This is a genomic window from Hydrogenophaga sp., assembly GCF_025699295.1.
Taxonomy (GTDB): Bacteria; Pseudomonadota; Gammaproteobacteria; order Burkholderiales; family Burkholderiaceae_C; genus Hydrogenophaga.
This window is the reverse complement of record NZ_JAILWB010000008.1, coordinates 1-54,354: the sequence shown is the minus strand read 5'-3', so window position 1 is coordinate 54,354 and position 54,354 is coordinate 1. Positions and strand designations below refer to the sequence as shown.

62 protein-coding genes (1 of these 62 only partly in view) are annotated in these 54,354 nt (G+C 61.2%); 45 read left to right on the top strand and 17 right to left on the bottom strand.

The genetic code is table 11. The features are described from left to right. The 11 genes from K5880_RS09830 to K5880_RS09780 form a co-directional block, all read left to right on the top strand. On the top strand, nucleotides 1-339 hold the 3' end of the coding sequence (locus tag K5880_RS09830; protein ID WP_297651231.1) for an ABC transporter substrate-binding protein. The gene continues 867 nt to the left of window position 1, outside the view; the window shows 339 of its 1,206 coding nt (coding positions 868-1,206); its start codon lies off the left edge, out of view; the stop codon is at nucleotides 337-339. Between the two features lie 81 nt (nucleotides 340-420). Beyond that, nucleotides 421-1,191 (top strand): SDR family oxidoreductase, encoded by a 771-nt coding sequence (locus tag K5880_RS09825; RefSeq protein ID WP_297651230.1) that lies wholly within the window; start codon nucleotides 421-423, stop codon nucleotides 1,189-1,191. Nucleotides 1,192-1,214: 23 nt separating this feature from the next. Next, a complete protein-coding gene (locus K5880_RS09820) occupies nucleotides 1,215-1,991 on the top strand; it encodes an SDR family NAD(P)-dependent oxidoreductase (protein WP_297651227.1) in 777 nt (258 codons plus the stop codon). After that, complete coding sequence (locus K5880_RS09815; RefSeq protein ID WP_297651225.1) at nucleotides 1,988-2,503, top strand: thioesterase family protein; 516 nt, start codon at nucleotides 1,988-1,990, stop codon at nucleotides 2,501-2,503. The genes K5880_RS09820 and K5880_RS09815 overlap by 4 nt, the downstream gene beginning before the upstream one ends. Further along, the gene (locus K5880_RS09810; protein ID WP_297651223.1) at nucleotides 2,496-3,275 is read left to right on the top strand and encodes an ABC transporter ATP-binding protein; all 780 of its coding nucleotides are present in this window, start codon (nucleotides 2,496-2,498) and stop codon (nucleotides 3,273-3,275) included. Before K5880_RS09815 ends, K5880_RS09810 begins: the two co-directional genes overlap by 8 nt. Beyond that, a complete protein-coding gene (locus K5880_RS09805; protein ID WP_297651221.1) occupies nucleotides 3,275-3,985 on the top strand; it encodes an ABC transporter ATP-binding protein in 711 nt (236 codons plus the stop codon). Before K5880_RS09810 ends, K5880_RS09805 begins: the two co-directional genes overlap by 1 nt. A 26-nt stretch (nucleotides 3,986-4,011) precedes the next feature. After that, complete coding sequence (locus K5880_RS09800) at nucleotides 4,012-4,896, top strand: branched-chain amino acid ABC transporter permease (protein ID WP_297651219.1); 885 nt, start codon at nucleotides 4,012-4,014, stop codon at nucleotides 4,894-4,896. A gap of 4 nt (nucleotides 4,897-4,900) precedes the next feature. Next, on the top strand, nucleotides 4,901-5,923 hold the full coding sequence (locus tag K5880_RS09795) for a branched-chain amino acid ABC transporter permease (RefSeq protein ID WP_297651217.1): 1,023 nt from the start codon (nucleotides 4,901-4,903) through the stop codon (nucleotides 5,921-5,923). Beyond that, the gene (locus K5880_RS09790; RefSeq protein WP_297651215.1) at nucleotides 5,920-6,576 is read left to right on the top strand and encodes a CoA transferase subunit A; all 657 of its coding nucleotides are present in this window, start codon (nucleotides 5,920-5,922) and stop codon (nucleotides 6,574-6,576) included. The genes K5880_RS09795 and K5880_RS09790 overlap by 4 nt, the downstream gene beginning before the upstream one ends. After that, entirely contained in the window at nucleotides 6,573-7,244 is a 672-nt protein-coding gene (locus tag K5880_RS09785; RefSeq protein ID WP_297651213.1) for a 3-oxoacid CoA-transferase subunit B, read from the top strand. Before K5880_RS09790 ends, K5880_RS09785 begins: the two co-directional genes overlap by 4 nt. Nucleotides 7,245-7,268: 24 nt before the next feature. Beyond that, nucleotides 7,269-8,552, top strand: coding sequence for a hydroxymethylglutaryl-CoA reductase, degradative (locus tag K5880_RS09780; RefSeq protein ID WP_297651212.1), 1,284 nt, complete (start codon nucleotides 7,269-7,271; stop codon nucleotides 8,550-8,552). 276 nt (nucleotides 8,553-8,828) lie between these two features. On the opposite strand, the gene K5880_RS09775 is transcribed toward K5880_RS09780, so the two are convergent. After that, the gene (locus tag K5880_RS09775; protein ID WP_297651210.1) at nucleotides 8,829-9,758 is read right to left on the bottom strand and encodes a Ku protein; all 930 of its coding nucleotides are present in this window, start codon (nucleotides 9,756-9,758) and stop codon (nucleotides 8,829-8,831) included. A gap of 4 nt (nucleotides 9,759-9,762) precedes the next feature. Next, nucleotides 9,763-9,987, bottom strand: a complete 225-nt coding sequence (locus K5880_RS23140) for a DUF2188 domain-containing protein (RefSeq protein ID WP_366882783.1) — start codon at nucleotides 9,985-9,987, stop codon at nucleotides 9,763-9,765. A 677-nt stretch (nucleotides 9,988-10,664) separates the two neighbouring features. On the opposite strand from K5880_RS23140, the gene K5880_RS09770 reads away from it, so the two are divergent. Further along, nucleotides 10,665-11,801 carry a PAS domain-containing sensor histidine kinase gene (locus K5880_RS09770; protein ID WP_297651208.1) on the top strand — a complete coding sequence of 379 codons (1,137 nt, stop codon included), beginning with the start codon at nucleotides 10,665-10,667 and terminating at the stop codon, nucleotides 11,799-11,801. A gap of 607 nt (nucleotides 11,802-12,408) precedes the next feature. Here the strand turns inward: K5880_RS09770 and K5880_RS09760 are convergent. Continuing rightward, complete coding sequence (locus K5880_RS09760; RefSeq protein ID WP_297651206.1) at nucleotides 12,409-12,705, bottom strand: helix-turn-helix transcriptional regulator; 297 nt, start codon at nucleotides 12,703-12,705, stop codon at nucleotides 12,409-12,411. Nucleotides 12,706-12,776: 71 nt separating this feature from the next. Then, complete coding sequence (locus K5880_RS09755) at nucleotides 12,777-13,079, bottom strand: helix-turn-helix transcriptional regulator (protein ID WP_297651204.1); 303 nt, start codon at nucleotides 13,077-13,079, stop codon at nucleotides 12,777-12,779. Between the two features lie 186 nt (nucleotides 13,080-13,265). On the opposite strand from K5880_RS09755, the gene K5880_RS09750 reads away from it, so the two are divergent. The 4 genes from K5880_RS09750 (at nucleotide 13,266) to K5880_RS09740 (ending at nucleotide 14,598) form a co-directional block, all read left to right on the top strand. Beyond that, complete coding sequence (locus K5880_RS09750) at nucleotides 13,266-13,727, top strand: hypothetical protein (RefSeq protein WP_297651202.1); 462 nt, start codon at nucleotides 13,266-13,268, stop codon at nucleotides 13,725-13,727. A 32-nt stretch (nucleotides 13,728-13,759) separates the two neighbouring features. Then, the gene (locus K5880_RS23135) at nucleotides 13,760-13,957 is read left to right on the top strand and encodes an MbcA/ParS/Xre antitoxin family protein (RefSeq protein WP_366882780.1); all 198 of its coding nucleotides are present in this window, start codon (nucleotides 13,760-13,762) and stop codon (nucleotides 13,955-13,957) included. Between the two features lie 138 nt (nucleotides 13,958-14,095). Further along, nucleotides 14,096-14,371, top strand: coding sequence for an addiction module antidote protein (locus tag K5880_RS09745; protein ID WP_297651200.1), 276 nt, complete (start codon nucleotides 14,096-14,098; stop codon nucleotides 14,369-14,371). Between the two features lie 74 nt (nucleotides 14,372-14,445). Beyond that, the gene (locus K5880_RS09740) at nucleotides 14,446-14,598 is read left to right on the top strand and encodes a hypothetical protein (RefSeq protein ID WP_297651198.1); all 153 of its coding nucleotides are present in this window, start codon (nucleotides 14,446-14,448) and stop codon (nucleotides 14,596-14,598) included. Nucleotides 14,599-14,827: 229 nt separating this feature from the next. Here K5880_RS09740 and K5880_RS09735 read toward each other — a convergent pair whose 3' ends face one another. The 4 genes from K5880_RS09735 to K5880_RS09720 form a co-directional block, all read right to left on the bottom strand. Beyond that, the gene (locus K5880_RS09735) at nucleotides 14,828-16,321 is read right to left on the bottom strand and encodes a hypothetical protein (protein WP_297651196.1); all 1,494 of its coding nucleotides are present in this window, start codon (nucleotides 16,319-16,321) and stop codon (nucleotides 14,828-14,830) included. After that, nucleotides 16,296-17,408, bottom strand: coding sequence for a site-specific integrase (locus K5880_RS09730; protein ID WP_297651194.1), 1,113 nt, complete (start codon nucleotides 17,406-17,408; stop codon nucleotides 16,296-16,298). Before K5880_RS09730 ends, K5880_RS09735 begins: the two co-directional genes overlap by 26 nt. 112 nt (nucleotides 17,409-17,520) lie before the next feature. Further along, nucleotides 17,521-17,850: a helix-turn-helix transcriptional regulator gene (locus K5880_RS09725; RefSeq protein WP_297651192.1), complete on the bottom strand. Its 330-nt coding sequence runs from the start codon at nucleotides 17,848-17,850 to the stop codon at nucleotides 17,521-17,523. Next, nucleotides 17,847-18,230, bottom strand: a complete 384-nt coding sequence (locus K5880_RS09720) for a type II toxin-antitoxin system RelE/ParE family toxin (RefSeq protein ID WP_297651190.1) — start codon at nucleotides 18,228-18,230, stop codon at nucleotides 17,847-17,849. The genes K5880_RS09725 and K5880_RS09720 overlap by 4 nt, the downstream gene beginning before the upstream one ends. 505 nt (nucleotides 18,231-18,735) lie before the next feature. Between K5880_RS09720 and K5880_RS09715 the strand changes: the two genes are divergently transcribed. From K5880_RS09715 to K5880_RS09625, 19 genes are all read left to right on the top strand, one after another. Then, nucleotides 18,736-20,199 (top strand): TolC family protein, encoded by a 1,464-nt coding sequence (locus K5880_RS09715; protein WP_297651188.1) that lies wholly within the window; start codon nucleotides 18,736-18,738, stop codon nucleotides 20,197-20,199. Beyond that, the gene (locus tag K5880_RS09710; protein WP_297651186.1) at nucleotides 20,196-21,833 is read left to right on the top strand and encodes an efflux RND transporter periplasmic adaptor subunit; all 1,638 of its coding nucleotides are present in this window, start codon (nucleotides 20,196-20,198) and stop codon (nucleotides 21,831-21,833) included. Before K5880_RS09715 ends, K5880_RS09710 begins: the two co-directional genes overlap by 4 nt. Then, nucleotides 21,830-24,952 carry an efflux RND transporter permease subunit gene (locus K5880_RS09705; RefSeq protein ID WP_297651184.1) on the top strand — a complete coding sequence of 1,041 codons (3,123 nt, stop codon included), beginning with the start codon at nucleotides 21,830-21,832 and terminating at the stop codon, nucleotides 24,950-24,952. The genes K5880_RS09710 and K5880_RS09705 overlap by 4 nt, the downstream gene beginning before the upstream one ends. 118 nt (nucleotides 24,953-25,070) lie before the next feature. After that, nucleotides 25,071-25,415, top strand: coding sequence for a copper-binding protein (locus K5880_RS09700; protein WP_297651182.1), 345 nt, complete (start codon nucleotides 25,071-25,073; stop codon nucleotides 25,413-25,415). Nucleotides 25,416-25,721: 306 nt separating this feature from the next. Further along, complete coding sequence (locus tag K5880_RS09695; RefSeq protein ID WP_297651180.1) at nucleotides 25,722-26,075, top strand: P-II family nitrogen regulator; 354 nt, start codon at nucleotides 25,722-25,724, stop codon at nucleotides 26,073-26,075. Continuing rightward, on the top strand, nucleotides 26,072-26,989 hold the full coding sequence (locus K5880_RS09690; protein ID WP_297651178.1) for a F510_1955 family glycosylhydrolase: 918 nt from the start codon (nucleotides 26,072-26,074) through the stop codon (nucleotides 26,987-26,989). Before K5880_RS09695 ends, K5880_RS09690 begins: the two co-directional genes overlap by 4 nt. Beyond that, on the top strand, nucleotides 26,982-27,116 hold the full coding sequence (locus K5880_RS09685; RefSeq protein ID WP_297651176.1) for a hypothetical protein: 135 nt from the start codon (nucleotides 26,982-26,984) through the stop codon (nucleotides 27,114-27,116). Before K5880_RS09690 ends, K5880_RS09685 begins: the two co-directional genes overlap by 8 nt. A 75-nt stretch (nucleotides 27,117-27,191) precedes the next feature. After that, nucleotides 27,192-27,443: a DUF2933 domain-containing protein gene (locus K5880_RS09680; RefSeq protein ID WP_297651174.1), complete on the top strand. Its 252-nt coding sequence runs from the start codon at nucleotides 27,192-27,194 to the stop codon at nucleotides 27,441-27,443. Nucleotides 27,444-27,582: 139 nt separating this feature from the next. Continuing rightward, entirely contained in the window at nucleotides 27,583-28,263 is a 681-nt protein-coding gene (locus K5880_RS09675) for a cytochrome C (protein WP_297651172.1), read from the top strand. After that, nucleotides 28,260-28,784: a TlpA disulfide reductase family protein gene (locus tag K5880_RS09670; RefSeq protein WP_297651170.1), complete on the top strand. Its 525-nt coding sequence runs from the start codon at nucleotides 28,260-28,262 to the stop codon at nucleotides 28,782-28,784. The genes K5880_RS09675 and K5880_RS09670 overlap by 4 nt, the downstream gene beginning before the upstream one ends. A 129-nt stretch (nucleotides 28,785-28,913) precedes the next feature. Then, nucleotides 28,914-29,222 (top strand): hypothetical protein, encoded by a 309-nt coding sequence (locus K5880_RS09665; RefSeq protein ID WP_297651169.1) that lies wholly within the window; start codon nucleotides 28,914-28,916, stop codon nucleotides 29,220-29,222. A 64-nt stretch (nucleotides 29,223-29,286) separates the two neighbouring features. After that, nucleotides 29,287-30,885 (top strand): multicopper oxidase domain-containing protein, encoded by a 1,599-nt coding sequence (locus tag K5880_RS09660; protein WP_297651167.1) that lies wholly within the window; start codon nucleotides 29,287-29,289, stop codon nucleotides 30,883-30,885. A gap of 1 nt (nucleotide 30,886) precedes the next feature. Beyond that, a complete protein-coding gene (locus K5880_RS09655; protein ID WP_297651165.1) occupies nucleotides 30,887-31,600 on the top strand; it encodes a DsbC family protein in 714 nt (237 codons plus the stop codon). 22 nt (nucleotides 31,601-31,622) lie between these two features. Beyond that, complete coding sequence (locus tag K5880_RS09650; RefSeq protein ID WP_297651163.1) at nucleotides 31,623-32,174, top strand: PCYCGC motif-containing (lipo)protein; 552 nt, start codon at nucleotides 31,623-31,625, stop codon at nucleotides 32,172-32,174. A gap of 148 nt (nucleotides 32,175-32,322) precedes the next feature. Continuing rightward, nucleotides 32,323-34,626 (top strand): protein-disulfide reductase DsbD, encoded by a 2,304-nt coding sequence (gene dsbD / locus K5880_RS09645; RefSeq protein ID WP_297651160.1) that lies wholly within the window; start codon nucleotides 32,323-32,325, stop codon nucleotides 34,624-34,626. 17 nt (nucleotides 34,627-34,643) lie between these two features. Then, nucleotides 34,644-35,231, top strand: a complete 588-nt coding sequence (locus K5880_RS09640) for an SCO family protein (protein ID WP_297651158.1) — start codon at nucleotides 34,644-34,646, stop codon at nucleotides 35,229-35,231. After that, nucleotides 35,228-35,806, top strand: coding sequence for a TlpA disulfide reductase family protein (locus tag K5880_RS09635; protein ID WP_297651156.1), 579 nt, complete (start codon nucleotides 35,228-35,230; stop codon nucleotides 35,804-35,806). Before K5880_RS09640 ends, K5880_RS09635 begins: the two co-directional genes overlap by 4 nt. A gap of 534 nt (nucleotides 35,807-36,340) precedes the next feature. Beyond that, nucleotides 36,341-36,952, top strand: a complete 612-nt coding sequence (gene petA / locus K5880_RS09630) for a ubiquinol-cytochrome c reductase iron-sulfur subunit (protein ID WP_297651496.1) — start codon at nucleotides 36,341-36,343, stop codon at nucleotides 36,950-36,952. A gap of 23 nt (nucleotides 36,953-36,975) precedes the next feature. After that, entirely contained in the window at nucleotides 36,976-37,692 is a 717-nt protein-coding gene (locus tag K5880_RS09625) for a DsbC family protein (RefSeq protein WP_297651154.1), read from the top strand. 77 nt (nucleotides 37,693-37,769) lie between these two features. Here the strand turns inward: K5880_RS09625 and K5880_RS09620 are convergent, their stop codons facing one another. Further along, nucleotides 37,770-39,164, bottom strand: a complete 1,395-nt coding sequence (locus K5880_RS09620; protein ID WP_297651152.1) for a heavy metal sensor histidine kinase — start codon at nucleotides 39,162-39,164, stop codon at nucleotides 37,770-37,772. Then, complete coding sequence (locus tag K5880_RS09615; RefSeq protein ID WP_297651150.1) at nucleotides 39,164-39,847, bottom strand: heavy metal response regulator transcription factor; 684 nt, start codon at nucleotides 39,845-39,847, stop codon at nucleotides 39,164-39,166. Before K5880_RS09615 ends, K5880_RS09620 begins: the two co-directional genes overlap by 1 nt. 113 nt (nucleotides 39,848-39,960) lie before the next feature. Between K5880_RS09615 and K5880_RS09610 the strand changes: the two genes are divergently transcribed. From K5880_RS09610 to K5880_RS09595, 4 genes are read left to right on the top strand one after another with little or no spacing between them, the layout of a single operon-like run. After that, nucleotides 39,961-41,097 carry a hypothetical protein gene (locus K5880_RS09610; protein WP_297651148.1) on the top strand — a complete coding sequence of 379 codons (1,137 nt, stop codon included), beginning with the start codon at nucleotides 39,961-39,963 and terminating at the stop codon, nucleotides 41,095-41,097. Between the two features lie 30 nt (nucleotides 41,098-41,127). Then, a complete protein-coding gene (locus K5880_RS09605; RefSeq protein WP_297651146.1) occupies nucleotides 41,128-42,516 on the top strand; it encodes a copper oxidase in 1,389 nt (462 codons plus the stop codon). A 57-nt stretch (nucleotides 42,517-42,573) separates the two neighbouring features. Beyond that, complete coding sequence (locus K5880_RS09600; RefSeq protein ID WP_297651144.1) at nucleotides 42,574-43,065, top strand: cupredoxin family protein; 492 nt, start codon at nucleotides 42,574-42,576, stop codon at nucleotides 43,063-43,065. Nucleotides 43,066-43,099: 34 nt separating this feature from the next. Continuing rightward, nucleotides 43,100-43,441, top strand: a complete 342-nt coding sequence (locus K5880_RS09595) for a copper-binding protein (protein ID WP_297651142.1) — start codon at nucleotides 43,100-43,102, stop codon at nucleotides 43,439-43,441. 140 nt (nucleotides 43,442-43,581) lie between these two features. Here the strand turns inward: K5880_RS09595 and merR are convergent, their stop codons facing one another. Further along, nucleotides 43,582-44,007 carry an Hg(II)-responsive transcriptional regulator gene (gene merR / locus K5880_RS09590; RefSeq protein WP_297651140.1) on the bottom strand — a complete coding sequence of 142 codons (426 nt, stop codon included), beginning with the start codon at nucleotides 44,005-44,007 and terminating at the stop codon, nucleotides 43,582-43,584. Between the two features lie 42 nt (nucleotides 44,008-44,049). Between merR and merT the strand changes: the two genes are divergently transcribed. The 4 genes from merT (at nucleotide 44,050) to K5880_RS09570 (ending at nucleotide 45,353) form a co-directional block, all read left to right on the top strand. Further along, nucleotides 44,050-44,424 (top strand): mercuric ion transporter MerT, encoded by a 375-nt coding sequence (gene merT, locus K5880_RS09585; RefSeq protein WP_297651139.1) that lies wholly within the window; start codon nucleotides 44,050-44,052, stop codon nucleotides 44,422-44,424. After that, entirely contained in the window at nucleotides 44,424-44,720 is a 297-nt protein-coding gene (merP, locus tag K5880_RS09580) for a mercury resistance system periplasmic binding protein MerP (RefSeq protein ID WP_297651137.1), read from the top strand. Before merT ends, merP begins: the two co-directional genes overlap by 1 nt. Then, entirely contained in the window at nucleotides 44,717-44,941 is a 225-nt protein-coding gene (locus K5880_RS09575; protein WP_297651135.1) for a GDCCVxC domain-containing (seleno)protein, read from the top strand. The genes merP and K5880_RS09575 overlap by 4 nt, the downstream gene beginning before the upstream one ends. A 127-nt stretch (nucleotides 44,942-45,068) precedes the next feature. Further along, nucleotides 45,069-45,353, top strand: coding sequence for a CopK family periplasmic copper-binding protein (locus K5880_RS09570; RefSeq protein ID WP_297651133.1), 285 nt, complete (start codon nucleotides 45,069-45,071; stop codon nucleotides 45,351-45,353). A gap of 87 nt (nucleotides 45,354-45,440) precedes the next feature. On the opposite strand, the gene K5880_RS09565 is transcribed toward K5880_RS09570, so the two are convergent. The 4 genes from K5880_RS09565 to K5880_RS09550 all read right to left on the bottom strand — a co-directional run bounded on the left by K5880_RS09565 (nucleotide 45,441) and on the right by K5880_RS09550 (nucleotide 47,329). After that, nucleotides 45,441-45,674, bottom strand: coding sequence for a DsbA family protein (locus K5880_RS09565; RefSeq protein ID WP_297651131.1), 234 nt, complete (start codon nucleotides 45,672-45,674; stop codon nucleotides 45,441-45,443). Between the two features lie 236 nt (nucleotides 45,675-45,910). Then, nucleotides 45,911-46,384, bottom strand: a complete 474-nt coding sequence (locus K5880_RS09560) for a hypothetical protein (RefSeq protein WP_297651129.1) — start codon at nucleotides 46,382-46,384, stop codon at nucleotides 45,911-45,913. 277 nt (nucleotides 46,385-46,661) lie between these two features. Next, nucleotides 46,662-47,006: a thioredoxin family protein gene (locus K5880_RS09555; RefSeq protein ID WP_297651127.1), complete on the bottom strand. Its 345-nt coding sequence runs from the start codon at nucleotides 47,004-47,006 to the stop codon at nucleotides 46,662-46,664. After that, nucleotides 47,003-47,329, bottom strand: coding sequence for a hypothetical protein (locus K5880_RS09550; protein WP_297651125.1), 327 nt, complete (start codon nucleotides 47,327-47,329; stop codon nucleotides 47,003-47,005). The genes K5880_RS09555 and K5880_RS09550 overlap by 4 nt, the downstream gene beginning before the upstream one ends. Before the next feature lie 228 nt (nucleotides 47,330-47,557). On the opposite strand from K5880_RS09550, the gene K5880_RS09545 reads away from it, so the two are divergent. Beyond that, complete coding sequence (locus K5880_RS09545; protein WP_297651123.1) at nucleotides 47,558-48,619, top strand: DNA-binding protein; 1,062 nt, start codon at nucleotides 47,558-47,560, stop codon at nucleotides 48,617-48,619. 421 nt (nucleotides 48,620-49,040) lie between these two features. Beyond that, nucleotides 49,041-49,874 (top strand): hypothetical protein, encoded by an 834-nt coding sequence (locus K5880_RS09540; RefSeq protein WP_297651121.1) that lies wholly within the window; start codon nucleotides 49,041-49,043, stop codon nucleotides 49,872-49,874. Nucleotides 49,875-50,176: 302 nt separating this feature from the next. Here K5880_RS09540 and K5880_RS09535 read toward each other — a convergent pair whose 3' ends face one another. Further along, nucleotides 50,177-51,001, bottom strand: coding sequence for a hypothetical protein (locus tag K5880_RS09535; protein ID WP_297651119.1), 825 nt, complete (start codon nucleotides 50,999-51,001; stop codon nucleotides 50,177-50,179). Nucleotides 51,002-51,261: 260 nt separating this feature from the next. After that, a complete protein-coding gene (locus K5880_RS09530) occupies nucleotides 51,262-54,213 on the bottom strand; it encodes a Tn3 family transposase (RefSeq protein ID WP_297651117.1) in 2,952 nt (983 codons plus the stop codon). Between the last annotated feature and the right edge of the window lie 141 nt (nucleotides 54,214-54,354).

The window sequence follows — 54,354 nt, the reverse complement described above, 5'->3', positions numbered from 1 at the left end:
GCTGGACGTTACTTTGACAAGATGAAGCGCATGCCGAACAGCCTCCAAGCTGCGGACTATTCGGCCACATTGAGCTACCTCAAGGCGGTGCAAGCCGCTGGTACGGACAACGCGGACAAGGTTATGGCCGAGCTCAAGAAAATGAAGATCGATGACATGTACGCGAAGGGCGTTATCCGCGCTGATGGGCAGATGATCCACGACTTCTATCTGTACGAAGTGAAGACTCAAGCCGAATCCAAAAAGCCATGGGACTACCTCAAACAGGTCGCTGTCGTTCCTGGCGACAAAGCGTTTTCACCCCTGGCTGAATCGACCTGTCCGTTGGTCAAGAAGTAAGCATCCTCAACATGCTCCCTCAGCCCGTCCGCATGTGCGAACGGGCTGTGGCTGCCTCCAAACTCTTCTGGATAGAACACCATGCGTCTGCAAGGAAAACTGGCCGTGATCACCGGCGCGGCTTCCGGCATCGGCCGCAGTGGCTCCCTGCTGTTTGCCGAGCACGGAGCCCACGTAGTCGCCATTGACCGCGATCAACAAGCACTAGACGCGCTCAAAACCGAAGCGGCGATGCAGGGGCTCACGATCGAGGTGCTCCAGGTCGACCTGAGCAACGCGCAGGCCTGCCGACAGGCGCTCCAGCAAAGTGTCGGCCTGCTCGGCGGGCTTCATATCTTCTGGGGCAACGCAGGCGTGGTCGGGCCAGCAGGTATCGAGCAACTCGATGAAAAGGCGTATGCCAGCGCGATGGACCTTAATCTCACTGCCAATGTCTTGATGGCAGGAATGGCCATTACACAAATGAAGCACAGCGGGGGAGGATCGATGATCTTCACCTCGTCCATCTCGGGCCTTGTGGGATCGCGTAAGAGCCCGGTGTATGCCATTACCAAACACGCGCTGGTGGGCATGGCGCGCTCGTTGGCGATCGCGCACGGACCGGATGGCATCCGGGTGAATGCGATCTGTCCCGGATTGACGGAAACCGCCATGCTGCCGCACGCCATGGGCCGCGGGGTGGACACGGAGGCGATGGAGCGCAACAGAGCCGCTCACATTGCATCCATTCCTATGGGACGTGTCGCCGACGCCATTGAGATCGCCAAAGCAGCGCTCTGGCTAGCATCGGACGACGCGTCTTACGTAACAGGCGTTGCATTGCCGGTTGACGGTGGCTTCACCTGCGCCTGAGAAACATCCGTACTGGAAGATTCATGAACAACACCCAGAGAGTCGCCTTGGTCACTGGCGGTGCAAGGGGCATTGGTGACGCCATCGTCGTCGCGCTACAGCGATCGGGGTCGAAGGTCTACTCACTTGACCGTGTGCCGCCACAAGCGTCACGAGAAGATGTCGTCTATCTTGATGCGGATGTCTCGAATGAGCAGGAAGTGGCGAGCGCTTTCGCTGAGATCGATCGGGCGGGTGCCGGCATTGATACGGTGGTTCACAACGCGGGGGTGCAGCGCTCAGCGTTATGTGGGCAGATGAGCTACGAAGATTGGTCTTCCGTTTTGCGAACGCATCTCGACGGCCTGTTTCTGTGCGCATCGCAAGCCATTCCGCGCATGATCAAGCAGGGCCGTGGAGGTAGCATCACCGGTATCGCATCCACGGCCGCCTTTGTTGGCTTGCCAGGCCGCGGACCGTACACCGCCGCCAAGGCAGGCATCGTCGGACTGGTACGCTGCTTGGCCGTCGAGACGGCTGGTCACCGCATAAGGGTCAACGCGGTTGCGCCAGGTTTCACTCGTACCGCGATTGTCGAAGACGCCATAGCCAACGGTTCTTTGAACCAGGACTGGATGCTGGAGCGCGTGCCCATGGGCCGTCTTGCAGAGCCAGCGGAGATCGCCAGTGCGGTCAGCTTCCTTGCGGGCGACAACGCCCTGTACATGACAGGGCAGACGCTCGTTGTGGATGGCGGCTGGACGACACAGGGAATCAACCATGCGCCAGACTGGCTCCAGCAGCCAGCCGGTTCGCCATGATGATGGCGGCGCACGAACCGTTGCTTCACTCTGGGCTTCTCACCGTAAAACCAGAATGGATCGATTTATACGGACATATGAACGCAAGCCGCTACTTCAGTGTGTTCGTGGACGAGAGCTTCAACCTCATGGAGGCGATCGGTGTCGGTCGCACGCACACGCGAGAGTCCGGATGCGGAATCTTCGTGGTGGGCGCGCACGTGCAATATCAATCAGAACTGAAGCAGGCGGATGCGTTGCGGATCCGGATGCGCGTGTTGCAGGTGGACCGCGTTCGACTGCTCGTGCTTTGCGAGATGCTGGACGACGCGCGCAACCGGGTCGCTGCGACCTTCGAGCAACTCACCGTCCATGTGAACCTGACCGACCGCAAGGCCACGCCCCTGGCGGACGCGAAACGCGCACGCATCGAGAGCTGTGCGCGGCAACACGCTTCCGTCCCCCTCCCCAGCGGACATGTTCGTTACCTCCAATGCTGCGCACCTGCAGCCCGATCGGCCACCCATGCATGACTCTGCCGACCTAATCCTCCAGACTCACCAGCTCAGCAAGGAGTTCAAGGGCTTCACCGCTGTCAGCAAGGTGGATCTCTCGGTTGTACGGGGATCCATCCATGCGCTGATCGGGCCCAACGGGGCTGGCAAGACGACCTGCTTCAACCTGCTGACCAAGTTCCTGGAGCCGACTTCGGGCGCCATCCTGTTCAACGGTCAGGACATCACCGGGGAACGACCGGCGCAAATCGCTCGGCGCGGCATCATCCGTTCGTTTCAGATCTCCGCCGTTTTCCCCCATCTCACCCCGCTCGAGAATGTGCGCCTTGGCCTACAGCGCGCACTTGGTACGTCGTATCACTTCTGGAAAAGCGAGAAGACACTCGCACCCCTCAACGACCGAGCCATCGCGCTACTGGCCGAAGTCGGCCTTAACGACGTGGCGAACGAACTGACAGTGAACCTTCCATATGGCCGAAAACGCGCTCTGGAGATCGCCACCACGCTTGCCATGGACCCCGAGCTGATGCTGCTCGATGAACCGACGCAGGGCATGGGTCACGAGGATGTGCACCGCGTCGCCGAACTCATCAAGCGGGTATCGGCCGGCCGCACCATTTTGATGGTGGAACACAACATGAGCGTGGTCTCGACCATAGCCGACACGATCACCGTGCTTCAACGTGGCGCTGTGCTCGCCGAAGGGCCCTACACGGAAGTTTCGAAGAACCCGATGGTGATGGAAGCCTATATGGGAACCACCAATGATCCGTTGCAAGGGGCTCACTGATGGCGATACCCGCACTTGAAATCAAGGGCCTGCAGGCCTGGTACGGCGAATCGCACGTATTGCATGGCGTGGACATGATCGTGCAGCCGGGCGAAGTTGTTACGTTGTTGGGCCGCAATGGCGCGGGCAGAACCTCGACGATGCGCGCAGTGCTCGGCCTCACGGGCACGCGCAAGGGCAGCATCAAGGTCCATGGCGTCGAGACCATCTCGATGGCCACACACCGCATCGCCCATCACGGAATCGGTTATTGCCCGGAAGAAAGAGGCATATTTTCCAGCCTGTCTTGCGAGGAAAACTTGCTCCTTCCGCCGAAGCTCAAAGGCGTTGGCGAGGGCATGTCGATAGAAGAGATCTATGACATGTTTCCGAACCTGGCCGATCGACGCCACAGCCAGGGCACGCGCCTGTCGGGTGGTGAGCAGCAGATGCTTGCCGTTGCGCGCATCTTGCGCACGGGTGCGCGGCTGCTGCTGCTGGACGAGATATCCGAAGGGCTTGCGCCGGTGATCGTGCAGGCGCTGGCCCGCATGATCCAGACCCTGCGTGGCAAGGGCTACACGGTGGTGATGGTCGAACAGAACTTCCGCTTCGCGGCCCCGCTCGCGGACCGCTTCTACGTGATGGAGCACGGCCGCATGGTCGAGGCGTTCAACGCGAGCGATCTCAACGCGAAGATGCCGATCCTCAACGAACTGCTGGGCGTCTGACGTCTCGAAAGTACCGAGTAAACACCATGTCCCTGTTCGACATTCCGTTGCCCGCCTTGCTGAGCCAGCTGTTGCTGGGCCTCGTCAACGGCTCGTTCTACGCCATTCTCAGCCTGGGGCTGGCCGTGATTTTCGGCCTCCTCAACGTGATCAACTTTGCGCACGGTGCGTTCTTCATGTTGGGCGCGATGCTCACCTGGATGGGGGGCAACTACCTCGGCATCGGCTACTGGCCAATGCTGCTCGCAGCGCCCGTGGCGGCGGCACTGATCGGGGTCCTGATCGAGCGTTCGCTTCTGCAGTGGATCTACAAGCTGGATCACTTGTATGGCCTGCTGCTGACCCTGGGTTTGACGCTCTTGATGGAGGGCGTGCTTCGCTCGATCTACGGTGTATCGGGCTTGTCGTACCAGACGCCCGATCTGCTGACGGGTGCAACCGACCTGGGTTTCATGATCCTTCCGAACTACCGCGCATGGGTCGTCGTCGCATCTCTGGCTGCATGCTTCGGAACATGGTTCGTGATCGAGCGCACGAGGCTGGGTGCGTATCTGCGGGCGGGCACCGAGAACCCCAAGTTGGTACAAGCCTTCGGTATCAACGTGCCCTTGATGATCACCCTGACCTACGCCTTTGGCGTGGCTCTGGCGGCGCTTGCGGGGGTGCTCGCCGCGCCCATCATGCAAGTCTCGCCCCTGATGGGGCAGAACTTGATCATCACGGTTTTTGCCGTCGTCGTGATCGGCGGAATGGGCTCGATCATGGGCTCGATCCTCACGGGCCTCGGGCTTGGCGTGATCGAAGGTTTGACAAAAGTCATCTATCCAGAGGCGTCTTCCACCGTGGTGTTCCTGCTCATGGTGGCCGTGCTGGTGATTCGACCCGCGGGCCTCTTCGGAAAGGAAAGGTGATTTCATGAACAAACGCTACACCGGGGCGCTCTACGGCGTCCTTCTTCTCGCGCTGATTTTTGCGCCGCATGCGGGTGCGTATCCGGTTCTTCTGATGAAGCTGATGTGCTTTGCACTCTTCGCAGCGTCATTCAACCTGCTTCTGGGCTACACCGGCCTGCTCTCCTTCGGGCACGCGGCCTTCTTCGGCGCCGCAGCGTACGTCACGGGACACGTAGTGAAGGTCTGGGGGCTCACGCCGGAACTGGGTCTTCTGGCTGGTGTGCTTATCGGTGGCGTGCTGGGCTGGGTGTTCGGCATGCTGGCCATCCGGCGCCAGGGGATCTATTTCGCGATGATCACGCTCGCGCTGGCGCAGATGGTCTATTTCTTTGCGCTCCAGGCCAGGTTCACCGGCGGAGAAGACGGCCTGCAGGGCGTGCCCCGCGGGAGCCTTTTCGGTGCACTGGAACTTGGTTCGGACACGACCATGTACTACCTCACCCTGACCATCGTGGTGGCGGCGCTTGCCTTGATCTGGCGCATCGTGAATTCTCCATTCGGCCAGGTGCTCAAGGGCATCAAGGAGAACGAGCCTCGGGCCATATCGCTCGGCTATGACGTGGCCCGTTTCAAACTGCTTGCCTTCGTGCTCTCCGCTGCGCTTGCTGGCCTGGCCGGCTCGTTGAAGACCTTGATCCTCGGCTTTGCGACGCTGACGGATGTGCATTGGTCGACGTCGGGCTCGGTCGTGCTGATGACGCTTGTGGGCGGTCTGGGCATGTTCTCGGGCCCCCTGGTCGGCGCCGCCGTGATCGTTGCGCTGGAGAACAAGCTGGGCGAACTGGGTGCCACGCTCGCATCCGTCTTTCAGGTGGAATGGTTCCGGTCGCTGGGCGAGTCGGTCACGATCGTCACCGGGCTCATCTTTGTGCTGTGCGTGCTGGCGTTCAGGCGAGGCGTCATGGGTGAACTCGAATCCTTGCTGAGAAGGGTGATTCAGCGGGGGGCTTCGACCACGGGGAATTCCACGCAGGCGAAACCATGAAGAACACCTCGCCCGTTGCCGATGTGGTGGCACGGATCGGCGACGAAGCCACCCTCATGATCGGAGGCTTCATGGGCGGTGGCAGCCCGCACAGCCTGATCGATGAACTGGTGAGGCAGAAGAAAAGGTTTCTCACCGTCATCGCCAATGACACGGCCAGACCCGCAGTGGGCATCGGGAAGTTGATAGACGCTGGACTGGTGAGAAAGGTCGTGACGAGCCACATCGGCACCAATCCGTGCACCCAGAAACTCATGATTGAAGGCGCCCTGGACGTTGAACTGGTGCCGCAGGGGACGTTGGCCGAACGCATCCGCGCGGGCGGATTCGGGCTTGGCGGGGTGCTGACGCCAACGGGTGTTGGCACGCTGGTGGCTGAAGGAAAGCAGACGCACGAAGTGGATGGCCGGGTGTACCTGGTGGAGACGGCGCTCAAGGCAGACTTTGCGCTGATTGCGGCCAGGCGGGCCGACTACGACGGCAACCTCGAGTACGCACTGACGTCGAGAAACTTCAATCCGCTCATGGCGCTGGCCGCAGAGACAACCGTGGCGGAAGCCGAGCAGATCGTTCCGGTCGGCTCCATTGCTCCGGACGTGGTGATCACACCCGGTGTTCTGGTGCGTTATCTGGTCAGGAAGGTCTTGCCATGACGGGCCCGGACAACACAGCCAAGGAGGTGATCGCGAAGCGCGTGGCCCAGGAGCTTCACGACGGTGATCGCGTCAACCTGGGCATCGGTTTGCCCACGCTGGTAGCGGCGCACATCCCAAAGTCAATCCGCGTCCACTTTCACTCCGAGAACGGGATCATGGGCATGAGCCCGTTGCCGGGTGAAGGGTTCGAGGATGCGAGCCTGACCGACGCGGGTGGACGGCCCGTTGGCGCGATGCCCGGTGCAAGTGCTTTCGATTCGGCGTTCTCGTTTGGACTAATCCGCGGCGGGCATCTTGATGTGACCGTGCTGGGTGGGCTCGAAGTGGACGAGGCGGGCCAGCTCGCCAACTGGATGGTTCCCGGAAAGATGGTTCCTGGCATGGGTGGCGCGATGGACCTGGTGACTGGCGCACGGCGGGTGATCGTTGCCATGACGCACCGCTCGAACACGGGTTCGAAGATCGTGAGGCGGTGCACGTTGCCCATCACCTCCATTCGCCGTGTGGATCTGATCGTGACCGAGCTTGCCGTCATCCAACCCATCTCCACGGGGTTGCTGCTGAAAGAGCTCGCGCCGCATGTGAGCCTCGAGGAGGTCATTGAAGCGACGGATGCCACCCTGCAGATATCTCCCGCTCTGCGCTTGCAGTCGGCATCACGGTAAGTTCCTGTTCCAGAAAGAAAACCCATGGTCGATTCGCGCTTGCCCCACTTCCGCTCGCTCACACCTGCCCAGCGTGCCGCGCACGTGGCCCGCATCGCGAACCTGTCGCCAGAAGAGCACGAGCTTCTCGCACAGCCCGGCGCGCTGGGAATGGAGCTCGCCAACGGCATGATCGAGAACGTCATCGGCACGTTCGAGCTGCCGTTCGGCGTCGCTGGCAATTTCTGCATCAACGGCAAGGATGTGCTGGTGCCGATGGTCGTCGAAGAGCCGTCGGTGGTCGCCGCTGCGTCCTTCATGGCCAGGTTGGCGCGCGAATGCGGCGGCTTCGAAACATCGAGCACCGGGCCGCTGATGCGTGCCCAGGTGCAAGTGCTGGGCGTCACCGATCCCTATGGCGCACGCATGGCGCTCATGAAAGGCCGAGACGAGATCCTGGCCGTGGCGAACAGCCGAGACAAGATCCTCATCGCGCTGGGCGGTGGCTGCCGCGACATCGAGGTCCATGTTTTCCCGGACACGCCCCGGGGGCCCATGGTCGTGATGCACCTCATCGTCGACGTGCGTGACGCCATGGGGGCCAACACGGTCAACACCATGGCCGAGGCGGTATCGCCCCTGGTGGAGAAGCTCACGGGCGGCACCGTGCGCCTGCGCATCCTGTCGAACCTGGCCGATCTGCGCCTGGCCCGTGCCCGTGTGCGGTTGACACCGGAGGTGCTCAAGACGGCCGAACGCAGTGGTCAGGAAATTGTGGAGGGCGTGTTGGATGCGTACACCTTTGCTGCGGTCGACCCCTACCGCGCTGCCACGCACAACAAGGGCATCATGAATGGCATCGATCCCGTCATCGTGGCCACTGGAAACGACTGGCGCGCGGTAGAGGCGGGTGCCCATGCCTACGCCTGCCGAAGTGGCCGCTATACCTCCCTCACCACCTGGGAAAAAGACAGGAGCGGTGCCCTGGTGGGCACGATCGAGATGCCGATGCCCGTTGGTCTGGTCGGTGGTGCCACGAAAACACATCCGCTGGCGCGACTTGCCTTGAAGATCATGGGTGTCAAGTCTGCCCAACAGTTGGGCGAAGTTGCCGTGGCGGTGGGCCTTGCGCAGAACCTCGGAGCGCTACGAGCACTCGCTACCGAAGGAATACAGCGCGGCCACATGGCCCTCCATGCCCGCAATATTGCGTTGACCGCCGGTGCAGTCGGCAAAGAGATTGATGTCATTGCAAGGCGTATGGCAGGTGAGAACGACGTGCGTACTGACCGAGCTAGTGCGTTGCTGGATGAAATGCGGCGTACGTAGACCAGTTCGCCAACTGCACGACAATCGCCAGGCCTTAGCCTCTCTGTGCCGATAGATCAGTTCAACGATGCGATGCTCTTCGGGACTGGTTGGATGATCGAAAGACGTCTCGGCCGCCTTGGGGATGATGATCTTGGAGTCGCTCAGGCGCGACCAGAAAAGCTCAGCGAACGTCGCGATGTCGATCTCCGAGCTATAGGCGCGCTTGTACCGTCTGCAGTCCGCCCAGATCTGAGCCGAGTAGCACATAGCAGACTCCTTCGACAATCAAGCCGGTCACGCCGCCTTGCGAGACTTGGTGGCCGGAGCTTTCGATGTCATTGCCTTTTTCGCAATAGCACCCGACGACGACGCCTTCGACTTCATGCTCCGCAAAAGCAGTTCTGTAAGGTCCACGACGTTGCTGCTGGTTTTGGCGGCGTCGCTGGCGATCTTTTCCACCTGTTCTATGTGGCCTGCGTTCGCCTTGTCTTCGACAAGCTTCATCACTTGCTCGTGGAAGGTGTCCCGAAACTGATCTGGGGTCCAATGAGCGGACATGTCTTCAATGAGCGCCTTCGCCATTTTCAGCTCCGCCTCACGAATACCCGCTTCTTTGATACCTTGAGGGGGCAGCTCCAGAGCCTGCCAGGATCGGATCTCGCCGCCCCAGCGCAGCAGGTTCAAGACCAGTGCTGGCCCACAGGGCATCAACAACGCCAAGTGCTGTTTGTTCGCAATGACCACCTTCGCGACGCCGACCATGCGGGACTCCGCGAGGGCCTCTCGAAGCAGTGCATACACCTTTGCGCCCTTGTTGATCGGTGCCGTGTAGTAAGGCTTCTCCAGGTACACGAATGGAATCTCGTCGATCGGAATGAACGACTCGATTTCGATGGTCTGGGTGGTCTTGGGGTAGGCGGCCGCGATCTCCTCGGGGGTCAGCAGGACGAACTGGCCGTTTTCCCATTCGATGCCCTTGACGATGTCCGTGGTGGCGACCTCTTTGCCGGACTTCTTGTTGATGCGCTTGTAGCCCACTGGGTCCATGGTGCGCTTGTCAATCATCTTGAAGTTGAGGTCGCTCTCGTCCGTCGCCGAAAACAGGGCAATCGGCACGTGTACCAGGCCGAAACTGATCGCCCCCTTCCACAACGAGCGGGTGGAAGTCGGCGCTTTGCCAGCGTCGGGGTCCGGCTTCGAGACAACCTTTGGCTTGGCTGCCACCTTGCTACCCCTTCGACCGTCGAGGGTCGGCAGAGCGGGGGTAGGTGCGTTCCTCCTCGATCCGCCCATTTGCAAGATGGATCTTGACGGAGCCAGTCCTCTCAGACATGAACTCCTCAGTCGCGGCCAGAATCTCCGCCTTCGTGGGCTTAGAGATGGACGCTCGCTCAGCGCCTTCCTTCGTCAAATCCCAATGACCGTCATGTGGCTTGATGTGGTAATTCTGCATGGTGCCTCCATGGAAATGGAAATACATGGTGACCACCACAGTAGGTTCCGCGTGTAGGACGCTTGCGCATTCTGCTTCGCCATTGGGGCAAGCTAGGTGCTTGGGTCATACCGTCGAGCAGGCTTGATCCAGCCTTGCCAATGGGCGCTTCAGATGGCGGAGGTGACACCTCGATCCTCCACTCCTGGACTACCCCGGCGTCGTCCTCTCTAACGACACCGGAGAGCACCATGGTCGCCGTTTCGGCGGGGCACTCTTTGACTTTGGGGTCGACATCTCAATCGAGCCCGGCGCGCAGTTGGTCTGCTGAAAAGCCAGTACCTTGACCCACGTGTCACCACCCCTGAATTGCTTGGTGTGCACATCGCCAACAAGGGGCGTCTGACTCGCAGCAGGGAGCGCTCGGCCGCCACGGCCAACGTGGTCGACGTCACGCGCATGACTTCGGGAAAGTGACTTGATTAGGCACTGTACTAACATACAGTATGCGGGGTGGAATTTTTCATTGGGCCAGCTTGCGGGACAGGACGTCGAAGAACGAACCGCCCTTGGCACGGCGATGCGAACGCGGCACCTACTTAAATCCCGGTCTATTTTTCATTGTGATAAATTGCACATTCCGTACAATTGGTCACCTAGCTCAGCTGCTGGAACCACAGCTTCAACTATAGGACGAAATGTCTACTTCATCGACCGGCGAGTCGGGGGTACGTCCTTCAGTTCGCCCGACTCTATCGCCTGCCGATCGCTTCCAGCTTGTTGTTGAGGCGATCGAAGATTACGCGATCTACATGTTGGATCCAGATGGACTCATAGAGTCGTGGAGCCCAGGTGCTGAACGCCTCAAGGGCTATAGAGCCGACGAGGTGCTGGGCAAGCCTTACAGCATCTTCTTTCGCCCCGAGGACGTGGCGGAGGGCCTCCCGAAATGGCAATTGTCGCGAGCGCGCCTGCATGGCAAGACAGAAGAGCAAGGCTGGCGCGTACGCAAGGACGGGTCTGTTTTCTGGGCCAACATTATTGTCAGCCGCATCCTCGACGACGATGGGACTCTCCTCGGATACGCCAAGATCACGCGAGACGTCACAGAACAGCTGCGCCTTCGGGAGCTTGAGCGATCGCTCAAGCGGATGGACCAGTTCATCGCCATGATTGGCCACGAACTGCGCAACCCGCTCGGGCCGATTCGATATGCGTCCACCTTCATCCAGGAGCACGGCAACTTCGACACGAAGCAAACCGTTGCATGGGGCATCCTAGACCGTCAGTTGTCCCTTCTGACCCGCTTGCTCGATGGGCTGCTTGATGTTGGACGAGTCACGAGCGGAAAGCTTCGCATCTCACCGGCTCGCATCAGCGTCAAGCAAGTGGTAGAGCAGGCCGTCGAGACCTTTTCGTCCAACATCGAGCATCGTGAGCTGCAGGTGTTTCTTCCCGAGCAAGAGATATGGGTTAACGCGGACGAGCTTCGAATCACCCAGGTTCTGCAAAACCTTCTGTCGAACGCATTGAAGTTCACGCTGCCGGGCGGCCGAATTGAAGTGCGCGCGCATGTTTGTGGAACTCGTCTGCACATACAGGTGAAAGACGATGGCCTGGGCATGGATCCAGCAACTGTAGATGACCTCTTCCGTCTCTTTGCACAAGGCCAAGCTCAACGAGAAACTCACCAACCTGGACTAGGCATCGGGTTGGCACTGTCACGCATGATTGTTGAGATGCACGGGGGCACCATCACTGGCACAAGCTCTGGACGCGGTCTTGGAAGCGTTTTCCGATTCGAGCTCCCTGGCGCAGAACTCAAGTCGATCTAGCTAGATTGCGTCGAGCCGCCCCCACGAAACGTCCGACCTTGGATCCGCGTACAGGCGCGACGATGGACTAGTGGTTCATGCGGGGCCCTTACGAGTGACGCCACTGAGTTCGCCAGCATCTGCGTAACTCCTCCAGCAGCGGCAGAAGATTCAACACGAAGACTACTGTGAACGCACTCAACAGGTATTGAATGGGCAAGGGCTCTGCTTTCCACTGCACCACCCAAGCCTGCGCGTGGTTCCAGCGGTTGAAAACGTCGGCGTGCAGCACACAAAGACTGAAAGATCGACTCTCGCACTCCTGTGGTGGACTCAATGGAGGTCAACCGATGACACCACCAATCCGCCAACCCCGCTAGCACCCACAGTGGCAGGACAAGATACATGAGAACGAGAGTGAGCATTCTCAGAGACTCGCTCTTATACAGATGCGCTTGCGTAGGAATCCTCTGATTGATTTGTTCAAAGATGGGCCCACTTCCCTGCTGAGGTCATCAAGTTCATCTGACATGCCAACTGGGACGTCTCCTCAGGCCCTGTTGCAGACAGCCAAAGCGACCCACCCCAAAGCGCTTGATGCCTTGGCTCATTGGCATCCTTGACTGGACTACTTCCGGCGTCGAAATGCTTTCTCGGCCGGCCCCACCAGCTCTGAAACGTCGCAGTCGAGCCCTTTGGCAAGCTTAAGTAGCGCGAGCAGCGTGGGCTGACTGCCACCGCGTTCGAGTCTGCCTACATAGGAACGCTCCAGACCCGAGGCGTCAGCCAACTGCTCCTGCGACATCTCGTTGTCCAACCGCCGCGCACGGGCGGTTGCGCCAAGCATTTTGGCGACAGTTTCATCAAAGCTGCGGGCCCCCTTCGGACGACCCGCTTTTGGAGCTGTCTTGAGACGGATTGACATCCGTCCAAGGCTCTGAGATTCGAGTTATTTACACCACGTTATATATAACTCATGCTTGTTGAAAGTGAACTCTATGCGGAGGTTCGCGACGAACCCATGCGTCGAGTTATCCGGTGATCCGCTGTGACATGTAGCCGGAGTTCAGCATCCAGACTGCTGACAAAGCCGGGAAAGTCAGTATCGAGCGCCGTCAACCAATCCCGAAGCTCGATTACGTCGAGCCTGCGCTCCCCGCGTTCGACTTTACTGACAAGGCCTTGGCCTCGACCTAGTCGATCTGCAAGATCAGCTTGGCGCAGGCGACGCGCCATTCGCAGACCTCGCAACATGGCAAGAAAAACTTCGTTGTGACGGCTGTACAGGGTCTTGGGCATGGCTACCTTTTTCAGCAACGCTAGCCCATGGACAGGCGTATTCGGAAAGTGACTTTTTTCCCCTGAGGCGTACTCGCCCATCGGGAAGATCACTTGGTGCACCGCAGTTGACTATGCAGAATGGAGTTGAGTTATTAAAACAACAGAAGCGCCCAAACCAAGTGACTGGTCGCGCACGAAGCACTCATGTTCGTTTCACATCCTCAACACGAATTTTGTCTACCTGTAGGGCTTGAGGATCCAGGCTCAAGACACTGGCGCCTCGTCGAACTTTCCCTCCACACCCCGTGGTTCTTGCTAACAGTGAGTGAGTACACCGAAGAGAGAGAAATCCTTTTGACGCACACGTGGTGCATCGCCTGGGAGCGCGACTTGGCAGATATTTTGGACACCATCGATATCAACGATGTTCAGGGGTTGGTTTGCATGATGCCTGGGTGGATCTCCGCACACGGGGAATGGACCTCCCGAGAGATACGAGAGGTCTGGTTGATGCGCACCGATGACGCAGGGGAATTTATGCGTTTCCTTGACGTTGAGGGCAAGGAGTTTGATGGCGGTCTGAGGACCGAGATCGCGATCAAAATAGTAGAGCGACGGCAGTTGCTGAAGGTCGGGGCGCGCTGCTCGCACGGCACGGGACGTTGATGAGCTCTTAGATCGATGGTGCATTGACCTTGATGAACGACATGCCTGATCTGAGAGATATGCAGCAACTTGCGACGGATGTTTTCGGGAAACGCGAGGCGGCAGATTGGATTCAGAGGCCCCACCCCATGCTTGAGGGAAAGACCCCATCGGACGCGGCTGCCACATCCCTCGGCCTTCAACGAGTGATGGAGATCCTAGTGGCGATCAAGTACGGTGGAGTAGTTTGAGGCGCGTCCTCTGTGAGGACGATGCGACCAATGTCACTGCCACACTTGAGGTTGCTGGATCACCAACGCAAAGGCCGCTAGGGCATTGGACGCCGCAGCAACATGGAACAAGAGAGGGACCGAGCACATGACGATGCGATGGCAGAAGCCTTCCGCGAAGACTTGGCCTACGCTGTGAGGCTACTCAACAACATCCTTGCAGACGGCAATCAGGAGGAGCTGCAAATTTTGCTTCGTCAGTTGACGAAGGCGTTCCGTGGAATGTCGAAGGTAGACGATCAGGCGAGGTTTGGTAGGCGGAGCACTGACCTCATGCCGTCAGCAAATGCAAACCTTGAGATTCGCAGCCTGCAGACCGTTCTCAAGATGATGGGCTTTCGTCTCGTTGTGCAGTCCATTAAGCAGAGACACTGAGACGATGCTGTTGTCCATTTGTGAAGTCGCCTCTATGCCAATAAATCCTTGCACCTCAATCTACCATGGGTGACATGATTGCAATCTTTGGCGGCCTCGCCCTCGGTGAAGCCATTGCTGCTAGCGACCTGCATGCGGGCTTTAACTGGGACCTGCTGTTGATCCTCAACTCGTTCATGCTAGCTGTGTGTCTGCTCGTGCGCTACTTGATGAGGAACCCAGACTGAGCGTCGCCAGCCTGGTTGAGCATGGGCGAGCACCCTGATACGCCATAAGCGACTTCGCAGGGGCTGCTTCAGGCGTTGGTCGCGATCTAGCCTTGGCTGGCACTGTCAGCACACGAACACTGGCAGGTCGCACTTTAAGCAATCCTTCCTCCAGAAGCTAAGCATGCGACGCAATGCCCGTTGTCAAAAGACTGGGCAGGTATGGCTTTGGACGGCCCCCAGCGCTTATTCACCGCTGCCCATCTGTTCTTCGCAGCTTCAGAAGTGACTTTAACGCGATATTCTCTTGCTCTACGGCAGAAACGTGCGCTCTTCTTTCTTCATCTATTGACGATCGTTGTGCGGTCAGGCTTCGGGCAACATATGGATATATCGAGTCAGGATCGTGTTGCCCTAAGCGGAGGCTTACAGATGCTGAAATACTCGCTGCAGAAGTATCTAAGCCTTTATCTAGTCGATATTTGGTCTCGTCCTGGATTTCATCGTTCGCAAACTTCCGACGAAAAGAATGAACTGATGCCCACGGAGGCGCACCAGCAGACCTCATTGCCTTTGAGACGATTTGAGTAATTGATCGATCCTTCAGTGGCTTGCCGTTTACCCCAAGAAAGAGATTTGAAGAATTAGTGTTGATCTTCCACTTCTTGTGTGCCGCCATCGGCTTCAGGTACTCCTCGACAAAATGATTCATCCGCTCCACCAGCCAACAAGGCACATCGAAAGTTTCAGTATAGCCAAACTTTTGAATGGATGGACTCAACGTCACATAGTCGTCACTGCTTAGTTGCTTCAAAGCTTCTTTTATACCGTTGATAGTTAGCGAATTTATCGATGCTCGCCTCCAGCCAAGAGCATTCGCAATGTCCACAAACAGTGTGTTTCGATGGGCGATATAGTCTGAACAGGCATTGTCATGTATGCGGGAGATTGCAGCATACCGGGTATCTTCCGACGGGAAAAAATTCGTGGCGTGCTTCGAGTTAGACCCGATGTTCCGAAAGAGAAGTGGATACCTCCTTCGCTCATTTGTGGAAGAACGAGAAGAATATCGAATGTTTTGCACACCATGACGATATTCCTCCGAGCAAAGGAGTGAAGAGCGCACCCGGCACCCACGTTCTCCAAGAGAGTCTCCAGGAATTCTGCCTTGTCTCTGCAACCAAGCAAGCAATCGATATGCCCATCTGAGCCTAGCGTTTACTGTGCCTTGTGCGATCCTCTTCTTTTGCTTGGATCTGTTGGAGAGCATCACCGACTTCAGCTCAGCGTCGCGAAAGCTGGCGAAATCTTCATCGGTGCAGTGGCTTGCACAACGGCCTCTGCACGCGAGAAATTCCCAAAAGAGCCGAAGGTCGTAAGCCACGTTTGAGATTGTCTTGTAGTCAAGTTGTTCATCGTCAAACAGTGCCAACGTAAAGTCCGTCAGGTCTTCTATCAGCAATTCTTTCGCCATGTCGTAGAAAAGTACGATGAACTTCCCGTCGTAGCTCACGATCGACAACTCAACTTGGGGTGATCTCACTTTCGGTGCAGATGATCCGGTTAGGACATGAGGGTAAACCCGTGCGGTACATGTCATCAGCAGCGTGGCGATCACCTCGTCCAGCAAGTCGAGGGACAGATAGGGAATCGCCAACTCATAGAGCGTTCCCTTGACGTTCAAGTGCTGCAAGGCAAAGTGCTCAAAGCAGGCCTTCTCAATCAGCCGGTGGCCGAGGGCCAAGCCGCGTGACTGCTTGCTGAAGCGAGTCAGCACCATCGTGACGTCGCAGGACCGCTACAGGTATCGTTCCTGCGGGCGGCGGGCGCGAAACTTCAGTTTGCTCGCTCAGCAGCAACGAAGGCCGCGGTGGCGGCAGCGTGGCCGGCACCAAAGCTGTCAGGCCCTGCTCGAACCGGGCTTGCAGGCTGGAATCCGACACATCGAGGTAGCGCATGGCCGACTTGACATCCTTCCAACCGACGTACTCCATCAGCTCCTTGATGTCCCAGCCGCTGGCGCGGGCCCAGCCTGCAAAACCGCGGCGCATGGAGTGGCTGCTGTATCCCTCGGGCGACTCAACGCCGGATTCGGCGAACAGACTGCGCAGCAAGGGGATCAAGCTGTTGGCATGCAGGCTTTCGTCGGCCACATGGCCCCAGCGGTCAATCTTGCGGAACACCGGACCCTCGGTCAATCCAGCGAGACTGACCCAGGCATTGAAGGCCGTCACGGGACACAGGCGGGTCAGCGCCGGGCAACTGAAAACGCGGCCCTGATGCTGCCTGTCGCCTTTGCTGCGGCCCAAGTAGCAGGCCATACCCTGGCCGGGGGTGACCTCAATGTTCTCCACGCGCAGGTTGACCAGCTCGTCGGAGCGGAATCCCCGCCAAAACCCCAGCAGCATCAGGCTGCGGTCGCGCGTGTTGCGCAGCAAGGCCGCGCGGTCACCAGACTGCTGCGCATGGTTGGTGGCGGTATCAAGCCACTGATCGACCTGCTGAAGCACGGCCAGTTCCAGTGGGCGCGCACGCTTTTCTGGCACGCTGTGGACGGAGCGAATGCCCTTGAGAACCTGGCGCACCAGAGCCGATTTGGTGGGATCTGGAAAGCCCTGATCTGTGTGCCACCGCGACAACGCCGCCAGCCGCTGGCGCAGGGTGTTGATGGCCAAGGTAGCGGCGTGGTCTGCCAGGTAGCGGGCGATGGCGTCCGCCGTGGAAGGCAGCAAACCTTTCCACTCGACTTCGAAATGGCGTATCGCCGAAGCGTAGCTCCGGCGCGTGTTGTCGCTCTCGGCTGCCTCGATGTATTGAGCAAGACGGGTCATGTCGCGGTCGTCAGGGCTGCTACTCCGTCAGGAGGAAGGCGCCGGCTGATGTATTTTTGGTCCCGACCATCGCCTCAAGCGTTTGGAACGCACCTCTCGCCGCAGGGCGAGTTCAGGCAAATTGCAGCTCAATCTTGCCAGCGCGCCGCCGCACCGGGCCAACCACAATCTTCACATCGTGCCCCAGCCTGGCCACCAGCTCCAGCAGCTTGGCTTCACTGACACCGCGGAATTGGCCGCGCGTGATGCGCGAGACCTTGGATTGATCGATGCCCAGCAGGGCCGCCGCACCTTCCTGCGTCAGGCGACGTGCCTTGATCGCACGGGCGATCTCGCCGGCGAGCTGGGATTTACGCTGCATCTCGGCCGCGTCGGTGTAACCCAGGTCGGCATAGACATTCGTGCCACCTTCTTCGATCGTGATTTCGTTGTGCCCATTCATTTGCGTACTCCTTGCTGCGCCTGCCATGCTTCGAAATCCTGCTTCGCGGCTTTCAGGCGGGTATTGATCAAGTCCATGTCCTGCTTTGGCGTGGCGATGCCGCTTTTGGACTTCTTCTGAAAGCAGTGCAGGACATAAACCCAACCGGCGAACTTGACGGTGTAGACAGCCCGGAAGGTGTCACCCTGATAGTCCTCCACGACCTCCAGCACGCCTGCAGAGCCGAAGCCCGTCAGTACTTTGGCATCCTGGTGCTTGCCACCACATTGAGCCAAGTCGATGGCATGACCGAAGACATCCTTGACGTCCTCCGGCATTGCATCCAGATCGCGCTTGGCGGAACTGACCCATTTGATGGGTTTGCGCGCTTGCTTCAACATTCCCTGTGATTATGCCTGTTTAGGCATAGTCTCGTCCGACTCGGTGAAAACTTGCCTTGGCTTCTCTCAAAGAAAAAACAATGCAAAAAAGCAAGGCGAACCCTGCTGCCGAAAGAATAGAGAACTTTGCTATCATCCCAAAATGCGCGTCTTCTGGACATGGTTCCTGTGTTTGATCGTTGCCTTCCAGAGCAGCGCGGGTGCGCATGCTTTTCCAACCCCTTGCCCGATGGAACAAGACGGCAGACCGTCGGTTTCAGTCCAGGTGGCGACGCAGGCGGTTGGAGATTGCTGCAATGACGCCGAGACTGCGTTCAAAACCGGCAAAGTCTGCAAGACAGACACGCAATGCGGTTCTTCAAGCGCTTTCGTTCATGCAATTCAAGCATACAGAGCCGTCGCACAGGCTTCTGACTCTTGGTCTGCGCTGACCGCTCTGATCGCCACGCTCGACCCCTCGAACGTATGGCGCCCCCCCGCTCTTAGCTGACCCCATGTAACCGCGATGCGGCTGCTGGCCACTTGTTGGTCGGCGGCGCTTTGTCCGCGCTCGACCAGCAGCGCGGGCGCTCATCACTCATGGAGTTTGCAAGTGCATTCAATTTTCCACTTGGGGGCGAGCACGCCTACCCTTCGTTGCGCCTGTCGACATTGGACGCGCGGACTTAGACCCCTCGCTGCCGCCGCGCTTTCGCTCTGCTTCGCCAGTCTTGGGGCGGCACAAGCATCCCCATCTCTCCTGACGTTGGAAGCGGCATTGGAGATGGCGCAGGCACGCTCCGAGGCACTTCAAGCCCAGGACGCAGCGACCCGCGCGGCACGGGAGATGGCCGTTTCCGCTGGTCGCCTGCCAGACCCGGTGTTGCGCCTGTCGATGAGCAACCTGCCCATCGAAGGGCCTATGCGCTACAGCCTGACGGGTGAACGCATGACGATGCGTTCGGTCGAAGTCATGCAGACCTTCACGGGCTCCGAGAAACGCCAAGCACGCAGCGTGCGTTACGAGCGTGAGGCAGAGGCCGCTTTGTCAATGCGTTCCATGCAAAAGGCCAGGCTGCTTACTCAGACGGCTCGTGCTTGGTTCGATCGCCACTTCCAGGAGCGAATGCTCACCCTGTTGCAGCGCCAGCGCGAGGAGTCCGTTCGGGTGAGGGAGGCGGTCGAATCCGCCTACCGCGGAGGGCGCAACAGCCAGGCGGATGTGCTCGCTGCACATGCCGCCACCGCTCGAATCGACGACCGATTGCACGAGGTTCGCGTCGAGTTCTCCAACGCCAAGGCGCTGTTGCAACGTTGGGTAGGTGATGCGGCCTCTCAACCGCTGGGCATGCCACCCAGAATTACCTGGTCCCGCCTGGCCGAAATCCAGCTAAGCCGCGAGATCGATCAGCACCCCGACATCGCGGTGATGAATGCGCGCGAGCGTGTTGCCCTGGCCGAGGCAGATGTGGCAGGAGAGGAAAAAAACGCTGACTGGAGCTGGTCTTTGATGTACAGCAAACGGGGCAGCCAGTTCGGCGACATGGTGTCGCTGGGGGTTTCCATTCCCCTGCAATGGGATCAGGCCCGAAAACAGAACCGCGAGCTGGCAGCCAGATTGGAACGGGTGGAGCAGGTCCGGTCTGAGCGTGAGGAAGTGCGTCGCGAGCGACTCTTTGACGCGCAGCGCCTGCTCGCCAACTGGCGCAGCAACCTCACCCGCCTGGAGGACTACGACAAGGCCCTGATTCCGCTGGCGACCGAGCGCGTGCAGGCTACCGAAGCGGCCTTCCGGGGTGGCAAGGCACCTCTGGCAGCGGTTCTCGACGCCCAGCGCCTGGTGATCGACACACAACTGGAGCGACTGCGCATCGAAAAGCAGACGGCCGCCTGGTGGGCCGAGCTTGAGTACCTGATCCCTCAGGACTCAGTCGTGCAATTCACCGCGCCCAGTCAGTCCAACCAACCCGCTCCGGAGCAAAAACCATGAACAAGAAAACTGCTGTGATCGCACTGCTTGCAACCGGCGTGCTCGGAGCGAGCGGCTTCGCCCTCTATAAGCTGGGCCTCAGGAACGGCATGACGAGCTCGCCAATGGCCGCGTCTGCCGAGGCCACGGCGGCACCCATGGGCACCCCCGTTGATCCATCGACCTGGGGGATACCTGAAGGCGAAGCGGCCACGCGCCGACACATCGAGGCAGGCATCAAGGGGGGCGATGTCGATCCAGTCACGGGTCGGAGCGTTCTTTACTACCACGACCCCATGGTGCCTGGCAAAAAGTTCGAGGCGCCTGGCAAGTCGCCCTTCATGGACATGATGCTGGTGCCGGCCTATGCCGGGGCGCAGGGCGCCGACAGCGGAACGGTCTCCGTCAGCTCGCGCATTCAGCAGAACCTGGGCTTGCGCACCGGTGAAGTCGTCTCTGGTCAACTGGCGCCCGAGGTTTCTGCAGTGGGCACCGTGGCCTGGAATGAACGCGGCCAATACGTGGTTCAAGCACGCGCGACTGGGTTCATCGAAAAACTGCATGTGCGGGCCGCGCTGGACCACGTCGGCAAGGGGCAGCCGCTGCTGGACCTCTATGTGCCGGATTGGGTGGCGGTGCAGGAGGACTATTTGACCGCCAGGCGTTTGCACGAAGGCTTGCAGGGGCGCGGGATGGCATCGCTCGCTGACGGAGCCCGTCAGCGCATGCGGCAGGCGGGCATGAGCGAAGCACAGATCGCCTTGGTCGAGCGCACGGGGCAGGTACAGGCCCGCATGACCCTGGTCGCGCCGGCCGGTGGCGTGCTCACCGAACTGATGGCGCGTGAGGGGGGCACGGCGATGATGGGCATGCCGCTCATGCGCATCAACGACCTGTCCACCGTGTGGGTGCAGGCAGAAGTACCGGAGAGCCAGGCGGTGCGGGTTGCCGTGGGCGCGCAGGTGGTGGCACAAACTCCGGCTCTACCGGGGGAGGTGTTCCGTGGTCAGGTGCAAGCCTTGTTGCCCGAGGTGAACCCTGCCACACGCACGCGCAAGGCGCGCATGGCCCTGGCCAACCCCAAGGGCATGCTCGTGCCCGGCATGTTTGTTCAAATGCAGCTTACCGGCAGCCAAGCACGCCCCACGTTATTGGTGCCCTCCGAGGCACTGGTACGCACCGGCAGGCGCACGCTGGTGATGGTCGTCGAGGAAGCTGCGTTCCGCCCGGTCGAGGTGCAGGTGGGCCGCGAACAGAACGGCCAGGCCGAGGTCCTGTCCGGTCTCAGCCAAGGCCAGAAAATCGTGCTGTCCGGGCAGTTCCTCATCGACTCAGAAGCCAACCTGAAAGGCGTGGAAGCGCGCTTGTCTTCGGCCAACGAGCTAGGACCCACGAGCGCGACGCAGCAAACCTACCGCACAACCGCACGGGTGGAAGCCGTCGCTGGTGAAACCCTCACGCTGACGCATCCGGAAGTCCCCGCCTTGAAGTGGCCGGGCATGACCATGGACTTCAAGCTGGCCCCGAACCTTGCCTCGCTCAAGCCCTCGGCGGGCAGCGAGATCGACCTCGAGTTCCGCATGCAGGAGGGCGACGCACCAGAAATCGTCAAATGGCGAGCGCGCCAGGGCCAGGCGATGGGGGGCACGCGATGATCGCCCGACTGATCCACTGGTCGATTGCCAACCGCTTTCTGGTGCTGATCGCCACCGTGTTGCTGGCAGCCTGGGGCGTGGTGTCCGTGGCCCGCACGCCGCTCGATGCCCTGCCCGACCTGTCGGACACGCAGGTGATCATCCGAACCTCCTGGCCGGGGCAGGCGCCGCAACTGGTGGAGAACCAGGTGACCTACCCACTGACCACCACCATGTTGTCGGTGCCGGGGGCGCGGGTCGTGCGCGGGTACTCCTTCTTTGGCGACAGCTACGTCTACGTGTTGTTCAAGGATGGTACCGACCTCTACTGGGCCCGTTCGCGGGTGCTGGAGTACCTCAACCAGGTGCAGTCTCGCCTGCCGCCGGGAGCCAACTCGGCGCTTGGGCCGGATGCGACCGGGGTGGGCTGGATCTACCAGTACGCCCTGACCGATAAATCCGGCAAGCAGGACCTCTCCCAGTTGCGCAGCTTGCAGGACTGGTTCTTGAAATACGAGCTCAAGACCGTCCCCGGCGTGGCCGAGGTGGCCACCATCGGTGGCATGGTGCGGCAATACCAGGTGGTGCTTGATCAGGACAAGCTGGCCGCTTATCGAATTCCCCACGGCAAGGTGATCGCGGCGATTCGCCTTGCCAACCAGGAAGTGGGTGGCTCTGTGCTGGAAATGGGTGAGGCCGAGTTCATGGTGCGTGCCTCCGGGTATTTGCAAACCTTGGATGATTTCCGAGCCATTCCACTCATGACCACCGAGGCAGGTGTATCCGTTTTGCTGGGCGATGTGGCGCACGTGCAGATTGGTCCTGAGATGCGGCGCGGTATCGGTGAGCTGGACGGCGAGGGCGAAGCCGTGGGCGGCATCATCGTCATGCGCTCTGGCGAGAACGCGCTGACAACCATCGAGGCGGTCAAGGCCAAGCTGGCGACATTGAAGATGAGTCTGCCGCAAGGCGTGGAGATCGTGCCGACCTACGACCGCTCGGGGCTCATCGAGCGGGCCATCGAGAACCTCAGCCACAAGCTGCTCGAGGAGTTCGCTGTCGTGGCCGTGGTCTGCATGCTGTTTCTGTTTCACCTGCGCTCGGCTCTGGTGGCCATCGTCTCCTTGCCCCTGGGCATTCTGGCGGCCTTCATCGTCATGCATTGGCAGGGTGTCAACGCCAACATCATGTCACTGGGCGGCATTGCCATTGCTATCGGCGCGATGGTTGACGCGGCGGTGGTGATGATCGAGAACGCGCACAAACACCTGGAGGAATGGAACCACGGTCATCCGGGGCAGCAACTGCAAGGAGAAACCCGTTGGCGGGTGATTGGAGACGCCGCCGCCGAGGTCGGCCCGGCGCTGTTCTTCTCGTTGCTCATCATCACCCTCTCCTTCGTGCCCATCTTCACATTGGAGGCGCAGGAAGGAAAGCTGTTCTCGCCGCTGGCCTTCACCAAGACCTATGCGATGGCGGCCAGCGCCGGCCTTGCGGTGACGCTGATTCCGGTGCTGATGGGTTATCTGATCCGGGGCCGCATTCCTGAGGAGCAGAAGAACCCGATCAATCGCTTCTTTGTCGCCACCTACCGCCCCCTGCTCGAAGTCGTTCTGCGTTTTCCCAAGGCCACCATTGCTGTGGCCGTGGTGTTTCTGGCGGCCAGCTGGTGGCCGTTGCAGCAACTGGGCAGCGAGTTCATGCCGCCGCTCGACGAAGGCGACCTGCTGTACATGCCAACCGCCCTGCCAGGCATGTCGGCGGGCAAGGCGGCGCAGTTGCTGCAACAGACCGACCGGCTGATCAAGGCGGTACCCGAGGTGGCCACGGTCTACGGCAAGGCAGGCCGGGCCGTGACCGCGACCGATCCTGCACCACTGGTGATGTTCGAGACCACCATCCAGTTCAAGCCCAAGAGCGAGTGGAGGGCCGGCATGACCCCCGAGAAGCTCGTCGAAGAGCTGGATCGAACCGTGCGCGTGCCGGGATTGACGAACATCTGGATTCCGCCGATCCGCAACCGCCTTGACATGCTGGCCACCGGCATCAAAAGTCCGGTGGGTGTAAAGGTACTGGGCAGTGATCTGGCTGTGATCAACCGGCTCACAGGCGAGATCGAGCAGGCGGTGAAGCAGGTACCCGGGGTGACCAGCGCCTTTGCCGAACGCCTGACAGGGGGGCGCTATGTCAATGTGGATATCAAGCGTGAGCGAGCGGCGCGCTATGGGCTCAACGTGTCTGACGTGCAATCGGTGGTGGCCAGCGCTGTGGGCGGCATGAACATCGGCGAGACCATCGAGGGCCTGCAGCGCTATCCGATCAACGTGCGCTATCCGCGCGAGGTGCGGGATTCGCTGGATCGCTTGCGCAGTTTGCCCATCGTGACGCCGCGCGGGCAGCAGCTGGTGCTGGGTGACGTGGCGGACGTTCGCATCGACGACGGCCCGCCGATGCTGCGCAGCGAGAACGCTCGCCTCGCCGGGTTTGTCTACGTCGACCTGCGCGGCCGTGACCTGGGTACAGCAGTGCGCGAAATGCAGCAATCGGTGGCCGATCAAGTGAAGCTGCCACCGGGCTACTCGGTGTCGTGGTCAGGGCAATTCGAGTTTCTCGAACGCGCCGCGGCCAAGCTCAAGCTGGTGGTGCCCTTCACGCTGCTCATCATCTTTGTGCTGCTCTACCTGACCTTCAAGCACTTCGGCGAGGCGCTGCTGCTGATGACGACGCTGCCTTTTGCACTGGTCGGCGGAATCTGGCTGCTGTTCGGGCTGGGCTACAACCTGTCGGTGGCGGGCGTTGTGGGTTTCATCGCGCTTGCGGGCGTGGCAGCTGAGTTCGGCGTGATCATGCTGCTTTACCTCAAGCAGGCGTGGATGGCACGCGTCGATCAGAACCAGACCAGCGAAGCCGATCTGCTCGAGGCCATCCGCGAAGGGGCGGTGCTGCGCGTGCGGCCCAAGGCCATGACCGTGGCGGTGATCCTGGCCGGCCTGCTGCCCATCATGTGGGGCGGGGGCACCGGCAGCGAGGTGATGCAACGCATTGCAGCACCCATGGTGGGCGGCATGATCACCGCGCCGCTGCTGTCGATGTTTGTGATCCCGGCAGCCTTCTATCTGATGCGCCGCCCGCGCCGATAACAGCGCGCACAGGCGCACTCGATTCATCCACACGGCACCCACCTGTGATGAAAACCCCGGTCTTCGGCACTGCCAGCGACCGGTTTCTCACTCTCTCCATTACTGAATAAATCTGAATATGAAAAAATCACTGATCAACTCACTCGCGGCCATTTTTGTGCTTTCGGCGACGACTGCGATGGCGCAGGAAAAAATGATGGATGACATGAAAGGCGTGCCGGCGGGCAAGTCGGCTACAGGCCAAACCATGCACATGGCCAAGGGCAAGGTCACCAAGGTCGATGCGGCAGTCGGCGTTGTCACGCTGGCCCATGAGCCCGTCAAGAGCCTGAACTGGCCCGCCATGGTCATGGGTTTCAAGGTCAAGGACAAGATGGCGATGGACAAGCTCACGGTCGGCAAAACCGTCGATTTCGAGTTTGCTCAGGCCGACAAGGGCTATGTCATCTACAAGGTGAAGTAAGCACCCTTCGACAAGAGAAGCAGACGGGCTGTGGGCTGGTCTGCTTCCTTTGTCGGGCTGAACCACATGGCGAGTAAGTGGCACAAGGTGAAGGGGCGAGTCCATATGCGCCTGGCTTGTGCAGGCCCGCATTGGCGGCCTTGCTCGGGCGGGAACCAACGGGCTTCAACGAGGCACCAATGGCCATGATGAATGCTCGGATTCCCGGCGTTTGACCCACGAGTCTTGAAAGCACCGGCCACCCACCTCAAACGCATCCCGCCACAGGGATCCTCCACTCAACCAACCGGATATGCAGAGGTCATCATGAACATGCACTACATCGTTGCCATCGTTCCACCAGACGTGGTGGAGTCCTTGGAAGTGAAACTCAGGAACCTTCACGTCGGAGGCATCACCCTGACGAGGGTCAAGGGATTCGGCGAATACAAGAACTTTTTTTCGAATGATTTGCTGAGCGAGCACACCAAGATCGAAATCTTCGCCGAGGCGTCCAAGGTCGATGCGCTTCTCGGTGTTTTGCGGGAAACCGGCGCAGCCGATGTCCCGGGATCGGGCATCGCGGCGGTCATTCCCGTGGGCACCTTCTTCCACCTGCGCACGGGTGCTGCTTCTGCACCTACAGCGTCCGATTCACCCCAAGCGCCATCCACAAAATGAACCCCATTCTTCATTTCCTGCGCAGCTGGCTTCCTGCCCTGACGGTGGGCCTCGCCGCGGCCGCCGTGACATCGACCCATGCTGGCGACCCGATCACTCTGACGCATGTCCACGGCCTGTCCTTCAGCGCCGATGGCGCACGCATCACCGTCCCGAGCCATCATGGGCTGGCGGTGTTCGAAAAAGGGCGCTGGTCCAAGGCGCCAGGACCAGCGCACGACTACATGGGCTACGCCGCCACACGCGACGCGCTGTACAGCAGCGGCCACCCGGCACCGGGTTCCGGCCTGACCAACCCCTTCGGCCTGATCAAGAGCCGCGACGGTGGCAAAACCTGGCAGCAACTCGGGCTCTCGGGCGAGTCGGATTTTCATTTGCTGGCAACCAGCCACCAGACCAATGCGGTGATGGTGTACAACCACGCGCCCAACAGCCGCATGAGCCAGGCCGGCATCTATTTCACGCTGAACGACGGCCTCCAATGGCAGCACGCCGCCGCAAAGGGTCTGGGCGCCAAGCTGGGCAGCCTGGCGGTGCATCCCACCGATACCAAGATCGTCGCTGCGGGCACGGGCGACGGGCTTTACCTGTCGCGCAATTCGGCCGAGAACTTCGAACGCCTGCTCGGCGGAACGCGTGTGCTGGCCACCCACTTCGATTTCGATGGCCAGCGGCTGTGGTTCAGCACCTACGACGGCAAGGCGGGGTTGGCACGGATCGCATTGACCCCCGATGCCAAGGCTGAAGCACTTTCGCTCCCTACCTTGATCGAGGACGCCGTGGCCTACATCGCGCAGAACCCGGTGCGCCGCGCCGAGATCGCCATTGCGACTTTCAAGCGCAACGTGTTTGTCAGTCAGGACCAGGGACGAACCTGGACCCAGATCGCGAAGGAAGGGGTCGGAAATGGATGACTCGCGCAAGCCCAGCATTGGGAAGATCGTGGTGATCGTGCTCGCGGTCTTTGGCGGCATTGCCGTGCTGTGCGTCTTGGGCATGGTGCTGATGTCCTTCGGGATGATGGGTTCCATGGGCTGTTGAGGCCCGGACCGCCTCTGAACTTTCACTACAACGCTTATTCAAAGGATTCAAGTCATGCACTGCAGTTTCAAAACCATGATCAAGTTCGCCGCAGGAATCGGTGTCGTTCTCACGGTTGCGTATTTGGCGCTGCCCGATGCCAGAGCGTGGCTCCTGGCAAGCGCTCCAGTCTTGCTGGCGCTCGCGTGCCCCCTGGCAATGGGTGCCATGATGTTCATGACGCAAGGCAAGAACAGCAACGCTGCCGCCAGCAAGAATCAATGCGCGAAGTCTGGGGACACGATGCCAAACGCCCACGCTGGTGATGCCGTACCCGACAAGTCCTAACGACATGGCAGAAGCCGACTGGGGGCAGCGCTAGTGGATCCTGGCCGCCTCCGCGGCCGAGGAATTTGTGTTGCCGCGACAGCCGTTCCGTTCGTCGTCTCGTCGGCGTGGATTCGGCAACGTGAGAAAGGGGTCATTGATGTCCACTTCCATTTTCGGTCGCACCATTCTCTGCCTGGGAGCTGCGGCCAGCTTCTCGTTTGTGTCTCCGGTCCATGGCGCGGGGGACGTCGAACGCGGTGCGTTGGCGTCGCGCGCCTGCATGGCCTGCCATTCATTTTCGGCGGGGCGCCATTTGACGGGGCCGAGCCTGGCCGGCGTATGGGGCCGCCGCGCGGGGAGCGCGGCTGATTTCAGCCGCTATTCGGACGCCCTCAAGCGCTCGGAACTCGTCTGGAACGCCCAGACGCTCGACGCATGGCTGCGCAATCCGGCCGCTGTGGTCCCTGGCAACACGATGCTGTTCGACGGCATCTCGCAGGCGGGCACGCGCGCCGATCTCTTGGCCTATCTTCAGGCCGTGTCGGAGGGCCGCGTGTCGCCGCCGGATCGCAGGCATCCGAACCTCAAACTCGCCGACGCTTCCCGGCAAGTGGCTGCTGTCCGCTACTGCGGCGATGCCTATCGTGTGGTCACCGCGGACGGCAAGACAAGCCAATGGTGGGAGTTCAACCTGCGCTTCAAGACCGACGGCAGTGCTGATGGCCCGTCGGCAGGCAAGCCGGTCATCGTCGGCACTGGCATGCAGGGCGATCGCGCAGCCATTGTCTTTTCACGGCCGGAGGAATGGTCGGCTTTCATACGCAGGGAATGTCCATGAACGCGCAGGACTCGAGTGGAAAAGGTTTTCGCCGCCGCCACGTGGTGATCGCGGTCATCGCCGCAGGCATGCTTGCGGCGCTTGCGTACGTGCTGCAACTACGCCCTGCCGCACCGGATGCGACTTTCGTTGCACTGGACGGCACCCGCACGTCCACGCGCGAATTGCGGGGCAAGGTTGTCTTCGTCAATTTCTGGGCGACCAGCTGCACCACTTGTATCAAGGAGATGCCTGAGGTGGTGAAAACCTATCAGCGCTTTGCCCCGCGTGGTTTCGAACTCCTGGCGGTGGCCATGTCCTATGACCCGCCGCAGTACGTCCGCGAATACGCCCATCAGCACCAGTTGCCGTTCAAGGTCGTTCTCGATAGCGACGGCACGATAGCTGCTGCCTTTGACAACGTGAGCCTCACGCCCACTGCCGTCCTGATCGACAAGGACGGCAGGATCATGCGGCGGATCGTCGGAGAGCCGGATTTTCCGGCGCTGCACGCCCTCGTCGAACAGGAGTTGCAACGATGACTGTCGGCGCTCGCGCGTGGGGAGTGCCCGTGGACCCGAATGTGACCTTCAGTTTCCTTTAAACGAAAAGGATCAATATGCAGATCAACCGGCGCCTCCTTTTCGCGGACCTGCTCACCCTGAGTCTCCGTGCCACCGCCATTACCCCGGCCCGCGCGGGCGAGCCGGTCGCCCTGTTGCACGCCGAGCCAGCCCGGGATCCATTGCACGAAGAACGATGGCCTCAAATGGACGCGAGCCGCAGCGAAGGGCCTCGGCGGCGATCTCAAGAGCCTGGTCGTTCACCCCAGCGACGCGGGCATCGTAGCGGCCGGCACGGCCGACGGCCTGTACCTGTCGCGCAATTCGGGCGAGACCTTCGAGCGGCTCGCCCTGTTCGCCGGCGCCAAGCCGCAGGCGTTGCCGATTCCGGCGCTGGCCGCAGATGCCGTGGCCTAGGGCCGCGCCTGAACGTCGATCGCGCAGGACGGCGAAACCCGAGGCCAGTGACGGAGGCTCACAGATGAACTCCTTGCGCCGTCAAGTCCTGATCCACTCGGTCACCGCTGCCACGGCGGCCGGCCTGGGTCTGCCGGCATGGAGCGCGCAAGCAAGGGACGGCGCCGGCGTCGATATCCATATCGAACTGCATGCGGTGCCCGACCACGTTGCCATCCGATCCGGCGCCCAGACCAGGGTCTGGCGCTACCGCGGCCGTCTGCTGCGTGGCGCGGCAGGCGCGCTCGACACCTCGATGCTGGCGCCCGTCATCCGCGTGCGCCGTGGCCAGCGCATGCGCATCGACCTCGTCAACGGGCTGCCCGAGCCGACCATCATTCACTGGCATGGCCTGCATGTGCCGGACGACATGGATGGCCATCCGCGTTTTTCGATCGCGCCTGGCGCGCGCTACCACTACGAGTTCACGGTCGTCGACCGGGCCGGCAGCTACTGGTTCCATGCGCACCCGCACGGCCGCACCGGCAAGCAGGTGTACTCGGGACTCGCGGGCCTGTTCCTGGTCAGCGACGAGCAGGAAGCTGCACTCGGTCTGCCCGCCGGCGCGCAGGACATCCCCCTCATCATCCAGGATCGCGAGTTCGACAACGACAACCAGTTTGTTTACCTGGACGAAGCCCAAGGCGCCGCGAGGCATGGCGGGGGCACGATGGGCGGCGGGATGATGGGGCCCGGCATGATGGGCGGAGGCATGCGCTCGATGATGGCCGGCATGAAGGGTGTGCTCGGCGACCAGATCCTCGTCAACAACCGCCCGAATGCCAGCCTGGATGTCGAGCGGCGCGCGCATCGCGTGCGGTTGCTCAATGCGTCGAACACGCGCATGTACAAGCTGGCATGGGACGATGGCTCGCCCCTGACCGTGATCGGCACCGACGGCGGCTTGCTGGGCGCGCCGGTGCAGCGCGACTACGTCATGCTCGCCCCGGCCGAGCGCGTTGACCTGTGGGTGGACTTCGGCCGCTGGCCGGCCGGCACCGAGCGCACGCTGCGAAGCCTGGCTTTCGAAGGCGGCATGAACATGGGCGGCATGTTGGGGAGCGGCGGTGGCTTGGCGGACGGCGCGCCCTTTGTCGTGCACCGTTTCCGCATCGGCGAAGGTGCCGCCAGAATCGCGAAGCTGCCGGAGCGCCTGACGCCGATCCCACCGCCACAACCACATCTTGCGGTGAACTTCGACAATCCCAAGGTGTTCGAGCTCACGATGGGCATGATGATCTGGGGCATCAACGGCGCCGACTTCGACATGCTCGGCGCCAGCGAGATAGAGACCGTCAAGCTGGGCACTCAGGAGATCTGGGAATTCCGCAACGACGGCCGCGGCTCGATGATGGGCATGGTGATGGCGCACTCGATGCACGTCCACGGGTTGCAGTACCGCGTGCTCGGGCGCTCCATGTCGAACAAGTTCGCGGCGGCGTACGAAACGGTCAAGGACGGCCTGATCGACGACGGTTGGAAGGACACCGTGCTGGTGATGCCCGGCGAGCGCGTGCGTATCCTGTTGCGCTTCGCTGACTATACGGGCCTGTACCTGTACCACTGCCACATGCTGGAGCACGAGGACTCCGGCCTGATGCGCAATTACCTGGTGAAGGCTTGACATGAGCCCGCACCTGATCTGGATCATGGCCGCGGCGACGCTGGTTGCGACGGCGCACGCCGACGAGGCCGCGGTGCGTGCAACCTTGCAGCAGTCGTTTCCGCAAAGCCCGATCCAGTCCATCTCGAAGTCACCGGTTCCGGGCCTGGTCGAGGCGGTCGTCGGTGGTCAGGTTCTCTACCTCACGGAGGATGGCCGCTATCTTCTTGGTGGTCCCCTGTTCGACGTCAAGGCCGATCGCAATCTCACCGAAGCCCGGCTCGAACAGGTCAACGCGATCCCATTCGACAGCCTCACGCTCGCCTGGGCCATCAAGCGGGTCAAAGGCAATGGAGCGCGCAGGATCGCGATTTTCGAGGACCCGGACTGCCCCTATTGCAGGGTCCTCGAGCAGACGTTGACGAGCATCGACAACCTGACGGTCTACGTCTTTCTCTTCCCTATCGATCAGCTTCATCCCGAGGCGGCCGCCAAATCGCTGGCCGTCTGGTGTGCGCCTGATCGCGCCAAGGCCTGGGACGAAGTCATGCGCACGGGCGCTGTGCCCGCAGGCACCCCCCGGTGTGCGAATCCGATGGCCAACATCGCTGAGTTCGCCAAGCGGCACCGGATCAGCGGCACGCCGACGACGATTCTTGCGGACGGGCGCCGTCTGGTCGGTGCGGTTCCGCGAGCACAACTGGAATGGGAGCTGCAAAGAGCAGCGAAGCCATGAGACGACCCAGGAAGATGAGCCCATGAAACGCCAAGCCAAATCCTCCCGCACGCGCGCTGCGCAACCCGCTGCCAGGAGCAAGCGCCGACAATTCCCGACCACGGCCGTGATTACCGGGCTGGCCCTGATGGGTGTCGCGCTGATCGCGATCTGGTTGATTCCCGTCCAAGAGGTCGCCCGCATCGAGGCCCCGGCCAAGCCGGCGCAGGCATCCGGCATTCCAACGTGGACGGTGGGCATGCTGCGCCCTGACGGGTTGCGTATCGTTGTGACCGGCTCGAACGATGCGTCAAAGGTTCTGGATCCGCAAAGGTTCTCGCGATCCGAGGTCAGGCACGGCTATTGGGTCGCCACGCAAATCCCCGAAGTGTTGAACAAGCTCTATTGCTGGTGCGGATGCGAGAACCGCGGCTTCCACCGGTCCAACCTCCAGTGCTTCGAGGATGAGATGGCCAAGGATTGCCCGGTCTGCCTCGGGACCGCCGAGATCGCCTACGACATGACGCAGAAAGGCATCACCGATGCGGCGAAGATCCAGGCCGCGGTCGACGTTCACTGGGGCCCGAACCGATGAACTCGATGCCTGAATTCCGTCGCTTCGCGCCGGCTGCATTCGCTGCCGCCCTGCTGCTCACCGCCGGGCCGGTACCGGCCGGCCCCGGAACGCTTGCGTGCCTGGGCCATCCAGGCTGCCGTGGATGCCGCCTGGTGGCGACGTGACCATGAATACCCGCAACGAAATGACAAATAGATCCAAATCCGAAAGCGCCTTTCTTCGCACCGGTTGGCCGGTGCTGGCGGCGCTTCTGCTTGCCGCCGCGTTTGGAGCGGCACAGGCGCAAGGCTATACGCCCGCCCCCGGCTCACCGATCGACGCAATCAAGGGCTGGATCGGTAGCTCGAACCGGCAGGCGCGCCTGCTGGAACCGGACGACGCGTTCCAGATCGCCGTGCGCGCGAACGACGCGAACACGCTGGTCGCCACGCTCACTCCGGCGGCGGACTACTACATCTACCGTGACCGCATCAGTTTCCAGATCGTCCAGCCGCCCACGGTCGCGGTTGCCGGCGTCACGATGCCCAAGGGCAAGCCCAAGGCCGACCCAACCTTCGGCACGGTGGAAGTTTTCCACCAGCCGTTCGACGCCGTCGTCGCGCTCCGGCGCTCCGGCACGGAGGACAGCGTCCAGCTGCGCGCGAGCTACCAGGGCTGCAACGAGCCGCTGGGCGTCTGCTATCCGCCGATCGAGAAGACGGTCACGGTGTCACTCTTGTCCGGAGGTCCTTCGCCAGTGACGGACGCCGCTGCGGGCGACGGCACGCCGGATGACCGGCAGATCCGCGCCCTTTTCGCCAGCAGCGGCACCTGGGCGCTGCTCGCGGCGTTCTTCGGCTTCGGCGTGCTGCTCGCCTTCACGCCCTGCATGCTGCCGATGATCCCGATCCTCTCGGGCATTGTCGTCGGACAGGGACGGCATGCGACGCGGCGCCACGTGCTCGGGTTGTCCGCCGTCTACGTCCTAGGTATGGCGATCACCTATGCCGCGGCCGGCGTGGCGGCCGGGCTCGCCGGCACCCTGCTTGCGGCCTACCTGCAGAACCCATGGGTGCTGGGCGCGTTCGCTGCGGTGTTCGTGCTGCTTGCGTTATCCATGTTCGGCCTGTACGAGCTGCAGTTGCCGTCCTCGCTGCAAAGCCGGCTGGCCGGCGCGGCCAGCCGGATCCCGGGCGGCCGCATGGCAGGCGCGTTCGCCATGGGCGTGCTGTCGGCGGTGATCGTCGGGCCCTGCGTGGCGGCCCCCCTGGCCGGCGCGCTGCTATACATTGGCCAAACCCGCGATGTCGTGCTCGGCGGCTCGGCGCTGTTCGCGATGGCCGTGGGAATGGGCGTGCCGCTGCTGGCCGTGGGCGCCACGGCCGGGACGCTCCTGCCGAAGGCCGGCCCCTGGACGGAGAGCGTCAAGCGCGTCTTCGGCGTCCTGATGCTGGCGGTGGCGCTCTACATGCTGTCGCCGGTCATCCCGGTGGTGATGCAGCAGTTGTTGTGGGCGGCACTGCTGATCGTGCCTGCGATCTACCTGCACGCGCTCGATCCGCTGCCCTCCGGCGCGCCGGGCCATCGGCGGCTGTTCAAAGGCGTCGGTGTGCTCGCATTGGTGATGGGCGTGGCGCTGATGGTCGGTGCCTTGTCCGGTCACCGAGATTTGCTGCAGCCGCTGGGCGGCCTGCGCACCGGTGCCGCGCAGCAGGCGGCGACCGCTGAACTGCCGTTCCAGCCGGTCGCCTCGCTCGCCGATCTGGATGGTCGCCTGCAGGCGGCGCGCGGCCGGCCGGCGATGCTGGACTTCTGGGCCGAGTGGTGCGTGTCGTGCAAGGAAATGGACCGCTTCACCTTCAGCGATTCGCAAGTGCGCGCGCGCCTGAAGGACGTGGTGCTGCTGCGCGCCGACGTGACCGCGAACAATTCCGATCACCAGGCGCTGCTGAAACGCTTCTCGCTGTTCGGCCCGCCCGGGATCATCTTCTTCGATGCAGAGGGCCGGGAGCGTCCGCTGCGCGTGATTGGCTACCAGCCGCCGGAGCAATTCCGCGCGTCGCTCGATCGGGCCTTGGGCGTGGCCTTGGGCGCCGCAGCTTCGCAGGCGGACACGCCGCTTCGCGTTTCGGACGCCTGGATCCGGGCGACCGTGCCAGGCCAACCGGTCGCAGCGGCTTACCTCACGCTGCAGGCGACCGCGGCGCTTCGGCTGGTGAGCGTTGCAACGCCGGCTGCCGCTTCGGTGCAGATCCATGAGATGCGAATGGACCGCGAGATCATGAGGATGCGCGAACTGAAGGCGCTCGAGCTCGCCGCGGGCCGGCCCGTCTCCCTGTCTCCGGATGGAATCCATCTGATGCTGCTCGATGTCAAGCAGCCGCTGCGCCCTGGGCAGAGCGTGCCGATGACCTTTACGCTGGAGAACACCGCGGGTCAACGGTTGTCGCAGACGCTGGACCTGGCGGTGAAGGCCGCTGCTTTGAAGTAGGAGCGACGATGACGCGGATGACACGACGTGTGCTCCTGGCCGGATGCGCCGCGCTGCTCGCGGGCTGCAGCCGCGGGCAGCGCCAGCCGGTATTCCTGGCGATCGACATCACCAGCGTCGACTGGGGCCGGGACTTTCGCCTCACCGACCATCACGGCCGGGTTCGAACGCTCGCCGACTTTCGCGGCAAGGTGGTGATGCTCTTCTTCGGCTACACGCATTGCCCGGACATGTGCCCGACCACCCTGGCCAGGATGGCCGCGGTCGTCGAACACCTGGGCCCGCAGGGGCAGCGCGTGCAAGGCCTGTTCGTCACCGTCGATCCGCAGCGTGACACGCCCGAGTTGCTCGCGCACTATGTCCCGGCGTTTCACGCGAGCTTCCTGGGCCTGCGGGGCGACGCGGCGGTCACGGCCGAGACGGCCAAGGACTTCAAGGTCTTCTACCAGGCACAGAAACCAGGCGCAGGCGACCACTACACGGTGGACCACATGGGCGGCATATTTGCCTTCGATCCCACCGGGCGCCTGCGCCTGTACATCCGGCCCGACGCCCCAGTGGAAGCGATCGCGCAGGACCTGCAGGCCCTGCTGGAGCCGGCATGAAGGTGCGCCGCCGCTGGCTGATCGCGGCCGCCGCCGTGGGTGGCGCGGCTGCCGGTATGTCGCTGTTCTTGCTGCGGCAGAGGCAGCCGCGGCTCGAGCCGCTGGGCGATGGCAAGCATCTCGTCATGCTCTCAGCGCCGAAGCCGCTGCCCGCGCTGCGCTTTGCCGACGACAACGGGCGCACGCTGCGCCTGGACCACTTTCGCGGCAAGCTGGTGCTGCTCAATATCTGGGCGACCTGGTGTCCGCCCTGCGTTGCAGAAATGCCATCCCTCGACCGCCTGCAAGCCATGCTGGGAGGCGGCGACTTCGAGGTTGTCGCGTTGTCGATCGACGCGGGGGGTGCCGGTCTGAATGCAGTGCGGCGCTTCTTCGACTCGGTGGGCATCCGGTACCTGCGCGTCTACCACGATGCGAGTGGCAAGGCCGGCTTCGACCTGGGCGCCTTCGCGGTGCCCACGACCTTGCTGCTGAACGGACTAGGGCACGAGATCGGGCGCATCACGGGAGAGGCGGCTTGGGACAGCCCTGAAGCTATCGCGACGATCCGTCGCCAGCTCGCGGCGCATCGCTGACCCTAAAGCGCCAACCGGTCAGATCTGCCGTAGTGCTCGCTGCTGCGCTTGCCGCGCAGCAGGTCTGGCCACTCCCTTGGGCGAAGGGCGAGCGATGGCGACGCGCTGCTGTTACCCACCCGATGATGTCCTTCGGTGCTTTCGTTGTGCGCCGGCAAGCCGATCCGATCCAGGCGCACGAGCAGCGGCCGCGCGAGTTGGGGCGCGGCGAGGGTTTCCCGCGCCTCAGACCTCGACAATCGGCAAGGAAACCAATATCACCCCAATCCGAACATGACAGCGCCCAGGATTTCATGAAAAGGGCAACAACGCGCCCGGGCCCGTATCACTCAAGTTGCTCGTCATTCCCGCCCTGACCAGATCGAGTGGCGGGACGGGAACTTGAGGTGAGTGCGTCCGCTCAAAAAGCAGGCGACGTTGTCTTCCCTACAAGGGTAGGGCTTGTCAGGCTTGTCCTCCCGATGGGGCAGGAGTGGCAGCAAGAAGGACGCATCCCTGATGACCAGCGAAACCCACTCACTACCCAAGTTCCGAATGAAGCCCACGGCGGGCAACGGTCAGGCAAAAGACGATCTGTCGCGACGCTACTGGCTGGCGGCTGTTTCGGCAGTCGGCAGCGTTGGCGTTGTTACGACCTGCGTCCCCTTTGTTGCTTCAATGTCTCCGAGTGAACGAGCGCGTGCGTTCGGGGCACCCGTGGAGGTCGATGTCGCAGCCTTCAAGCCGGGCGAACTGCACACCGTGGCGTGGCGAGGCAAGCCGGTATGGCTGCTCATGCGTACTCCGTCCATGCTCGATGCCATTCGAGGCCACGATGCATTGCTTGTCGACCCGCGCTCGGATCGACGTGAACAACAGCCAGAGTACGCGCGCAACGAACTTCGCTCGGTTAGACCTGATATTGCCGTCATGGTGGCCCTTTGCACTCACCTCGGCTGCATTCCGACCTTCCGGCCAGAGCCGGGCGCTGTTGACATCGGCGCATCTTGGCCAGGCGGCTTCTATTGCCCTTGCCACGGGTCGCGTTTCGATTTTTCGGGGCGTGTTTTCAAGAACGTGCCAGCTCCCAGCAACCTGGAGGTGCCGCCTCACCACTACATCGGCGCGTCAAGGCTGCTCATCGGCGAGGATCCGCCTCGGACCTGACCCGGACCTGAGAAGAGTAACCCGTGAAGCGCCTGATTCTGCCCCTTGCAATCGTGGCCGTGGCGGCTGCGGCCACTGCCACCGGAGACGAAGCCGCAGTGCGCGCGATGCTGCTTCGCGTGTTCCCGTACAGCTCAACCCAGGGGATCTCGAAAACACCGATTCCTGGCGTGTTCGAAGCCGCGATTGACGGCCGGATTGTCTATGTCTCGGGGGATGGCCGCTACCTTCTCGGTGGACCGATTTTTGACGTCAATGCCGACCAAAATGTCACCGACATCCGGCTCGAACAGATCAATATGATTCCCTTCGGAAGCCTCCCGCTCGAATGGGCGTTCAAACGGGTCAAAGGTACAGGTGCACGAAAAATCGCAATCTTCGAGGACCCTGACTGCACTTATTGCAGGGAATTCGAGCGGACCTTGAAGAGCGTTGACAACCTTACGGTGTATGTATTTCTCTTGCCGATCGAACAGATTCACCCCGGCTCGGCCGCCAAGTCCGTGGCGGTGTGGTGCGCGAAGGACCAGCTCAAGGCGTGGGACGAAATTACACAAATTGGTACCATGCCCCCAGGCGCTGCGACGTGCGTCAACCCAATCCCCAAGATCGTCGAATTCGCCAAAAAGCACCGAATATCCGGCACCCCAACGACGATTCTCGAGGACGGACGGCGGCTGGTCGGAGCAGTCCCGCGTGCCGAATTGGAGGCGCAACTACAGAGATCGTCGAAGCGATAAACCAGGACAAATGTTCTCCATCGCTACATTGCCATCCAGTGCGGGTAGCATGAACGCTTGCCTGGATGCTGTTGGCCTCATCCCCCTTGATGACCCGGAAACTGCAAGCAGAACCGCGTTGTTCCTGCTGCCGGTGTAGCGGAGACGCTGCCGCCGTGAGCAACCATGATGGCTTTGGTGATGGCCAGGCCCAAGCCGGCGCCATCCGATGAAGAGTGCGCGCGCGCCTTGTCTGCACGGTAGAACCGGTCGAACAGCCTCGGAAGATCAGAGGCGTCAATCTGGTCGCCTGTGTTGCTCACACACAAGGTGGTGTCATCCCCCACGGAGCTGATCTCCACTTCAACATCGGTGCGGGGGTGCGAGTGCCGCAGTGCGTTGGACAGTAAGTTGCTGATCGCCCGCCGAATCATCAGGCGATCGCCCACCACCGAGCCCTCTCCCACCACCCGAAGACGAACCTCTTTGTCCTCAGCGACCGCATCGTAGAAATCCAGCAGGCTACCCACCTCGTCTTCCAGCACGACATGTTCTCGATTCGGAAGCTGGATGCCGTGGTCGGTCTTCGCCAGAAACAGCATGTCGGACACCATGCGCGCCAAGCGCTGTAACTCCTCGGCATTGGAGGCGAGGATGTCGCGGTACGTGTCCGGATCACGGCGTTGCGAGAGCGACACCTGGGTCTCGGTCAACAGGTTGCTGAGGGGGGTGCGCAGTTCGTGGGCGATGTCGCTTGAGAAATCCATCAACTTCGCGAAGTCCAGCTCCAATCGCTCCAGCATGGTGTTGAGGCTGTTGGCCAGATCCGCCATTTCCACGGGCACTGCATCGATCGGCATGCGCTGGTCGAGCTTGTGGGCAGTGACCTTGAGCGCTCGCTCCTTCATGGTCCGCAGTGGGGCCAGACCGCTGCGCGCAGCCCACCACCCCAGCATGCCACTGAGCAAAGTGGCCACCACCACGTATATCGCCAACTGTTGGCGCAACATCTGCATGAAGTGGGTGTGGTGCTGCGTGTCCAAAGCGAGTGTCAGGCGCATGCTTCGCACTGAACCTGCACCGCCGTCGGACATCTGCGCTGCCGAAAGCTCTGTGCTTATGCCTCGCAGTTGCCGTGCGCCATCGGCCCAATCCATGGGTTGGCCTGTGGTGCTTCGAGCGGCGAGTTCTGGTGGAAAGGAGATGCTGCCAGGCCCAAATAGATGTTCGTCACCACGAGTGATTGCGATGAACAGGCCATGGTGGCTGTCCAGCATTTCATCAAGCTTGGCGGTAAGCTCGGCGGTGTCCGGCGTCACATCCACGATCTTCTGAATCAGATGCACCTTGTCCTGCAGGTAGTGACGGTCGAGGTCGACGAAGTGCAGATGGGTGGACCACGCAACCAGGAGACCGAGGCCCAGGAGAACCGAGGCCGAAACCAGGGTGTAAAGAACAGACAGGCGGGTGGTGAGGGTCAATTGCCGGATCATCAGGATGGCTCCGGCACTTCCAACACGTAACCCATGCCTCGCACAGTCTGTAAAAGGCGATACTCAAACCCGTCGTCTACCTTGGCACGCAGTCGGCGCATGGCCACCTCGATGACATTGGTGTCGCTGTCAAAATTGACGTCCCACACCTGAGAGGCGATCAGCGAGCGAGGCAACACCTCACCCTTGCGGCGCATCAGCAATTCGAGCAAGCCGAACTCCTTGGCAGTCAGGTCGATACGCTTGCCCGCGCGGGTGACTCGACGGCGCAGCAAGTCCAGCTTCAGATCCGCGACCTGCAGGGTCGTTGGCTCCATTCCCGAGCGTCCCCGGCGCAGGATGGTGCGCACCCTGGCCAAAAGCTCAGAGAAAGAAAACGGTTTGACCAGATAGTCGTCCGCACCAAGTTCGAGGCCGTGGACGCGGTCGTCCACATGGTCCTTCGCGGTCAGGAACATCACCGGCATATGGCGGCCTTGCGTGCGCAGTCCTTTGAGCACCTGCCAGCCGTCCATGCCGGGCAGCATGATGTCCAGGATGATGAGGTCGTGGTCGCCCTCAAGCGCCTGGTGCAACCCGTCCACACCGTTGTTGAGCAACTCAACCGCGTAGCCTGCCTCGCGCAGGCCCATGCACAGGTACTCACCCGTCTTGCGTTCGTCTTCAACAATCAGAATTTTCACGTTCACTCCTACGGCGATTTTCACTGCCTGCGGCCCCCCGCAACCGAACCTGACAACTTTGTAATGAAACCGACAGGTTGGTGACGGGTGGCCTTTTGCACACTGCCCCCAGCTTGAAACAGTTGAACAGGAGCAAATCAGTGATTCATCGACGTTACCCTTCCTCTGCATTGCGGGCCATCGTCGTGGGCGTATTGGCACTCCCCATGGTCGTGTCCGCCCAGATCGCATCAGCCCCTGCCGAGAAAAATTGGCGAGAAGCCAACGACGCCGTGGGGCAATTCAAACGCGGCCATGCCGACATCCTCAAATGGGAGAAAGAGAACGCTCCCGCTGCGCCAAGCCAAGAGCAGGCAGGCGCCAGTCTAAGCCTGATGACGGCTGAGGACTCTGTTCGCCAAGCCTGGCTGGCGCACCGTGAACTGGTCAAGCCCATGAACCGGATCGGTGCAGCCAACGTCGATCTGATCGCGAAAGGCCAGTGGGGCGAGCTGGATCCGGTTCTGCAGCGCAAGGTAGACGATCTGGACGAGCTGCTGGAAGTCGCCGCGCAAGGTCGCAAGGCGTGGTATCAGGCAGTGGCGGCTCGCCAAGTGCTCAAACAGCACCGCGATGCGCTGGACGCCGCCGAGGCCGGCAACGAACTAGGTCGACGCATGGTGAGCGTGGGCAACTGGAGCAAGCTCCAGCAGACCCAGGTACAGCTGGCCCAGTCCTCCGCGCAGATGAACGTGCGACGGGCGCAGTACGCCGCCACGCTGGCGGAGGCTTCGCTCATCAAGACGTTGCGCCTCACCGGCGTGCATTCCGCTGTTTCCCTGCCGGATCGTTTGCCCGACTTGCCGGCTCAGGCCCTGTCGCCACAGGTGCTGGATGGGCGCGCTGCGGCCATCGCTGCACAACTGCTGCGAGCCGAAGGCATGCGCAATGGCGCCAATGCCCGCCTCGCCCGCCAGGCCTACCTTTCCAGCCACGCCCTGGCCGTGAGTGCGCGTGAGGAGGTGCTGAAGGTTCGCGAGTTCATCACCGAAGAAACCGTTCTCCACTACAACGGCATGCTCAAGAGCGTGTGGGACCTGCTGGGTGAGGTCTCCAGCCAGTCCCAAGCGGTTGCCAGCGCCATCGAAGCGCAACGCGACTTCTTGATCGCAGAGACCGATCTGCAGTGGGTTCTTCAAGGTGGCGCCCCTGACAGTTTTGTCTCCCTGGGTGGTGGTGGCGGCGGTGAGCCCGCTGCCGCCGGCCACTGAACGCATTGAACGCATTGAAAGATAAAAAGCATGAGTCTGCTCAATTCACGTCGTCATTTTTTCGCTGGTGCTGCAGCTTCGGTGGCCGGGCTGGCAGTCGCGCGGTCTGCCATGGCTGCTTTGCCCGAACCCGTCTATCAAACATCCGTGGACACAGCGCCTCCCTTGGTGCCGACTACCGGCCGCCCCTACAACCCGGTGGTGACGCTCAACGGATGGACCTTGCCCTGGAAGATGAACAACGGCGTCAAGGAATTTCACCTGGTGGCCGAGCCGGTGGTGCGCGAAGTCTCGCCGGGTTTCAAGGTCAACATGTGGGGCTACAACGGCCAGAGCCCAGGCCCGACCATTGAAGTGGTCGAGGGCGATCGCGTGCGCATCTTCGTCACCAACAAGCTTCCCGAGCACACCACCATACACTGGCATGGCCAGCGCCTGCCCAACGGCATGGACGGTGTGGGCGGCCTCAACCAGCCCGCCATCCCTGTGGGCAAGACCTTTGTGTACGAATTTGAAGCGCGCCGCCCGGGCACCTTCATGTACCACCCCCACGCGGACGAAATGGTCCAGATGGCCATGGGCATGATGGGCATGTGGGTCACCCACCCCAAGGCCAAGCACCCTCTCATCAGCGAGGTAGACCGCGACTTCTGCTTCCTCCTCAATGCGTTTGACGTGGAGCCTGGCAGCAAAACGCCCAAAACCGCAACGATGACCGACTTCAACATCTGGTGCATGAATAGCCGGGTGTTCCCGGCAATCGACACGCTCAACGTGCGGCTCAATGATCGCGTCCGGATTCGTGTGGGCAACCTGACGATGACCAACCACCCGATTCACCTGCACGGGCATGAATTTCTGGTGACCGGCACCGACGGTGGCCCGACGCCACCGAGCACGCGCTGGTACGAAGTGACCACCGACGTGGCCGTAGGACAGATGCGCCAGATCGAGCTGATCGCCGACGAGGAAGGCGACTGGGCGATGCACTGCCACAAGAGCCACCACACCATGAACGCCATGGGGCACGACGTGCCCACCATGATTGGCGTGGACCATCGCGGTCTGGTCAACAAGATCCAGAAGGTGGTGCCCGACTACATGCTGATGGGCGAGCGCGGCATGGCCGACATGGGCGAAATGCAGATGCCCATTCCCGACAACACCGCACCCATGATGACAGGCACCGGGCAATTTGGCCCAATCGAAATGGGTGGCATGTTCACCGTGTTCAAGGTGCGCAAGGAGCAGAAGCCGGGCGACTACAAGGACCCGGGGCCCTACAAATTCCCCGAGGGCACCGTTGCGCAGGAATGGACCGGTGCACCCCTGCCAGCAGTCAGGCCCAAGGCCAGTGCAGACACAGCGCCTGCCAAGGCGACAGTGGTCAAACCCAGCGGCACATCAATGAAGCACTGATCTCGCGATTCACGTCCCCCATCACATCAACCCTGACCACTTGATAGGAACCTTCAAATGCAAATCACAAAGACCCTGATCATGTCCGCACTTCTTGCCGCCTCAACCGCCTCCTTCGCCCATGGCGATGAAAAACACGCCAAAGGAGCTGCACTCATGAAAATGGAGCAAAAGGAATGGGGCATCGGCGGCTTGCCGAATGCCGTCAATCGCACGGTGGAGATCCGCATGACGGACAACATGCGCTTCACGCCCGACCTCGTGGAGGTCAAACAAGGCGAAACGATCAAGTTTGTGCACCTCAACAACGGCAAGGTGATGCACGAGTTCGTCCTTGGCACCAAGAAAGAACTCGATGAGCACGCTGCGCTGATGAAGAAGTTTCCCACCATGGAACACGACGAGCCCTACATGGCACACGTTGGTGCAGGCAAAAAGGGCGAGATCGTCTGGAACTTCAACAAGGTCGGCGAGTTTGACTTCGCCTGCCTGCTGCCTGGCCACTACGAAGCAGGCATGGTTGGCAAGATCAAGGTCGTTGCCAAATAGGCCCTGTACGAAATCTTGATTAAGGAATGACCTCATGAAAAAATTCATCCAAACAGTGGCGCAACTTCTCGCAGCTGTCGCGCTGTCTCTGTCCTTGCCGTCGATGGCACAAACGACCATGGACCACGGCAAGACGAGCACGGCGGTCACACCGGGAATGACCGACGGTGAAATCCGCAAGATCGACAAGGAAAACGGCAAGATCACGATCAAGCACAGCGAGATCAAGCACATGGACATGCCCCCGATGTCCATGGTGTTCAATGTCAAGGACATGGCCATGCTGGACAAGGTCCAGGCGGGCCAGAAAATCCAGTTCATCGTCATTCAGGACGCCGGCAAGATGGTCGTCACCGACATTCAACCCGGCAAATGAGTTGACTGGCTGACCCACTGGGACGTCTCTCATGAAGGGCTCGGTTGTTTCAACCGAGCCCTTTCTTTTTGCGTGTCCGGCTTGGTGGCTGAAAAAGAGACAACGCTGCAGTCTCAAGCGCAAACGCCGGCTCCGGTACTCTACGAAGCATCGTCCATCAAGGCCGCGATCAGCGGGCATCGCACCTTGCCTCTAGAAGCGCCGCACAGGCGAATCAATCCCTCCAGCGCACCTTCCATTCGGCGCAGGTCTGCCAGCCTGGTCTTCACATCCGCGAGCTTGGCCTGCGCTCTGGTTCGGGCCTGGGCACAACTGGCGCCGTCGTCGAGCTGAAGCAGCTCGGCAATCTCGTCCAGACTGAATCCCAGGCGTTGCGCTGTCTTGATGAAATGGAGTCGAGATCGATCGGCTTGCGCATAGCGCCGAATCCCTCCCGATGGGCGCTGCGGCTCGGGCAGCAATCCCTTGCGCTGATAGAACCGGATCGTCTCGACATGGACATCCGCAGCCTTGGCCAGGCCGCCAATCGTCATGCCGGTCTCGGCGGGTGTGTGGGGATTGATCATGCCGCTTGACTCCGTACTTGGGTACGGAATTAAGCTTACCCCATGCCATCTCATCCCACCACCCTCGATCCCGCAACCGGGTCCGGCGGCAAAGCCCTGCTGGCAGGCGGTCTTGCCGCTCTGTTGGCATCGGCCTGTTGCCTCGGCCCACTGGTATTGATCATGGTGGGCATCTCGGGCGCATGGATCAGCCATCTGACGGCATTGGAGCCCTATCAGCCTCTGTTCATCGGGGCATCGGTGGTGGCGCTGTTCTTTGCCGCTCGAAAGATCTGGAGGCCAGCGGCTGCATGCGAACCTGGCCAGGTGTGTGCGATACCCGGCGTCAACCGCGCATACAAACTGCTCTTCGGTGTCGTGGTGCTGCTGCTCGTCGCCGCGATGGGATTCCCACGGATCGCCCACTGGTTCTATTGATGAAAGGCTTGCCTGTGAAACACATCTTGATCGCGGTCGGATTTGTGCTCAGTCCGCTGGCGTGGGCAGCGCAGCAAACCGCCACGCTCTCCGTCCCTGGCATGACCTGCGCCACCTGCCCGATCACGGTCAAGAAGGCGCTGACGAAGTTGGGTGGCGTGGTCGACGTGAAGTCCAACCTGGGCAGGCGGGAGACCACGGTGGTTTACGACGATACCCAGGTTTCATTGGAAGCCCTGACCCGGGCGACCAAAGACGCCGGCTTCCCGTCCACCGTCACGGGAGTCAGGCCTTGACCGAGGTGATACTCACTTCGGTGTTGACCTGTCCTGAATGTAGGCACAGCAAAGCCGAAACCATGCCCACCGACGCTTGCCAGTGGTCTTATGAGTGCGAGAAATGCCACGCAGTCCTTCGTCCCAAGGCCGGCGACTGCTGCGTTTACTGCTCCTACGGAACGGTGCCCTGTCCGCCGATCCAAGAGGGCGGTCAATTGAGTTGCTGCAAGACAACCTGACTTTGCGCTGACCAAGATGTAATGCATTCGCAAGTTGCCGGTCATGGGGGCCTCGATACATTGGTTTCGTACGCTGTACCACATTGATTCAGTCGAACAGTGTGATTTGTTCTCAAAGGAGACCCCCATGATTCGCAAGCTCAGCATTCTCGTCCTCTCCATCGCCGCCATGGCGCCCGCTTTCGCGATGGACGCCGCCCAGTCCGAGGCCAAGCAGGTCATTTCGCTGCAGGGCGGCGAGAAGCTCTATGTCTTCAAGGACGGACTGATGGCAAAAGAAGGCAAGTTCGGTGGTGTGATTCACCTCAGCAAGGGTGAAGTCGTCCAGACGGCCGATGGGAAAAGTATCACGACGGTGGGCAACGAAGTCGCGCGTCTGAGTTCCCTGTTGAACAAAGGACATAGAAACTGAGGCTCAAAGCGACGACCCTCATTGGTCCTGGGTTTAGCGCCAGATGAACGAGACGTCGGACAGGACCGGTAGCGCCCAGAGCCATCGCTACTTTAGAAACTGCGCCACCTCGTGTTTGACCATCTCGTCGAGCTGGTCCGGGTCGGTCGAAGCGAGTGGTTTCACATTGACGAAGAAGGTCGGGGTGGATCGAACTCCGATCGCCTTCAGATCGATGACGGCCTGCGACAGCAACGCGTCAAGAGTGGTTTCGAATCTTCCCTGTTCCCGAGCTGCTTCGAGAAGCTGGAGTACGTGGTCGAATGCTGCGACAGCAGTCATCGGCCCGATTGCCCCATCCCGCAAGAACGAGAGACCCAATCGGTTTCTGCAGTCACAAGCAAAGTACAAGCCAGATGACATTGCGTTGACATTGATCCCCCGAGGCCGTGGACTGGCGGCGCGCGAGCGGTCGCGCAACCGATGGTTGTCGCTTTCCGCTTGTTTCGGTCATGCGTCGGGGCATCGCGGGCATGTGCCCGTAAAAAAATCCTGCACAAGGGCCGTTGGACAGTCGCTTACCGGCTTGAGCCAAGGATCTGCCGGCGTGAAAACCAGATCACAAGTGGGGGCAGCACCACCCACTGAAGCAGAGGTGACAAACCGACTCCGATACCGGGGACCACCGGCATCAACGATGAGTAGCGCCAACCGCCGAGCCATATTCCCGCAACAGCCAGCCTTTCGATGGCTATCGTGATCACGACACCCGTTGCAGCAAACATCAGGATGCGTGCCGTGCTTGGCGCCAGCACCCAGCTCCGGTTGCGAGCAACCAAGCCAACGGTCCAATAGGCGATGAGCATGATCACGGCGTCTCCCAGTGTCGCTCTCGTGCAAGTCCTGATCGCGTCCCAGTGTGCAGCCTGGGGCATGTCTGCGAACAACGGAACTTGCAAGAATTCCCAAGGATAGTTGAGCAGCAATGCAAACACGATCACGTTGAATTCAGGCAGGCGTGTGATGTGGTCGATTCCAGGCAGTAGGCGCATGGCTTGATTCTGCCTGTGAACATGACCGGCCGTGCCGTTTGAACTTGGCTCACCTCGCGCGCTCACCGGCGAGCGCTGCTGCTGCGACCACCAGCGGGTGCTGATCCGGGCGGGGCAAGTACATCCGTGCAGGTTGCGTCAAATCGAACCGCCTCCGCCTCACGCCGGGCACCTGAACCGATCCGTTGCGGATCAGGTGTCGTTGTCGGAGCTGGGTGAGGCCAGGGCGTCCATTGGCAGACGATACGTCTGGTCAACGATTCCTGAGAATTGGCGACTAATCGTCTCGAAGTCGCAGGGAGTGCAGCATTGGCTGCCAGGTCGCGGCCTCGGCGTCGGTGGCCTGAAGTGAACCCTTCTGCGCGGCTTGGCACAGGCGCTGCAGCATGCCCGGCTGGGGCGTGAGCGGCCCGGCAAAACACAGCGTTCCGGCGGCATCCACGATCAGGATCATGGGAAAGGTCGTGATGTCAACTTCGTCCAGCGCGGCATCGAAGTCCTCCACGTCGACCCAATGCGTGCGCCAGTCGAGGCGCGAACCGCTGAGCTTTTCAAACTCGGGAAGGTAGTCGCGGCAGGTGCCGCACCATTCGGCACACAGGCAAACCACGTCCAGCGTCATGCAGGCAGCTCGAGTGTGGTGGCCGCATTGAAGCGCGCCATCAGCGGCTCGTGGTCCGTATCGCACAGTGCCTGTCCACGAGTGTTGGACATGCCGTGAGTGCCTGTGAGACTGGACCCCGAGGCTGCGCGCAGATCCTCATGGGCAGGTTCCAGCGAGCTGGCATTTCGAAAGGCTGCGCAGAGAAACGCTGCGAATGCGCGCCCGACCTCGGGGTCGAGGGTCAGGATGTGGCGAACACCAGCGTTGTAGGTCGGTGAGGGAACGCAACTCATCATTCCTGTGGTCTGGCCAACGCGATCGGTTGCCTTGGTGAAGGTCAAGTCACCCCATTGGACACCATGAAAGTCGAACCCGGTCTTTCGAACTATCTGATGGCACCGGTGGAGTCTGCCGTACGCAAGCCGGGGATAAGACCGCTTGAAACGTCATCACATTGGATAATCTCCCATTACCCAATGTTAATTTTATCGAGAAATGCAATTTCTTTTCCTCTTAAATAGTATGTAATATCATGGTACATACTAAGGTACGAAATAAAGAGGTGAGCCATGGCCCGAGCCGGAATCTACAAGTCTGAAGTGCTGCGCGCACGCGATAAATTGCGGGCCACCGGGCGCCATCCGTCCATCGATGCGGTGCGTGAAGAGCTGGGCACCGGCTCCAAGAGCACGATCCATCGCTACCTGAAGGAGATTGAGGAAGAGGAAGGCGGGGCCACCGGCAGCCGCGTGGCCGTCAGCGAGGCGATCCAGGACCTGGTGGGCCGCTTGGCCGCCCGGGTCAACGAGGAGGCGGAAAAGCGGGTCACCGCGATGCAAGCCAGGCACGCCGAGCAGCTCGCCGCACATCAACAAGCCGCGGCGGCCCTGAAAACCGAAGCGCATTCCACCCGCCAACAATTGGAGCAAACCCAGCGCACCGTGGCTGAAGAAAAAACCGCTCACAGTAAAACCAGTGAAACGTTGCGCAGCAAGACCCTGGAAAACACGCAGCTCGCCCAGCAGGTGGTCGACCTGCAGGAGCGCATCGCGGCCGAAGAGCGCCACCGCCAATCCCTGGAAGAAAAGCACCAGCATGCGCGCCAGGCGCTGGAGCATTTCCGGCAATCCACCAAGGAGCAGCGCGACCAGGACCAGCGCAAGCACGAGCAGCAGGTGCAGTACCTGCAGGCCGAGTTGCGCAGCGTGCGCGAGACCTTGGCCACCAAACAGCAGGAGGCCGTGCACGCCCTGCAGGACAACGCACGCCTGCTGGGTGATTTGTCGCGCGCCCAAGGCGATCTGCACCAGGCCCAGGAAGAGCTGCGGGGTCTGCGGCCGCGCAAGGAGGAATTGGGGTTTGCACAAAGGCGCACCGAGGAGTTGGGCCGGCGCCTGGTCGAGCAGGATGCGGCCGTTCAGCAGCTCGGCACCTCGAACGCGCAGTTGCAGGCCAAGGTCGATGAACTGCTTTCTGAAAAGCAGCAGCTGGAACTGGCGCTGGCCACGGCCAGGTCATCCGTCGCGGCGCAAGAGCAGGTCGTCGCCAGCCTGCTGGAGCGACTGACGGCCACATCGAGCGAATCCGGCGCAGTGACGGTGAGCGCAAAGCCAGCGAAACAAGCCCGTTAAAAGTCAAGGCGTCCAGTACGAACCAGCAAGTCTTTCAGGCATCACGGCCAACCCGCCAAACGCGTCAACGCCGCGGGGAAGACGTGCGCAAGCAAGGCGCCCTTCGAAATCAATCACCCGGATGTCGTCAACAGGCCGTCGGTGGCACGGCACGATGGCGAGGCTCGTTGAGTATTGAGTCACATCGGAACAGTGCTTCAATTCTCCCCGCGATCTACAGTCACCCTATAGGCCGAGGGATTGCACATCGCAGAGCGACCTGCCATACTGCCACCGCTTTGGACGCAGCACCCCCATCCGCCCTGGAAGGCAGCCCTTCGCGCTGCAGCGTCGACAAACACACTTGCCCCATGGACCCCTGTCGCCATGGATCGGTAGCGGATGACGGTCTGGCAATAGGAAGACCATGCACGCATCCCATATGCCCACCGCGGGCAACAATATCCCGTCCCCCAAGCGCCTCAAGAACGAGGCGAGGAAAATCCGTCAACGCGACCCACAGTTGAGCCAAGGTGCGGCACTGAACCTGGCTGCAACCGCCCACGGCTTGCCCTCGTACAAGGTCGTCGAGCGCGCGTGGCGCTCGCGCGATCGGGCGAGTTCCGACCACGCGGTCACGCTCACCGCTTCGTGGGGTGATCGAAGCCGTGGCGACTGGGGCCGCATCCACGCGAACGTGGTGCTGTCTGAGCCCTGGCCCAACTTCTTGCCCTTGCCAGTCCGGCGTCGCATTGGTTCGCTGGGACGATTTCACATCGTCGGTGGAGATCGAACACGCCTGGCCTCCCCCGAGGACTACGCGTCCTTCCTCTCGTGCGCCCACCACCTGAGCAAGGCCGCGCGGCAACTGGTGTTCGTCGACGCCTTGCGGGTCTTGCCGGTGTCACTGGCCAAGACCGTGGCGGCCTTCCGAGGCGACCCGCACCGCATGCTCAGCAGCCGCTACCCCGATCAGGATCATGAGAGTCTGTGGCGCGACCCGGACACGGGGTTGCACTTCATCCTGAATGAACCCTACCAGGTGGACCAGCAAAAGCAGGCACCGATCCTGGCTGAAAGAGGGATGGTGGCTTTCACGACGCGTGATTGGACCACCCACAACCCTGAGGGCACACTGGCACAACTGATCGCCCCGGTATCCGAACAGACACTTCTGCAGGCGCTGTGCAAGCGTGGCCAGGCCTTGCCGGCACGGTTCGACGAGATCACTTTTACGGACAACGACGGGCGGCTGCTGGACATTTTCCGGTCATAGCGCAGTGTTTCGTGGGCATCGCAGAATCATTTCCGCCCGGTCAGGCTGCCTGGGATGGTTCAACCTGCCTGGCTGGACAAATCCGCGATGAAGCTACACGGCTTGCACGCGGTCGATGTCATTCGGACCTATCTGGAACGCGTCGCAACGGGACCGCCAGCCTGGTTCAAGACAATGTGGCAACTGTACGCTGTGCAGCGTATTGAGGGTTTTGAGCACATCGTCTCGGTGCTTCTTGGGGGCCTGCGGATTGTCAGACGTCACGGCCGAACCTGGGTGACGAGATACTGGTCGGGGGCAACTCACTGTTGCCGATAGGTCTGGATGAGTTCTTTGGCCTTGATGAATGCCGCGTCGTAGAGTTCTGGCGAGTTGCGCTGCAGGTTGTTCACAACACGACTGTGCGCCTCTCGACCGAGCCGGAACTCGACGATTCCGAATCGTTGGGCGATCTCCCTGACATCCGCCTTGCCCCAACTGTCCTCTCCCATCCCGTCTGGGTGCAGAACGAAGCTATGGACATAGCCATCGGAGCCGCGCTCAGTCCCTTCCGCGCCCTGCTCGAATCGGATGGCCAGCAGCGCTACGGGGTCCAAGCCTGCCGCCTCTCGCAGCGCTTCCGCAAACGCCGCACACCTGCCGAATGTGTATTCGGCCGCCTCGGCGGCCGGAATGCAGGGCTCCGGTCTTTTGGGGATCGAAGCCAGATAGGCGGTGTTGGCCTCGATCGCTTTGACTGCCATGCTGATCTTGGGCGGATCAGGTGCGTAGCGCAGAGGCAGCGTCGCGAGCGCGCTCTCAGCGTAGTAGCGCGTCCGGACACCGCCCATGCCGTGCCGCACGGCCATGGGCCGAATCGTTCGGTGAATGAAGTCACCGAGAGACCGGTTGCCGCGCACATCAAAAATTCGGGTGCCGTTGTCCGCCACATACACGCGCAGCGGTTTGCAATCCTCAAGAGCAACGTTGTTGTCCGGATCAAGCGACGGAACCCACCAGTCCACATGGAGCAGCCAGCCCGTCACACGTGCGAGCGCCACCGCGAAGTTGACGCCATCTTCCGCCTCCCACTCATTGACCAAGGCTGGCGCAAAGGCCGCGCGCTGCTTGAGCTTGGCTTGTCCCATCTTTTTTCTCCGTGATGACCCACCTTCGGGCAGCAAGCCATCGTCAGTGCCAAAACCTAACCCGGTGAATCGCACGAAAAACGAGCCGGCTGTCTTTGCGGCAGTCCTCTAAGTCATTGATTTAATTGAACAACGGAAACCGCTAACCGGGTGAATTGCACGAGAAAAGAGCCGGTTCCGAAAACCCACCCTTCCCGAACATGTGCCCCTAGACACCGGCGACACGAGCTTCGACCTCCCCGTATTCCGGGCGACCTGGATCAAACCCGCCGCGCGCGCAGCTTGGACTGGCGTTGAATCAGGGCGTCGGCGTACGAATCGATCTCGAAGGTGATGGTGCCCTTGAAGTTCACGTGCTCAAAGTGCACCGGCCCGATGCGCCGGATCCAGTGGTCCTCGATGGGGTGCTTGAGCGCCTTCCAGCGGTCCACGACATCCTGCATCTTCATGGTGTTCCAGGCGATCACCACGTTGGTCAGCAGGGTGTGCGACGTCGAGACGGCGCGCAGTTCATCGGCGCGGCGGCCACGCGAGACGCCCACGCGCCCGTGGTACACGGCGCGCTGCAGTTGATGGATGGACTCGCCACGGTTTAGCAGTGCGTGCATCTCGCGTCGGAATTCAGGGATGGTGAAGTAATCGCAGAGAAAAACGGTGCGCAGAAGCTTTCCCAGCTCGTCTGCGGCAGCATGCACAGGATCACCCCTGGCCGCGCTGCCAAGACGGGCGATGGCCTCTGCAGCGGTCAGCCGTCCCTGACGAATGGAAGCGATCAGGCGCAGCAACTCCATCCAACCGGCACGGATCTTCCGCAGCGAGACCTTGCCCACGACCAACCGCTCCAGAGACTCAGGCGGTGCAGCACCCCATGCCATGAACATCTTGCGCTCCGACAACTGGCGCAAGCGAACACACAGATCGAAGCCCAGCAGCTTGGCGATCGCCATGGCTGCGTTGGTGTAGCCGTGGGTGTCAACGGCCAGCAGGGACAGGCGGATCTGATCCTCACGCCGGGTGCAGTTGTGCGCTTCGACGCCGTGCACCGCGGGCGCGGCCTGCCGGTCGTTGATGACGATGGGCTGGTCGTGAAACAGCGCCCAGGTGTCAAGCATGTGCACATAGATGCCCACACCATGCTGTTTGCGGCGGTACTCCATGCGCGCCGAGTGCAGGTGCCGCGAGGTATCGAGCGTCATTGAATCGGAGGACGCCTTGTCGCCCTGGCCCCAGAGCATCGCAATCGGCATGCTCTGCTGGAAATCGATGATGCGCGTGTTGGCCTCCCTCAACCGCCCGGTGGCCTCCAGCGCACGCATGGCCATGGAGATCTGTGAGACTTGCAGGCCGGGGATCATGGCGCACACGCCCTTGGCGTTGTTCTCCGTCCCGTGCGCGTACAAGGCGCCGTAGACCGCCTTCAGCTCACCAATGTCCTTGGCCATCCGGCCCAGCAGCGCCTGGCTGAAGCGGGTTTTGGCATCCACCTCAACCAGCATGTCGGCGAACTGCGCGCTGCCGATCATGTTGAACATGCTCTCGCGGGTCTTCGTGACCTGGGGTTCGACTTCAAGCGCCTGGATGGGTGCGATGCTGATGTGGCCCTGGTTGTCGATGGTGAGCGCGCCTTCCTCGACAGCTTTGACAAGTTGGGCCAGGCCGGCGTCGACGCGCTCCAACACCCGCTCCAGGAACTTGTCGGGATCGTCAGTGAGGCTCAGCGCCCGGATGAGCGACTTGTTCTTGTCCGTCCATTCCTGTTCAGACATCAGTTGATCGGCGCGACTGCGGTGTCGGCTGCTGTGCGCCAGCCAGAGCTTTCCGCCTTTGATGGCCTTGCGCAGTGCCGTCGCGGCACTGACCTTCAGTGCAGCAAGAGCGAGCTTGCGGTCCGAACCCTGCAACAACAGATGCCAGCCGGGATCGGCAAAAGCCACGTCAAGTCCCTCGGGCAGGCTGGTTGCCCCTCGTTTGGCCAGATCTCGCAGCAACTTGAGCTGCCTCAGTGCCTTGTCCGACGCCTCGCCTCTGATCTCCAGGATGCCCAGTGAGTTGAGCAGCGCTGAGACACGCGGCGCTTCCTCCTTCACCAGTGCTTCGCGGACCAATTGAGCACGCGTTCCCGCGAAGTCGGGCTCGTTTTGCGGCACCAGCTCGCGCATCGCTGAGACGATTTGCGCAGCAGTCAGCTTCTTGTCGTAGAGAACCGCCTTGAGCTTCACCCGCTCGGCGCGCAAATCGACGGAGCTGTCCGCTTGCTTCTTGAGCACCTTGCCGGAGGCCTTGCGGTAGAGATCTGTGAGGCGTCGCGCGCCCATCTCCGCAGCCAGGTCGGTCTGTTCCAGCAAAGTCACGTGCAGGAATGAGACCATCTCCAGCTCGCGCTGCTCAGGGGACAGGTTCTTTGTTGCTGACGGTGGTCGATTGACCACCTCCTGGCTGTAGGCCTTCAACCGATTCAGCGCAATCGCCGACAGCTTCCACTCGTGGACGTGCAATGCCTTCAGGCACTCGATTTTTTTGGTGACCTCACTCAAGGTGAGCTGGCCATGCTTGCCCGGCGGCGCGCGCAGCCACTCCAGCACGGTGTGCCCGCCCGGTCCGGATCGTTTTGAGAACGCGTGCAAAAGCGCCCTGTGGATATGCTCGCGCGGCACGCCTGCGCGAATCGTTTCGAGCGCCGCATTCTCTTGGTCGGCAAATGCCGTGCGGGCCATGTCCCTGAGGGTCCGATCGCCAGGCAGCACGAGGCGGCGGTCGAAAAGCCAGTGCTCCGACTGATGCACAAGATCGTTCACCGAGACCGCAGTGGTGGCAAGCTCGCGCAGGGCATCCGCAAGCAGCGCTTTTGTGGTGTCGTCCACGACCGCGAAGCCAACGCGTTGCCGCGCCCAAAGCTGATGCTCGAAGCGGGTGTCCCTGTCCTTGTACAGCGACGTCACGGATGCGATGTCCGTCGCGTTCATGCCCAGTGTTGATGTCAGGTGCCGCAGCAGCACGGGTGGCAGGCCCGAGAGGGCGTCTGGGTGTCGGCCAGTGGCGCGCAGCATCACCAACTGAACGGCCGCACCCAGGCGAGCTGTACCCCGGAAGCGGGGCGGGCGAAGCTCGTGGATGTCCTCCGCGCTCAGGCCAAAGCATTCTTCAACCTCTCGCTTGGACAATGACTTGGGAAGGGTATCGGATCCGACAAAACGCAGATAGAAGCTTGGCAAGCTGGTTCCCCCTGGCCTGCGCAGTTTCAAGCCTGGAAGAAGTCTACGGAATTGTTCTCGCAGGTTCCAGTAGGTTTGAGCGGATGCGGGTTAACCCTCAGCTGCTAAACCGGCTTTCTGCACCGGAAACGAGGTCACCCC

What these genes read in the sequence shown, in the direction of transcription:
- K5880_RS09825 (WP_297651230.1), top strand. Translation starts at nt 421, where the DNA reads ATGCGTCTGCAAGGAAAACTGGCCGTGATCACCGGCGCGGCTTCCGGC.
- K5880_RS09820 (WP_297651227.1), top strand. Translation starts at nt 1,215, where the DNA reads ATGAACAACACCCAGAGAGTCGCCTTGGTCACTGGCGGTGCAAGGGGC.
- K5880_RS09815 (WP_297651225.1), top strand. Translation starts at nt 1,988, where the DNA reads ATGATGATGGCGGCGCACGAACCGTTGCTTCACTCTGGGCTTCTCACC.
- K5880_RS09810 (WP_297651223.1), top strand. Translation starts at nt 2,496, where the DNA reads ATGCATGACTCTGCCGACCTAATCCTCCAGACTCACCAGCTCAGCAAG.
- K5880_RS09805 (WP_297651221.1), top strand. Translation starts at nt 3,275, where the DNA reads ATGGCGATACCCGCACTTGAAATCAAGGGCCTGCAGGCCTGGTACGGC.
- K5880_RS09800 (WP_297651219.1), top strand. Translation starts at nt 4,012, where the DNA reads ATGTCCCTGTTCGACATTCCGTTGCCCGCCTTGCTGAGCCAGCTGTTG.
- K5880_RS09795 (WP_297651217.1), top strand. Translation starts at nt 4,901, where the DNA reads ATGAACAAACGCTACACCGGGGCGCTCTACGGCGTCCTTCTTCTCGCG.
- K5880_RS09790 (WP_297651215.1), top strand. Translation starts at nt 5,920, where the DNA reads ATGAAGAACACCTCGCCCGTTGCCGATGTGGTGGCACGGATCGGCGAC.
- K5880_RS09785 (WP_297651213.1), top strand. Translation starts at nt 6,573, where the DNA reads ATGACGGGCCCGGACAACACAGCCAAGGAGGTGATCGCGAAGCGCGTG.
- K5880_RS09780 (WP_297651212.1), top strand. Translation starts at nt 7,269, where the DNA reads ATGGTCGATTCGCGCTTGCCCCACTTCCGCTCGCTCACACCTGCCCAG.
- K5880_RS23140 (WP_366882783.1), bottom strand. Translation starts at nt 9,987, where the DNA reads ATGCAGAATTACCACATCAAGCCACATGACGGTCATTGGGATTTGACG.
- K5880_RS09770 (WP_297651208.1), top strand. Translation starts at nt 10,665, where the DNA reads ATGTCTACTTCATCGACCGGCGAGTCGGGGGTACGTCCTTCAGTTCGC.
- K5880_RS09760 (WP_297651206.1), bottom strand. Translation starts at nt 12,705, where the DNA reads ATGTCAATCCGTCTCAAGACAGCTCCAAAAGCGGGTCGTCCGAAGGGG.
- K5880_RS09755 (WP_297651204.1), bottom strand. Translation starts at nt 13,079, where the DNA reads ATGCCCAAGACCCTGTACAGCCGTCACAACGAAGTTTTTCTTGCCATG.
- K5880_RS09750 (WP_297651202.1), top strand. Translation starts at nt 13,266, where the DNA reads ATGTTCGTTTCACATCCTCAACACGAATTTTGTCTACCTGTAGGGCTT.
- K5880_RS23135 (WP_366882780.1), top strand. Translation starts at nt 13,760, where the DNA reads ATGAACGACATGCCTGATCTGAGAGATATGCAGCAACTTGCGACGGAT.
- K5880_RS09745 (WP_297651200.1), top strand. Translation starts at nt 14,096, where the DNA reads ATGGCAGAAGCCTTCCGCGAAGACTTGGCCTACGCTGTGAGGCTACTC.
- K5880_RS09740 (WP_297651198.1), top strand. Translation starts at nt 14,446, where the DNA reads ATGATTGCAATCTTTGGCGGCCTCGCCCTCGGTGAAGCCATTGCTGCT.
- K5880_RS09730 (WP_297651194.1), bottom strand. Translation starts at nt 17,408, where the DNA reads ATGACCCGTCTTGCTCAATACATCGAGGCAGCCGAGAGCGACAACACG.
- K5880_RS09725 (WP_297651192.1), bottom strand. Translation starts at nt 17,850, where the DNA reads ATGAATGGGCACAACGAAATCACGATCGAAGAAGGTGGCACGAATGTC.
- K5880_RS09720 (WP_297651190.1), bottom strand. Translation starts at nt 18,230, where the DNA reads ATGTTGAAGCAAGCGCGCAAACCCATCAAATGGGTCAGTTCCGCCAAG.
- K5880_RS09715 (WP_297651188.1), top strand. Translation starts at nt 18,736, where the DNA reads ATGCGGCTGCTGGCCACTTGTTGGTCGGCGGCGCTTTGTCCGCGCTCG.
- K5880_RS09710 (WP_297651186.1), top strand. Translation starts at nt 20,196, where the DNA reads ATGAACAAGAAAACTGCTGTGATCGCACTGCTTGCAACCGGCGTGCTC.
- K5880_RS09705 (WP_297651184.1), top strand. Translation starts at nt 21,830, where the DNA reads ATGATCGCCCGACTGATCCACTGGTCGATTGCCAACCGCTTTCTGGTG.
- K5880_RS09700 (WP_297651182.1), top strand. Translation starts at nt 25,071, where the DNA reads ATGAAAAAATCACTGATCAACTCACTCGCGGCCATTTTTGTGCTTTCG.
- K5880_RS09695 (WP_297651180.1), top strand. Translation starts at nt 25,722, where the DNA reads ATGAACATGCACTACATCGTTGCCATCGTTCCACCAGACGTGGTGGAG.
- K5880_RS09690 (WP_297651178.1), top strand. Translation starts at nt 26,072, where the DNA reads ATGAACCCCATTCTTCATTTCCTGCGCAGCTGGCTTCCTGCCCTGACG.
- K5880_RS09685 (WP_297651176.1), top strand. Translation starts at nt 26,982, where the DNA reads ATGGATGACTCGCGCAAGCCCAGCATTGGGAAGATCGTGGTGATCGTG.
- K5880_RS09680 (WP_297651174.1), top strand. Translation starts at nt 27,192, where the DNA reads ATGATCAAGTTCGCCGCAGGAATCGGTGTCGTTCTCACGGTTGCGTAT.
- K5880_RS09675 (WP_297651172.1), top strand. Translation starts at nt 27,583, where the DNA reads ATGTCCACTTCCATTTTCGGTCGCACCATTCTCTGCCTGGGAGCTGCG.
- K5880_RS09670 (WP_297651170.1), top strand. Translation starts at nt 28,260, where the DNA reads ATGAACGCGCAGGACTCGAGTGGAAAAGGTTTTCGCCGCCGCCACGTG.
- K5880_RS09660 (WP_297651167.1), top strand. Translation starts at nt 29,287, where the DNA reads ATGAACTCCTTGCGCCGTCAAGTCCTGATCCACTCGGTCACCGCTGCC.
- K5880_RS09655 (WP_297651165.1), top strand. Translation starts at nt 30,887, where the DNA reads ATGAGCCCGCACCTGATCTGGATCATGGCCGCGGCGACGCTGGTTGCG.
- K5880_RS09650 (WP_297651163.1), top strand. Translation starts at nt 31,623, where the DNA reads ATGAAACGCCAAGCCAAATCCTCCCGCACGCGCGCTGCGCAACCCGCT.
- dsbD (WP_297651160.1), top strand. Translation starts at nt 32,323, where the DNA reads ATGAATACCCGCAACGAAATGACAAATAGATCCAAATCCGAAAGCGCC.
- K5880_RS09640 (WP_297651158.1), top strand. Translation starts at nt 34,644, where the DNA reads ATGACACGACGTGTGCTCCTGGCCGGATGCGCCGCGCTGCTCGCGGGC.
- K5880_RS09635 (WP_297651156.1), top strand. Translation starts at nt 35,228, where the DNA reads ATGAAGGTGCGCCGCCGCTGGCTGATCGCGGCCGCCGCCGTGGGTGGC.
- petA (WP_297651496.1), top strand. Translation starts at nt 36,341, where the DNA reads ATGAAGCCCACGGCGGGCAACGGTCAGGCAAAAGACGATCTGTCGCGA.
- K5880_RS09620 (WP_297651152.1), bottom strand. Translation starts at nt 39,164, where the DNA reads ATGATCCGGCAATTGACCCTCACCACCCGCCTGTCTGTTCTTTACACC.
- K5880_RS09605 (WP_297651146.1), top strand. Translation starts at nt 41,128, where the DNA reads ATGAGTCTGCTCAATTCACGTCGTCATTTTTTCGCTGGTGCTGCAGCT.
- K5880_RS09600 (WP_297651144.1), top strand. Translation starts at nt 42,574, where the DNA reads ATGCAAATCACAAAGACCCTGATCATGTCCGCACTTCTTGCCGCCTCA.
- K5880_RS09595 (WP_297651142.1), top strand. Translation starts at nt 43,100, where the DNA reads ATGAAAAAATTCATCCAAACAGTGGCGCAACTTCTCGCAGCTGTCGCG.
- merR (WP_297651140.1), bottom strand. Translation starts at nt 44,007, where the DNA reads ATGATCAATCCCCACACACCCGCCGAGACCGGCATGACGATTGGCGGC.
- merT (WP_297651139.1), top strand. Translation starts at nt 44,050, where the DNA reads ATGCCATCTCATCCCACCACCCTCGATCCCGCAACCGGGTCCGGCGGC.
- merP (WP_297651137.1), top strand. Translation starts at nt 44,424, where the DNA reads ATGAAAGGCTTGCCTGTGAAACACATCTTGATCGCGGTCGGATTTGTG.
- K5880_RS09570 (WP_297651133.1), top strand. Translation starts at nt 45,069, where the DNA reads ATGATTCGCAAGCTCAGCATTCTCGTCCTCTCCATCGCCGCCATGGCG.
- K5880_RS09565 (WP_297651131.1), bottom strand. Translation starts at nt 45,674, where the DNA reads ATGACTGCTGTCGCAGCATTCGACCACGTACTCCAGCTTCTCGAAGCA.
- K5880_RS09560 (WP_297651129.1), bottom strand. Translation starts at nt 46,384, where the DNA reads ATGCGCCTACTGCCTGGAATCGACCACATCACACGCCTGCCTGAATTC.
- K5880_RS09555 (WP_297651127.1), bottom strand. Translation starts at nt 47,006, where the DNA reads ATGACGCTGGACGTGGTTTGCCTGTGTGCCGAATGGTGCGGCACCTGC.
- K5880_RS09545 (WP_297651123.1), top strand. Translation starts at nt 47,558, where the DNA reads ATGGCCCGAGCCGGAATCTACAAGTCTGAAGTGCTGCGCGCACGCGAT.
- K5880_RS09540 (WP_297651121.1), top strand. Translation starts at nt 49,041, where the DNA reads ATGCCCACCGCGGGCAACAATATCCCGTCCCCCAAGCGCCTCAAGAAC.
- K5880_RS09535 (WP_297651119.1), bottom strand. Translation starts at nt 51,001, where the DNA reads ATGGGACAAGCCAAGCTCAAGCAGCGCGCGGCCTTTGCGCCAGCCTTG.